The organism is Pseudomonas sp. NBRC 111139, assembly GCF_001753955.1.
Classification (GTDB): Bacteria; Pseudomonadota; Gammaproteobacteria; order Pseudomonadales; family Pseudomonadaceae; genus Aquipseudomonas; species Aquipseudomonas alloputida.
Genome location: NZ_BCBP01000053.1, coordinates 1 through 57,671 on the forward strand (window position 1 = coordinate 1; position 57,671 = coordinate 57,671).

General features: G+C 62.4%; 45 protein-coding genes (1 of these 45 running past the window's edge). 35 read left to right on the forward strand and 10 right to left on the reverse strand.

Going from position 1 to position 57,671, the window contains the following annotated elements:
• The first annotated feature begins 274 nt into the window (after positions 1 to 274).
• From BJQ17_RS20885 to BJQ17_RS20905, 5 genes are read left to right on the forward strand one after another with little or no spacing between them, the layout of a single operon-like run.
• The gene (locus BJQ17_RS20885) at positions 275 to 3,106 is read left to right on the forward strand and encodes a xanthine dehydrogenase family protein molybdopterin-binding subunit (RefSeq protein ID WP_019750819.1); all 2,832 of its coding nucleotides are present in this window, start codon (positions 275 to 277) and stop codon (positions 3,104 to 3,106) included.
• Complete coding sequence (locus BJQ17_RS20890) at positions 3,099 to 3,635, forward strand: (2Fe-2S)-binding protein (RefSeq protein WP_003254265.1); 537 nt, start codon at positions 3,099 to 3,101, stop codon at positions 3,633 to 3,635. The genes BJQ17_RS20885 and BJQ17_RS20890 overlap by 8 nt, the downstream gene beginning before the upstream one ends.
• Before the next feature lie 2 nt (positions 3,636 to 3,637).
• Positions 3,638 to 4,849: a cytochrome c gene (locus BJQ17_RS20895; RefSeq protein ID WP_003254263.1), complete on the forward strand. Its 1,212-nt coding sequence runs from the start codon at positions 3,638 to 3,640 to the stop codon at positions 4,847 to 4,849.
• Between the two features lie 3 nt (positions 4,850 to 4,852).
• Positions 4,853 to 5,824 (forward strand): XdhC family protein, encoded by a 972-nt coding sequence (locus BJQ17_RS20900; RefSeq protein ID WP_003254261.1) that lies wholly within the window; start codon positions 4,853 to 4,855, stop codon positions 5,822 to 5,824.
• Entirely contained in the window at positions 5,821 to 6,387 is a 567-nt protein-coding gene (locus tag BJQ17_RS20905; RefSeq protein ID WP_004576177.1) for a nucleotidyltransferase family protein, read from the forward strand. The genes BJQ17_RS20900 and BJQ17_RS20905 overlap by 4 nt, the downstream gene beginning before the upstream one ends.
• 16 nt (positions 6,388 to 6,403) lie before the next feature.
• Here the strand turns inward: BJQ17_RS20905 and BJQ17_RS20910 are convergent, their stop codons facing one another.
• From BJQ17_RS20910 to BJQ17_RS20920, 3 genes are read right to left on the reverse strand one after another with little or no spacing between them, the layout of a single operon-like run.
• A complete protein-coding gene (locus BJQ17_RS20910) occupies positions 6,404 to 7,030 on the reverse strand; it encodes a GAD-like domain-containing protein (RefSeq protein ID WP_003254259.1) in 627 nt (208 codons plus the stop codon).
• 22 nt (positions 7,031 to 7,052) lie between these two features.
• Entirely contained in the window at positions 7,053 to 7,670 is a 618-nt protein-coding gene (locus BJQ17_RS20915; RefSeq protein ID WP_070096579.1) for a GAD-like domain-containing protein, read from the reverse strand.
• Between the two features lie 18 nt (positions 7,671 to 7,688).
• Positions 7,689 to 9,035: a DUF6861 domain-containing protein gene (locus BJQ17_RS20920; RefSeq protein WP_070096580.1), complete on the reverse strand. Its 1,347-nt coding sequence runs from the start codon at positions 9,033 to 9,035 to the stop codon at positions 7,689 to 7,691.
• A gap of 258 nt (positions 9,036 to 9,293) precedes the next feature.
• Between BJQ17_RS20920 and BJQ17_RS20925 the strand changes: the two genes are divergently transcribed.
• From BJQ17_RS20925 to BJQ17_RS20935, 3 genes are all read left to right on the forward strand, one after another.
• Positions 9,294 to 9,977, forward strand: coding sequence for a response regulator transcription factor (locus BJQ17_RS20925; protein ID WP_004576176.1), 684 nt, complete (start codon positions 9,294 to 9,296; stop codon positions 9,975 to 9,977).
• Positions 9,974 to 11,296 (forward strand): ATP-binding protein, encoded by a 1,323-nt coding sequence (locus tag BJQ17_RS20930; RefSeq protein ID WP_003254253.1) that lies wholly within the window; start codon positions 9,974 to 9,976, stop codon positions 11,294 to 11,296. The genes BJQ17_RS20925 and BJQ17_RS20930 overlap by 4 nt, the downstream gene beginning before the upstream one ends.
• A 323-nt stretch (positions 11,297 to 11,619) precedes the next feature.
• The gene (locus tag BJQ17_RS20935; protein ID WP_054889238.1) at positions 11,620 to 13,011 is read left to right on the forward strand and encodes an aspartate aminotransferase family protein; all 1,392 of its coding nucleotides are present in this window, start codon (positions 11,620 to 11,622) and stop codon (positions 13,009 to 13,011) included.
• Between the two features lie 74 nt (positions 13,012 to 13,085).
• Here the strand turns inward: BJQ17_RS20935 and BJQ17_RS20940 are convergent, their stop codons facing one another.
• The 3 genes from BJQ17_RS20940 to BJQ17_RS20950 all read right to left on the reverse strand — a co-directional run bounded on the left by BJQ17_RS20940 (position 13,086) and on the right by BJQ17_RS20950 (position 16,924).
• A complete protein-coding gene (locus BJQ17_RS20940) occupies positions 13,086 to 14,207 on the reverse strand; it encodes a cupin-like domain-containing protein (RefSeq protein WP_003254249.1) in 1,122 nt (373 codons plus the stop codon).
• A 64-nt stretch (positions 14,208 to 14,271) separates the two neighbouring features.
• Positions 14,272 to 15,561, reverse strand: coding sequence for an aminotransferase class V-fold PLP-dependent enzyme (locus BJQ17_RS20945; RefSeq protein WP_070096581.1), 1,290 nt, complete (start codon positions 15,559 to 15,561; stop codon positions 14,272 to 14,274).
• 16 nt (positions 15,562 to 15,577) lie between these two features.
• Positions 15,578 to 16,924, reverse strand: coding sequence for a dipeptidase (locus tag BJQ17_RS20950; RefSeq protein WP_070096587.1), 1,347 nt, complete (start codon positions 16,922 to 16,924; stop codon positions 15,578 to 15,580).
• 182 nt (positions 16,925 to 17,106) lie between these two features.
• On the opposite strand from BJQ17_RS20950, the gene BJQ17_RS20955 reads away from it, so the two are divergent.
• From BJQ17_RS20955 to BJQ17_RS20980, 6 genes are all read left to right on the forward strand, one after another.
• Positions 17,107 to 18,732, forward strand: a complete 1,626-nt coding sequence (locus BJQ17_RS20955) for a twin-arginine translocation signal domain-containing protein (RefSeq protein WP_070096582.1) — start codon at positions 17,107 to 17,109, stop codon at positions 18,730 to 18,732.
• 121 nt (positions 18,733 to 18,853) lie between these two features.
• Positions 18,854 to 19,330, forward strand: a complete 477-nt coding sequence (locus BJQ17_RS20960; RefSeq protein WP_003254241.1) for a sigma-70 family RNA polymerase sigma factor — start codon at positions 18,854 to 18,856, stop codon at positions 19,328 to 19,330.
• A 168-nt stretch (positions 19,331 to 19,498) separates the two neighbouring features.
• Positions 19,499 to 19,978: a hypothetical protein gene (locus BJQ17_RS20965; protein ID WP_012051716.1), complete on the forward strand. Its 480-nt coding sequence runs from the start codon at positions 19,499 to 19,501 to the stop codon at positions 19,976 to 19,978.
• 72 nt (positions 19,979 to 20,050) lie between these two features.
• The gene (locus tag BJQ17_RS20970; protein ID WP_047604115.1) at positions 20,051 to 21,376 is read left to right on the forward strand and encodes an MFS transporter; all 1,326 of its coding nucleotides are present in this window, start codon (positions 20,051 to 20,053) and stop codon (positions 21,374 to 21,376) included.
• Between the two features lie 94 nt (positions 21,377 to 21,470).
• Positions 21,471 to 21,767: a type II toxin-antitoxin system MqsR family toxin gene (locus BJQ17_RS20975; protein WP_003254238.1), complete on the forward strand. Its 297-nt coding sequence runs from the start codon at positions 21,471 to 21,473 to the stop codon at positions 21,765 to 21,767.
• A 2-nt stretch (positions 21,768 to 21,769) separates the two neighbouring features.
• Positions 21,770 to 22,171 (forward strand): type II TA system antitoxin MqsA family protein, encoded by a 402-nt coding sequence (locus tag BJQ17_RS20980; RefSeq protein WP_003254235.1) that lies wholly within the window; start codon positions 21,770 to 21,772, stop codon positions 22,169 to 22,171.
• Between the two features lie 71 nt (positions 22,172 to 22,242).
• Here BJQ17_RS20980 and BJQ17_RS20985 read toward each other — a convergent pair whose 3' ends face one another.
• A complete protein-coding gene (locus tag BJQ17_RS20985) occupies positions 22,243 to 23,925 on the reverse strand; it encodes an electron transfer flavoprotein-ubiquinone oxidoreductase (RefSeq protein WP_023389616.1) in 1,683 nt (560 codons plus the stop codon).
• A 535-nt stretch (positions 23,926 to 24,460) separates the two neighbouring features.
• Here BJQ17_RS20985 and BJQ17_RS20990 point away from each other — a divergent pair.
• The 9 genes from BJQ17_RS20990 to BJQ17_RS21030 all read left to right on the forward strand — a co-directional run bounded on the left by BJQ17_RS20990 (position 24,461) and on the right by BJQ17_RS21030 (position 31,345).
• Positions 24,461 to 25,210 carry an electron transfer flavoprotein subunit beta/FixA family protein gene (locus BJQ17_RS20990; protein ID WP_003254232.1) on the forward strand — a complete coding sequence of 250 codons (750 nt, stop codon included), beginning with the start codon at positions 24,461 to 24,463 and terminating at the stop codon, positions 25,208 to 25,210.
• The gene (locus tag BJQ17_RS20995; RefSeq protein ID WP_070096583.1) at positions 25,211 to 26,140 is read left to right on the forward strand and encodes an electron transfer flavoprotein subunit alpha/FixB family protein; all 930 of its coding nucleotides are present in this window, start codon (positions 25,211 to 25,213) and stop codon (positions 26,138 to 26,140) included.
• Between the two features lie 75 nt (positions 26,141 to 26,215).
• Positions 26,216 to 27,037 (forward strand): ABC transporter substrate-binding protein, encoded by an 822-nt coding sequence (locus BJQ17_RS21000; protein ID WP_003254229.1) that lies wholly within the window; start codon positions 26,216 to 26,218, stop codon positions 27,035 to 27,037.
• Positions 27,038 to 27,046: 9 nt separating this feature from the next.
• Positions 27,047 to 27,400, forward strand: coding sequence for a DUF4398 domain-containing protein (locus tag BJQ17_RS21005; RefSeq protein ID WP_003254227.1), 354 nt, complete (start codon positions 27,047 to 27,049; stop codon positions 27,398 to 27,400).
• The gene (locus BJQ17_RS21010; protein WP_003254225.1) at positions 27,397 to 28,209 is read left to right on the forward strand and encodes an OmpA family protein; all 813 of its coding nucleotides are present in this window, start codon (positions 27,397 to 27,399) and stop codon (positions 28,207 to 28,209) included. Before BJQ17_RS21005 ends, BJQ17_RS21010 begins: the two co-directional genes overlap by 4 nt.
• Positions 28,210 to 28,380: 171 nt before the next feature.
• Complete coding sequence (locus BJQ17_RS21015) at positions 28,381 to 29,823, forward strand: PLP-dependent aminotransferase family protein (RefSeq protein WP_003254223.1); 1,443 nt, start codon at positions 28,381 to 28,383, stop codon at positions 29,821 to 29,823.
• Positions 29,824 to 29,887: 64 nt separating this feature from the next.
• Positions 29,888 to 30,322 (forward strand): hypothetical protein, encoded by a 435-nt coding sequence (locus BJQ17_RS21020; RefSeq protein WP_003254222.1) that lies wholly within the window; start codon positions 29,888 to 29,890, stop codon positions 30,320 to 30,322.
• 129 nt (positions 30,323 to 30,451) lie between these two features.
• The gene (locus BJQ17_RS21025) at positions 30,452 to 30,706 is read left to right on the forward strand and encodes a YkgJ family cysteine cluster protein (protein ID WP_003254220.1); all 255 of its coding nucleotides are present in this window, start codon (positions 30,452 to 30,454) and stop codon (positions 30,704 to 30,706) included.
• A gap of 33 nt (positions 30,707 to 30,739) precedes the next feature.
• A complete protein-coding gene (locus BJQ17_RS21030; protein WP_003254219.1) occupies positions 30,740 to 31,345 on the forward strand; it encodes an START domain-containing protein in 606 nt (201 codons plus the stop codon).
• A 217-nt stretch (positions 31,346 to 31,562) separates the two neighbouring features.
• Here BJQ17_RS21030 and gltA read toward each other — a convergent pair whose 3' ends face one another.
• Positions 31,563 to 32,852, reverse strand: coding sequence for a citrate synthase (gene gltA / locus BJQ17_RS21035; RefSeq protein ID WP_003254218.1), 1,290 nt, complete (start codon positions 32,850 to 32,852; stop codon positions 31,563 to 31,565).
• A 352-nt stretch (positions 32,853 to 33,204) separates the two neighbouring features.
• Here gltA and sdhC point away from each other — a divergent pair, with 352 nt between their 5' ends.
• From sdhC to BJQ17_RS21090, 11 genes are all read left to right on the forward strand, one after another.
• Positions 33,205 to 33,591, forward strand: a complete 387-nt coding sequence (sdhC, locus tag BJQ17_RS21040) for a succinate dehydrogenase, cytochrome b556 subunit (protein ID WP_008091902.1) — start codon at positions 33,205 to 33,207, stop codon at positions 33,589 to 33,591.
• Positions 33,585 to 33,953, forward strand: coding sequence for a succinate dehydrogenase, hydrophobic membrane anchor protein (sdhD, locus tag BJQ17_RS21045; RefSeq protein WP_003254214.1), 369 nt, complete (start codon positions 33,585 to 33,587; stop codon positions 33,951 to 33,953). Before sdhC ends, sdhD begins: the two co-directional genes overlap by 7 nt.
• Before the next feature lie 3 nt (positions 33,954 to 33,956).
• Positions 33,957 to 35,729: a succinate dehydrogenase flavoprotein subunit gene (gene sdhA / locus BJQ17_RS21050; RefSeq protein ID WP_003254213.1), complete on the forward strand. Its 1,773-nt coding sequence runs from the start codon at positions 33,957 to 33,959 to the stop codon at positions 35,727 to 35,729.
• 11 nt (positions 35,730 to 35,740) lie between these two features.
• Complete coding sequence (locus BJQ17_RS21055; RefSeq protein WP_070096584.1) at positions 35,741 to 36,445, forward strand: succinate dehydrogenase iron-sulfur subunit; 705 nt, start codon at positions 35,741 to 35,743, stop codon at positions 36,443 to 36,445.
• A gap of 246 nt (positions 36,446 to 36,691) precedes the next feature.
• Positions 36,692 to 39,523 carry a 2-oxoglutarate dehydrogenase E1 component gene (locus BJQ17_RS21060; RefSeq protein ID WP_003254210.1) on the forward strand — a complete coding sequence of 944 codons (2,832 nt, stop codon included), beginning with the start codon at positions 36,692 to 36,694 and terminating at the stop codon, positions 39,521 to 39,523.
• 42 nt (positions 39,524 to 39,565) lie between these two features.
• Positions 39,566 to 40,789: a 2-oxoglutarate dehydrogenase complex dihydrolipoyllysine-residue succinyltransferase gene (gene odhB / locus BJQ17_RS21065; protein WP_003254209.1), complete on the forward strand. Its 1,224-nt coding sequence runs from the start codon at positions 39,566 to 39,568 to the stop codon at positions 40,787 to 40,789.
• Positions 40,790 to 40,882: 93 nt separating this feature from the next.
• The gene (gene lpdA, locus BJQ17_RS21070; RefSeq protein ID WP_003254207.1) at positions 40,883 to 42,319 is read left to right on the forward strand and encodes a dihydrolipoyl dehydrogenase; all 1,437 of its coding nucleotides are present in this window, start codon (positions 40,883 to 40,885) and stop codon (positions 42,317 to 42,319) included.
• Positions 42,320 to 42,490: 171 nt separating this feature from the next.
• A complete protein-coding gene (gene sucC, locus BJQ17_RS21075; RefSeq protein ID WP_003254205.1) occupies positions 42,491 to 43,657 on the forward strand; it encodes an ADP-forming succinate--CoA ligase subunit beta in 1,167 nt (388 codons plus the stop codon).
• Entirely contained in the window at positions 43,657 to 44,541 is an 885-nt protein-coding gene (gene sucD / locus BJQ17_RS21080; RefSeq protein ID WP_003254203.1) for a succinate--CoA ligase subunit alpha, read from the forward strand. Before sucC ends, sucD begins: the two co-directional genes overlap by 1 nt.
• Positions 44,542 to 44,944: 403 nt before the next feature.
• Complete coding sequence (gene brnQ, locus BJQ17_RS21085; RefSeq protein WP_003254201.1) at positions 44,945 to 46,258, forward strand: branched-chain amino acid transport system II carrier protein; 1,314 nt, start codon at positions 44,945 to 44,947, stop codon at positions 46,256 to 46,258.
• Positions 46,259 to 46,493: 235 nt separating this feature from the next.
• On the forward strand, positions 46,494 to 47,243 hold the full coding sequence (locus tag BJQ17_RS21090; RefSeq protein WP_003254200.1) for a DUF599 domain-containing protein: 750 nt from the start codon (positions 46,494 to 46,496) through the stop codon (positions 47,241 to 47,243).
• Between the two features lie 29 nt (positions 47,244 to 47,272).
• On the opposite strand, the gene BJQ17_RS21095 is transcribed toward BJQ17_RS21090, so the two are convergent.
• Positions 47,273 to 47,815: a thiamine pyrophosphate-binding protein gene (locus tag BJQ17_RS21095; protein WP_070096585.1), complete on the reverse strand. Its 543-nt coding sequence runs from the start codon at positions 47,813 to 47,815 to the stop codon at positions 47,273 to 47,275.
• Positions 47,812 to 49,008: a PepSY domain-containing protein gene (locus BJQ17_RS21100; protein ID WP_003254197.1), complete on the reverse strand. Its 1,197-nt coding sequence runs from the start codon at positions 49,006 to 49,008 to the stop codon at positions 47,812 to 47,814. The genes BJQ17_RS21095 and BJQ17_RS21100 overlap by 4 nt, the downstream gene beginning before the upstream one ends.
• 248 nt (positions 49,009 to 49,256) lie before the next feature.
• Between BJQ17_RS21100 and BJQ17_RS21105 the strand changes: the two genes are divergently transcribed.
• On the forward strand, positions 49,257 to 57,671 hold part of the coding region annotated (locus BJQ17_RS21105) for a non-ribosomal peptide synthetase (protein ID WP_070096586.1) (this coding region is incomplete at its 3' end). The annotated region continues 5,794 nt past the right edge of the window; 8,415 of 14,209 annotated nt are visible.

Here is a 57,671-nt window from a genome sequence, read left to right on the forward strand (position 1 = left end):
GATCTCACAGGCGCTGAAACTCTCGCGGCGAACACCTACCAGGCGCTGAAACTCTCGCGGCGAACACCTACCAGGCGCTGAAAATCTCCCGCCAAACACCTACCCGCCAAAGCGCGAAGTCCGCCCCTTGTCCTATACACACCGCGACACATTGTCGGCTTGACTTTGCCTATATCCACCCAATTGCTGTAAAGTTGACGCCAAGGTCAGCTTTTCTCAAGCCAGGCCAAGAATCAAAAGAAAGGGCAGGCCCCAACTGCCCAGAGGATCAAGCATGTCCAACCGTGATATTTCCCGGCGCGCCTTCCTGCAAGGCGGCCTGATCGCTGGTGTCGGCGTGACCATGGCGCCACTTGGCAGCCAGGCCTTCGCCGCGTTGATGGAGGAGCGCGTTACCACTTCGCCGCAGAAGTGGATGAACCACGACGGCAAGGCGCGTTTCCGTAACGATGCCTTGTCCAAGGTCTGCGGCGACAAAGTGTTCGCCCGCGACATCCGCGCCAAGGACATGCCCGGGTGGCCCGCGCAGCAGGGCCATGCGCTGCTGCTCAAGGCCACCACGGTTGATCGTATCTATGCCGGGCATGACCTCAGCCTGCTCGGCACCGACCTGCAGCCGGACCGCATCGTCACAGCCGCCGACCTCGAACAGGACGGCATTGCCTGGCCCGAGGCCCATTCGCCCGACCCGCTGCTGCCGCCCGGCAAGGTGCCGATGTTCATCGGCCACCCGGTGGCGATCCTGATCTGGCACGACTTCGAGCGCTTCCGCCAAGCCAAGCGCAAGCTGCAGTTCAATCAGCAGGCGATCCGTTACGGTGCCCAGGCGCCGCTGTACCAGCGCGACCCTTATGGCAGCTTCCGCTTCGTGCGGGTGGGCGGCGCCACGCCGTTCGACGACGATGAGTTCTCTAGCCTGAAGAACTCCATGCTGTTCCCCACCATTCTCAACCGCAAGCCGGTGTGGTCGAAGCAGCCCAACCAGCACGGCGACCTGACCGAGCAGGGGTTGTTCTACGCCAAGCGCATGGCCGAGCAGCTGGACAACCCGCCCGAGGACTGGCTGGTGTTCGACGAGCGCTACAAGACGCCGTCCATCGAACCTGCCGCGCTGGAACCGGACAACGGTAACGGCTGGTATGACCCGGCCACGGGCACGCTGCACTTCGTGGTCGCCACTCAGTGCCCGTTCGAAGTGGCGCAGGAATGCGTGCACATGATCAAGCCGTCGCGCTTTGCCCTGAACACGCTGAACATGCATCCGGGCTATACCGTGGGCTATGGCTCAAAAGACAACAACATCTTCGTCTTCTATGCCGCGGTGGCTGCGCTTTACGGCGCCGGCGTGCCGATCCGCCTGGCCAACGACCGCTACGAGCAGTTCCAGAGCGGTATCAAGCGCCATGCCTTCGATATCCGCTACCAGCTGGCGGTGGACAAGAAGGACAACAGCTTCAAGATCTTCCGCGCCGACATGAGCTGCGACGGCGGCGGGCGCATCAACTACAGCCCGTCGGTGGCAGCCGTGGGCGCCACGGCAGCGCAGTCGATCTACTACATGCCACAGAACGACCTGTCGGTGACCGCCTACTATTCCCGTGGCGTCGAGGCCGGCTCCATGCGCGGTTACGGCACCCTGCAGAGCATGGCGGCCACCGAGATGATGGTGGATGAGATCGCCGGCCGCCTGGGCGTCGATGCCATCGACCTGCGCCGCGCCAACGCGCTGAAGTCGGGCATGAAGAACACCCAGGGTGCGGTCCCGGCCGGCGCCCTGCGCCTGTACGAGATCCTCGACAAGGCCGCTGTGCACGAGTGGTGGCGCAACCGCGATGCACGCAAGCAACAGATGGACGCCAAGGACCCGGACCACTGGTACGGCGTCGGCTTCGCCATCTGCCAGAAGGACTTCGGTACAGGTTCCGAGGCGCCGATGGCCAGTGTCGAGTTCAGCGCCGATGGCCGCATCAGCCTGCGCCATATCGGCACCGAGCTGGGCACCGGCATGTCCACCTCCCAGGCTTTGGTGGTCAGCGATTTCCTCGGCCGTTCGGCCGACGAGGTGAAGACTGCAGTCACCGAATGGCCAGAGCTGCAATTGAGCACCAGCGGAAACCCGTACCTGATCAGCCAGCCGGAGCAGGACGCCGCGCTGCGCAACCCGCGCTGGGTCGGCAAGCTGGCGTCGCCATCGTCGGCGACCAACTCGGCGTTCTACTTCAGCCATGCCACCCGCGAAGCGGCGCGTGTGCTGTTCAATCATGGGTTGTGGCCGGCGGCCATGGCGATCTGGAGCCAGGGCCCGCACGGCGGCCAGGCCAACCCGTTGGTGGTGCGCCGTGAAAATGCGGTGTGGGTCAACGGTGAGCTGACCGGCAACGGCCTGGCGCCGATTCCGTTTGCCCAGCTGGCGCAGAAGGCCCACGACATGGGGCTGGTTACCGGCGTGAGCGTGCACGGCTTCAACCGCTGGAGCTGGGCCGAGGCCGACTTTGTCATCGATGGCGTGCGCGAGCGCTTCCCGCTCGATGCCATGGCGGTGAAGTACGGCGATGGTGCGGTGAATGCCAAGAAGGCGCAGATGGGCAGCCATGGCTATCACCTGCTCGACCGGCAGAATGCGGCCTACCCCGACACCCAGCTGAACAACGCCATGGTCACCTACTACAGCCCGGTGGCGACCATCGTCGAGGTCAAGGTCAACAAAGGCACCTTGGAGACGCAGGTGCTCAACCACCACAGTTGGGTCGAGTGTGGCCGGGTGCTGGTGCCGGAACTGGTCAAGGGCCAGCTCGAAGGCGGTATCGCCATGGGCATTGGCCATGCACTGACCGAAGAAATGCCGTTGTACGAGGGTGGGCCCGGGGAGGGCGACTGGAACTTCAACCGCTACCGCCTGCCGCATGCGCGCGATGTGGCGGTGTGGCAGCAGACCAGCGAAATCCTCCCGCCGCTGTCACCGACCGACCCCTCCAAGGGCATCGCCGAAGTGGTGATGATCCCGGTCGTCGGTGCCATCGGCAATGCCGTCGCGCATGCCATCGGCAAGCGCGTGCGCGATCTCCCCATCACCCCAGCCCGTATCAAGGAGGCCCTCAATGGCTAACCGTCCACTGCAACTGACGCTCAACGGTCAACCGGTCGGGCCGGTCGAGGTCCCCGCGGACCTGGCGATGATCGACTACCTGCACGAACACCAGAACCTCACCGGCTCGCGCCTGGGTTGCGGCCAGGGCATCTGCCACGCCTGCGTGGTGATCGTCGACAACCCCGACGGCACCAGCGAAGAAGTGCGCACCTGCATCACCGGTGCGCATTACTTCGAAGGCAAGAAGGTTCGCACCATCGAAGGCCATGCCAAAAAAGACGAGGCCGGCAACCTGACGCTCAACCCGATCCAGCAGAAGTTCGTCGACCTGTTCGCCTTCCAGTGCAGCTACTGCGCACCAGGCTTCGTCAACGCCGCAACCGTGCTGGTGGAAACGGCCCAGCGCCAGCCGCTGAAGAAGAGCGAAGTGGAAGACCGCATCGAGGCCAGCCTTGGTCACCACATCTGCCGCTGCACAGGCTACGTGCGTTACTACGATGCCACCCGCAAGGTGCTCAACGATCTCGGCCTGGTCAAGGAGGGTTGAACATGGGCTTCGTACGTAGCGCCTCGGCATTGGCCCTCGGGCTGGCGGTCAGTTCGTTTGCCTTGGCGGCCGACGATGCGCAGGTCAAGCGCGGTGAATACCTGGCCCGCGCGGCCGACTGCATGGCCTGCCATACTGCCGAAGGCGGCGCGCCGTATGCGGGCGGGCTGCCGATCCATTCGCCGTTCGGCACCATTTATGGCAGCAATATCACCCCGGACAAACAGTACGGCATCGGTAACTACAGCGCCGACGAGTTCTTCGCCGCAGTCACCGAGGGTAAGCGCAAGGACGGCGCCAACCTTTATCCTGCGATGCCTTACACCTCGTACCACCTGATCAAGCGTGAAGACTCGGACGCGATCCTCGCCTACCTGATGACCATACCGCCGATCAACCGCCCGGCACCGCAGACCGCGTTGCGCTTCCCGTTCAATGTGCGCATGGGGCTCAGCGGCTGGAACATGCTGTATGGCAAGAGCGTGCAACTGCAGCCGACCGAGGGCAAAAGCCCGGCCTGGCAGCGCGGCCAGTACATGGTCGAGGTCATGGGCCATTGTGGCGAATGCCATACCCCGCGCAACCCGATCGGTGCGCTGCAGCAGGACCAGCGCCTGAGCGGCGGCCTGCTGGGTGGCTACCTGGCGCCAAGCCTGCTGGCCCAGGACCTGGCCGAGCGCGGCTGGACCCAGCCGGACCTGACCACCTTCCTCAAGCACGGCATCAGCGCCCAAGGCAGCATGTTCAACGAGATGTTCCCGGTGGTGCACCACAGCACCCAGCACCTGGAAGATGCAGACCTTGCGGCCATGGCCACCTACCTGCTGGGTGACCAGCCGCCGCCGGCCAAGGCTATCGAGGCCGTTGCCCTGGAGCAGATGAGCGACAGTGCCAAGCGGGGCCACCAGCAGTACCTGAACGTCTGCGCCGGCTGCCATGGTGTCGACGGCGAGGGCAAGCCGCACATCGCCGTGGCCATGCGCGGCAACACCGTGCTGCGCCAGGCCGACTCGCGCAATCTGGTCAAGGTGGTCCTCGAGGGCATCCGTGAACAGCAGTTCACCGGCTTCGAGCGCATGCAGCCGATGCCGGGCTTTGCCGACAAGCTTGATGACCAACAGGTGACAGATATGGTCAACTACCTGCGCCAGGCCTGGGGTGGATTGCCCGGCGACCTGAACGTACAGCAGCTCGCCGAGCTGAAGGCGGAGTAAAGCGTGCAGCATCTCGATCTCCAGGTGATCCGTCAGGCTTTGCAGTGGTCCTGCAACGGCCAGCGGGTATGGTTGTGCACGGTGCTCGCCACCTACGGCTCGGCGCCGCGTGCGCCGGGTTCGCTGCTGGCGGTCAACGCCAGCGGCCAGTGGCTGGGCTCGCTGTCCGGTGGCTGTGTCGAAGACGACTTTCTCGAACGCGTGGCCCTGGGGGAATTCCCGGAGCCGGTTGCCATCGTGCGTTATGGCGACGGCAGCGACCCGCGTTCGCGCGTTCGCCTGCCGTGTGGCGGTGTGCTGGAAGTGCTGGTGGAGAACCTGCCGGTTGAATGCGAGGTGCAGGCGCATCTGCGTGAGTTGGAACGTGCGCTGCTGGGCCAGCGCCGGGTACTGCGTGAGGTGAGCCTGCCAACGGGTACCCGCCAGCTGCTCGATGACCATAGTCAGGGGCCACGGGTCGAACGGGAAAATGCCCGGGTGCGCTTGCGTGTCGGCGCCGCCCAGCGGCTGCTGCTGGCCGGCTATTCCAGCGTGGCGCATTTTTGCGCCGAATTCGGCAGGGGGCTGGGTTTTGAGGTCATCCTTTGCGAGCCGCGTGACGAAGTACTCGACGGCGTAGTGCTGAATGGCATAGAGGTGCGCCGCGAGCTGCCGTCGGAATTCATCGCCAATGGCGGTTGCCATGCCGATACGGCAGTGGTGGCATTGACCCATGATCCAAAAATCGATGACCTGGCCATGCTTGAAGCCGTGCGGACCGAAGCGTTCTACATCGGCGTAATGGGCTCCAAGGCCACCTCCGACAAGCGTCGCGAACGCTTGCAGCGAATTGGTGGCCTGGGTTGCGACGAGCTGGCGCGCATCCATGCGCCGATTGGCCTGAACCTGGGCAGCAAGACCCCGGCCGAGATCGCCCTGGCGGTACTGGCCGATATCCTTCGTGCGCGCAATGGCATCGAGCGGGCGGCGCTGTGAGCGTGGTTGCGTTGGTATTGGCGGCAGGCAGCAGTGTGCGTTTCGGCGCTGACAAGCGCCGTTCGCTGCTGGCTGACGGTCGAAGCTTGCTGGTACACAGCGTAGAGAGCGCCTGCGCAGTGTTCGATGATGTGCGGGTGGTGTTGCGTGAAGGGGAGCGAGGCGTGGACCTGGGGTTGCCTGCGCGGTGCAGGGTGGTCTCCAGTCCGGATTTCACATTGGGCATGGGCCATAGCCTGGCGGCCGGTGCCGCTTCGCTGGCTGACAGCGAGGCGCAGGCAGTAGCGATTCTGTTGGGTGATATGCCCTGGGTGGCGTCCGCGACCCTGGATTTGCTTGCACGCGAGGCCAGTGGGTCAACGATAGTCCTGCCTTGTCATGCTGGACGACAGGGCCATCCGGTGTTGTTCGGGCGCGATTTCTGGCCGGCGCTTGCCCGGCTGAAGGGTGATGAAGGGGCGCGTTCGGTGGTCAAGGCCAACCCAGCGGTTTGCGTCAGGCTAGAGGTGCAGGATGCCGGTGTGTTGCAGGATGTCGATAGGCCGGATGCGGTGCGCCCTTGAATGCGTTCGTCAAAGGCTATTCATCTTCTTCGCCAGTGAGTTCATAGGGTTCGAGTTCGCTCAGTTGGGAAAGCAGCACCAGATGCTCCACTGCCTTCAGCTTTTCAAGACGCTCAAGGCTGTCTGGGCCTCCCAGCATCAAGGCGGGGACAAAGCCATACATTTCGTCTGAGCCCAGGGTGCCGAGCCGTTCCCTGGCAGGTTCGAACAGGTCGTCGAAGTAGACGCACTCGGTCATCAGCCACATGAGCAAACCGTGGATCTTGTTGTCCCGTTCTTCGTCGCCTGAGCTGTGAGCGCCATCGAGGTAACGGGAATGGTAGGCCGCGATGGTCAGCACCGAACCGGTTTTCTCACCCCATAGGTACAGGTCGCCAAAAGCGCTGCGGGCTATGAGGTGATAAGTGTCGCATGCTTCGAAGTGCGTACCTGCCAACCAAGAGGCCACTACACCCTGGTATTCCTGAGGATTTACAAGCCAGAACAAGCCGCCGCCGTAGCCGCACCAGCCGTGGTCTTGCCAGTATTCAAGGAGGCGATTGGGGAGTTTGCCTTGGTAATGATCGACAGCGGCAGGTGGTACGGGTTGCTGGCCGATGGGTTCGCCGAAGGTTTCCAGGAAAATGCTGAAGATGACATCCATTCGTTTAGGTCCTTTTGTGTGCTCAGAAGTCAGAGAAGCTGTAGGGTTCGAGTTCGGTGATTTGAGACAGCAAAATTAAATGCTCTATTGCTTTAAGTTTTTCCAGGTTTTTGAGGTCGGGGCGCCCTCCCAGCATCAATGCAGGAACAAATGCATATATCTCATCTTCTTTCAAGATGCCCAGCTTTTTCTTCGCGGGCTCAAAAAGGCTTTCAAAGTCGTTGTGTTCTTTTTTTCTTGATAGAAAGAAGCTTTGGACCTCTCTGGTTGCTTCCGTTTCAGTGAGTGTGCAGTTTTCACCTGTGTAACGGGACAGAAGACTTATGATTTTTACTGAAAAGCCACTGTTCTCTCCCCAAAGATACAGGTCGCCGAAAGCGCTTCTGGCAATCAAGTGGTAAGTGTCCCGGTTTTCAAGGAGGGTGCCCTCGGTCCAGGATGAGACAACGCCCTCATACTCCTGTGGATTAACCAGCCAGAATATACCTTCGCCAAAACCACACCATCCATGCTCTTTCCAGTATGCAAGTAACAACTCTGGAAGTTTTCCGTTATAGCGATCAATGCTGGAGGGGGGCACCTCTCGACGCGAAAAAGGCGCGCCTATATTGTCAAGGAATATGGAGAATACCTCATCCATTTGCGATGCCTCTTATCGTTAGCACTTATGAAGTCTTACATTCATGTAAGTCGAGTGGGTGCCGAATTTCGGCGATTTTTCCGCAGCCTCTTTTATGCTGGCTAGTCTGTTTCGCCATTGAGCACCAATGCTGGAGTTGACTTGCCTGTCGCCAAAGTCTGAGATCATGTCTCTGCCACCCGCGCTTAAGTCGGGATTGTGTAGCGCGGCCAAGGTGGCCATCGTCTCTTTCGCCTTTATGGTCGACAGTCTAGTTGCTTCTGCTGGGCTCATTTCGGCGAGCAGCTCCTTGTTGATTCTTTTTTCCAACCGGTCTTGTAGATCCCTGCGTGCAGCGCGTGCGACCGTAGGGTCACGCTTTACAGGATTGGCAACATTCTCCAAAAACTCCTCAACCGTCAGCCGATTCAACCCATCCTGTTGCCCCTTCAACTGCCGTTCAAACTCGCCATGCTTCGATGCTGACAATTTATCCGCCTTGAAACATGCCACCGTATGCAACGGCATGCTACCGGGCTTCCCTGTGGGGTGCTCCTTGTCATTTCCCGCCTGCCGATTCGGCTGAACTGGCTGCGGATCATCCATCGCCCCTTTGCGCCGCTCCGGCACCTGCAGATCCGGCCGTTTCTTCAACCCCTCTTCATGCTGGAGCATCCATTGCCCCAACCGCGCGCCTTTGCGGCTGGCCGCCATCTCCTGGGCCAGCACTCGGGCATCGCCGCGCCCGCGGGTGAGGTACGACACGATCGCCCCCAACAACAGCACCACGACTTCCACATGGCCTTGAGCAATTTGATGCGTGGCCCGGGATATCGCATAGGGGTCGTCCCGGCAGAACGGGCCGGTGCCTTCATTGCCGCAGGTACCTTCCCAGGCGAAGCGGATGCCATCGACGTAGTACTCGCCGATACGCGGTAAGCCCTCGACGAAGAACTCGGCAATGGAGGCCAGCCCCAGCGCTCCGAGGATCCAGCCGCTGACCTTGAGGCCCATGGCCGCGCCTGCGCCAGCGAACGGAATGGTTCCGGCGCCGCCGGCGAATGCGCCTACCCCCGCGCCAAGCAAACCACCGGTAATGGTGCTGCCGGCGACGATCATCGCCATCTGCTGCACGACCCTCAGCAGTTCGTCGATGATGCTGTTGATGTCGAGGTCGGCGAAGCGCTGGCGTAGCATGTTCGCCGCCTGCCATTCGGCGTGGTAGAAGGCTGTGCGGACAGCTTCGATCCGGCGCAGGTTGAGGCCCAGCGAGGCGACCTCTTCATTGAGGCCGGTGCGGAACTGGCCACCGCTTGGGTAGCCCACCACGGCGATGACACGTGACTCGATCTCGTGCCAGGAGGGCACGAGGTAATCCAGGTACATGAGGTGTCTCCCTGACAGCGCGTGCAGGGGGAAATCCCATCATGGATTCGGATCAGAGGTTTCTAGATCAGTTGTAGGAAAAGGCGACTTCGTTTCTGTTGTGTTCGAGAAGCTCGGGAATTGGCGTTGAGGCTGCGAGGGGCAGGGTGGCGACCCGCGCGGAGATCGATCTCCCCCAAGCCCTCCCCAAAAGGTCCATAATCCCCCCTTAATCCGCCCAAGGTGCAATACCAGCCACACCACTCCGGGAGCCCCACCATGCACGTTCTGCTCTGCGAGGACGACGACCTGATCGCCGCCGGCATCTGCGCCGGCCTCACCGCTCAGGGCCTGACCGTGGACCGGGTTGGCAACGCCGCCGCTGCGCGAGCGATGCTGCAGGCCGCGCAGTTCGACGTGATGATCCTCGACCTCGGCCTGCCCGACGAAGATGGCCTCAAGCTGCTGCGCCGCCTGCGCGAAAAAGGCGAGACCCTGCCGGTACTGGTGCTCACCGCCCGCGATGCCGTCACCGATCGTGTCGATGGCCTGCAGGCCGGTGCCGACGATTACCTGCTCAAGCCCTTCGATCTGCGCGAGCTGGCCGCACGCCTGCATACCTTGCTGCGGCGGGTGGCCGGGCGGGCGGTGAACGTGATCGAGCACGGCCCGCTGCGCTATGACCCGAGTAGCTGCGAGGCGACCTTGGCCGGCCAGCATGTCGACCTGTCCCGCCGTGAGCAGGCCCTGCTCCAGGCGCTGCTGCAGAACCCCGGGCGCGTGCTGTCCAGCGAGCAACTGAAGGACTGCGTATATGGTTTCAGCGACGAGGTCGAGAGCAACGCCCTGAATGTGCACATCCACCACCTGCGTCGCAAGCTGGGTAACGGCATTGTCGAGACCGTGCGTGGCCTGGGCTACCGGCTGGGCCCGGCGCAGGCACCGCAAGAGGCCGCATCATGAGCCTTCGGGTACGCCTGAGCCTGATCCTCGGCAGCGCCTTCGTGATCATCTGGGCGCTGGCCGCGGCGTGGATGCTGCGTGACCTGCGCCAGCAGATGATGTTTTCCCTCGACCAGCGCCTGGTGGCGTCGGCGCGTATGGTCGCCGGGTTGATCGACCAGTTGCCGCAGCCGCTGACTGCCAAGGGCGGGGAGGCGCATTTTTCCGCCGACCAGTTCAGCGTACCGGACGGCATGGCCTGCCAGGTCAGCTCGCTGCGTGGCGAGATCCTCGCCAGCAACCACAAGCACGATGGCGCCATGGACGACGAGCGTAGCGGGTTCCGTGACCAGACCATCGACGATGCGCTTTGGCGCACCTTTACCTACAACCACGGCGATGTGCGCATCACCACGGCCGACCGGCACATGGAGCGCGAGGCGCTGAACCAGTCGATTCTGCTGGCGGCATCGGCGCCGGTATTGATGGCCCTGCTTGGCAGCCTGGGGCTGTTGTGGATCGGCCTTGGCAAGGGCCTGGAGCCGCTCAACCGCATGCGTGATGCCTTGCGCCGCAGGCGTGCGGACAGTGTCGAGCCGCTGCAGGTGGCGGGCATGCCCAGCGAGTTACAGCCGTTGCTGGAGACCCAGAACCAGCTGTTCCTGCGCATTGCTCAGACCCTCGAGCGTGAGCGGCGCCTGACCGACGATGCCGCGCATGAACTGCGCAGCCCGTTGACCGCGATCAAGACCCACCTGCAGGTGGCGCGCATGACCGACGGTGCAGTGCGCGAGCAGGCGCTGGAACATGCCGAGCAGGGCACCGACCGCATGCACCGCACGCTTGAGCAGTTGCTGATGCTGGCGCGGGTGGAAGGCAGCCTGTCGTTTGAGGATGGCGTGCAGTGCAGCGCCGAGCAGGTGGCGCGGCAGGCGATGCAGGATGCGGGCGGCGGCGACAACCGGCGTATCGTGCTGCGTCTGCCTGAGGAGGCTACGCAAATCTACCTGGGCATGCCGGCACCGTTGGCGGTGGCAGCACTGCGCAACCTGCTGGACAACGCCTTGCGTCATGGCGGTGATGAAGCTGTAGAGCTGGACGTGCAGATGGCAGACGGCCAAGTGGGCTTCATGGTGCGTGACCATGGGCCAGGGATTGCCGAAGCGGACCTGGAGCACCTGACCGAGCGCTTCTGGCGTAATGGGCAGAGTGGTGGTTGCGGATTGGGGCTGGCGATAGTGCAGGCAATCGTGCAGCGGTGTGCCGGTAGCCTGCGCTTTGACAGCCGTAGTGACGGCTTGCGGGTCTTGTTGCGGGTACCGGCGCGTCCGGTGCATTGATGTTTATTGCCTGTGCTGGCCTCTTCGCGGGTGAACCCGCTCCTACGGGGGGCGGTCTGTGGGGCGGGTTTGTCTGTGCTGGCCTCTTCGCGGGTGAACCCGCTCCTACGGGGGGTGCGGTCTGTGGGGCGGGTTTGTCTGTGCTGGCCTCTTCGCGGGTGAACCCGCTCTTACGGGCGGTGCGGTCCTTGTAGGAGCGGGTTTACCCGCGAAAGGGCCGGCACAGACAAAAATAAAATCCAGTAACAACCGCTAAATCCTCCCCCCACTCAAGCGTTTCCAAAGCGATAACCGCCCATCCGCTTGCTTGCGAGGATTCACCCATGTCCACCGCTTCCAGCCTTGCCCAGGTTGCACCGGCCAGCTTGCCGCAACCCTTGTACGAATTCACCGATTCGCCTTTGCTGCAACGCCAGCAACAGCAGGAATCCAACGCCCGCAGCTACCCGCGGCGCATCCCGCTGGCGCTCAAGCGCGCCCGGGGCATCCATGTCGAAGACGTCGAAGGCCGCCAGTTCATCGACTGCCTGGCCGGCGCTGGCACCTTGGCCCTGGGTCATAATCACCCGGTCGTAGTCGAGGCAATCCAGCGCGTGCTGGCTGACGAACTGCCGCTGCATACACTCGACCTGACCACACCGGTCAAGGACCGTTTCGTCCAGGACCTGTTCGGCATCCTGCCCGAGGCGCTGCGTCGCGAGGCCAAGGTGCAGTTCTGCGGCCCAACCGGTACCGACGCCGTTGAAGCGGCGCTCAAACTGGTGCGTGGTGCAACCGGGCGCAGCACCGTGCTGGCCTTCCACGGCGCCTACCATGGCATGAGCCAGGGCGCGTTGAGTCTGATGGGTAGCCTTGGCCCCAAGCAGCCACTGGGTGCGTTGCTGAGCAGCGGCGTGCAGTTCATGCCGTACCCCTACGACTACCGCTGCCCGTTCGGCCTGGGTGGTGAGGCCGGGGTCAAGGCCAACCTGCATTACCTGGAAAACCTGCTGCTCGATCCGGAAAGCGGCGTGCCGCTGCCCGCCGCCGTGATCCTCGAAGTGGTACAGGGTGAGGGCGGGGTAATTCCGGCCGACATCGAATGGCTCAAGGGCGTGCGGCGCATTACCGAGCAGGCGGGCGTGGCGTTGATCGTCGATGAGATCCAGAGCGGCTTCGCCCGTACCGGGCGCATGTTCGCCTTCGAGCACGCCGGCATCGTGCCCGATGTGGTCACCTTGTCCAAAGCCATCGGTGGCAGCCTGCCGCTGGCGGTAGTCGTCTATCGCGACTGGCTGGACACCTGGAAGCCGGGCGCCCATGCCGGTACCTTCCGTGGCAACCAGATGGCCATGGCGGCGGGTTCGGCGGTGATCCACTACCTGGTCGAGCATCGCCTGGCCGAGCATGCCGAGGCCATGGGGCTGCGCCTGCGTCAGCACTTACAGCAATTACAACGCGACTATCCGCAATTGGGTGATGTGCGTGGGCGTGGCTTGATGCTTGGGGTCGAACTGGTGGAGCCGCAGGGCGAGTGGGATGCCTTGGGGTATCCACAGGCCAACCGAGAGCTGGCGGCCAAGGTGCAGCGCGAGTGCCTCAAGCGCGGGTTGATCCTGGAACTGGGCGGGCGGCATGGCGCGGTGGTGCGCTTCCTGCCGCCGTTGATCATCAGCGCTGAGCAGATCGATGACGTGGCGCAGCGCTTTGCAGAGGCGTTGATCGCGGCAGTCTGAACCTTTGTCAGGGCCGCGTTGCGGCCCATCGCCTGCGCCAATGGCCCATCAAGATCAGGTTGCCGTCACGCCGGTTACCAGCCGCGTCCGGAGTCTACCCAGAAGTTCACGGACAGCGACGTGGACACTGACTCTACCTGGTGGAACCAGCCCTCGGGCAGGAACAGCAAGTCGCCGGCCTGCAATACCACACGCAGGAAGGGCACCTTAAGGGCTTCGGGGAAGCGTTCGTAGTCGGGGGCATCGGGGTTGAAATCGCAGCCGTCCAGGCCGCCCTTCGGGCTGGTTGACCAGGTGCCCAGTGCGGCGCGATGGTGCGGTGCTGCCAGAATGAACGATTTCTGCCCCCAGACCTGGGCGAACAGGTTGTCGGTGTCATCCCGGTGCAGGGGTGTAAGGGTGCCTTTGGGACCGATCCAGATGCGCGGTGGAATGAAGCGCTGGCGATCGAAGTAGTCCGGGTAGCGGATCAGAGCCTGCAGCTTTTCCGGCACGATATTGTTGCCCATGTAGGCGGGCGGCTCGCCGGGCTTGGCCGGCTTGTCGAGCGAAGCGATGAAGTCGGCCATGGGGGTGGCGCGGAAGTCGCGGTCGGTAGAGAACGTCTTCTTCACGTAGTCACCATGCCGGGTGATGCCCTGCAGCTCGGCAAAGTGGGCCAGCGAAGCGTCACGGCCCATGGTGAACAGCGGCCAGTCGCCAAGGGCATCGCTCAGCACCACTGGCACGCCCGTTGAAAGGTGTTCATGGTGAAACCGCGACGGCGGCATTTCGGCCCGTGACAGGCGTTGTACCTCATGCAGCGCGGGTTGGGCTGCCGAGACCTCCTCGCTGTAGCGTCCTGGCGTGGGGTAGCGCTGGTTCATCGCGGCCTTGCTGGCGGTCGTGCCCTGCCGCGCGCTGCTGATAACCTGCGGCAGCAGGGTCGCCAGGCCCATGTTGCCGGTTATTTTCAGGCGTCCGCTGGCGAACAGCTCCTCTACGTCGACAGCGCCCGCCATGATGCCGAGGAAGTCATCCTGGGCCACTTCGATCGTGACGTCCGGAGCCTCATGCCGGCCCCCCCCCGTGCATGGGTTGTCGCATACCTCCGACCAGTAGGCGAGCCCCTGGCCGAAGTCGAACTGGAACACGCCTTCGATACCGACGGCATGGGCATTGACGAACAGTTTTTCGAGTATGCGCTGAAAGTCCACGGTAAGCCTCGTCGGTTGTCGTTGTGCAGGGTTGGCATGGGTGCGTGTGGCCGGGCCCGGGTTGTCAGGCGCGCGGGCGCTGGCGCAGTACGTCGACCAAGCGGTCGATTTCCGCTTCGGTATTCAGCAAACCCGGCGCAGTGCGCACCACTGGCCCGGCATCGCGCGAGACGGCGTCGACGATGATGCGTTGGCTAGTCAGGTACCTGGCCAGCGCGTCGGCATCCTGGCCTTTGCCGCGAAAGAAGGTGAAGCCCGCCGAATGGGTGCTGCTGCGCGGCGTCACCAGTTCGATGGCAGGCAGGCTTTCCAGCTGTTGCTTCAGGTAGTCGTTGAGGGCGTGGATGCGTGCCTGCACGGCAGCCTTGCCGGTTTGCAGGTGCAGTTCGAACGCCTTGCCCAGGGCCCAGCGGTGCTCGAAGGCGTGGTAACCGCCCGGGCTCATGATGGTGGCGAAGTCTTCGTTTTCGGAGAAGGTGGCGATGCTCGGGTGCAACTGCCCCAGCGCCGAGGATGCAGCGCAGATGATGCCTGTCCCGCGGGGGCCGAACATCCACTTGTGGGTCCCGGATATGAAGTAGTCGCAGTTCAGGTCGGCGAAGCGCATGTCCTCGACGCCAAAACCGTGAACCCCGTCGATGACATACAGGATATGGTCGCGTTCGTCCCTGTTCTGATTGACCTCGCGTACGAGCGCACCGATTTCGCCAACCGGCAGTTTCACCCCGCTGCCCGAATGTACCCAGGTCATGCCCAGCACGCGCGTTTGTGGGGAAATGGCGGCCCGCACGGTACCCAGCACCTGGTCGGTGCTCACCTGCCAGGGTTGCTCGAACAGGCGTAGCCTGCGTACCGGGTTGCCATCGCGGGCGCTGCGGTAGTTCATGGTCTGCCGTGCGGCGGAATGCTCGTGCACCGTGGTCAGGATTTCCTGGCCGGGCGCCAGCTTGATGCCGCCATAAATCAAACCCAGGCCCTCGGTAGTGCTGCCCGTCAGGGCAATCTGGCGTGGCGCCACCTCCAGGTAGCGTGCCGCCCATTGGCGTACCTCAGCCTCGTGCTTCCACTCCGACTGGGCATCCCAGTCGACCATCAGCGCCGGGTGACGGTCGAAACGTGCACGCAGGGCCTCGATGGCTTCGCGTACCGGCCTTGGATGAGAGGTGATCAGGAAGTTGGCGAAGTGCGCATAGTTTGGGTCGAGTTCGAACAGGCGGCGAAAATCGGCCCATCGTTGGTTGCCGGCGCTCGGTATCGGCGTGGCGGCCTCGGCAACGGGTAGCAGATGGCTGGCGAGGGGCAGGCCGGCGGCGAGGATGCCGGCCCTTTTGAGAAAATTGCGGCGGTCGTTCATAAAGGTGCCCAATGGCTTAGCGCAGTGAAGTGTCGGTACCGCGGGCGGCGCTCTGTACCTGTGCCCAGACGCGCAGGAAGTTGCCACCCCAAAGCTTGGCGATGTCGGCTTCGGAGTAGCCGCGGGTAAGGAGTTCGGCCGTTACGTTGCGTGCTTGGCTGGCGTCGTGCCAGCCGTCGATGCCGCCGCCTTCGTTGAAGTCCGAGCTGATGCCTACGTGGTCTATGCCGAGCTTGCGCACGGTGTAATCGATGGCATCACCGTAGTCCTTCAGGGTCGCTGGCGGCTCCTGTTCGAGGATTGCATAGAGTTCGTTGGCATATTGCCCGACCTTCTGCTCGGGCCAGCCGGCTATGACCGGGTCGCCAGGCATCAGCGCGTAGTTCAGGTCAGCCAGTGGCGGCAGCGCGTAGCGGGCACGCAAGGCATTGAGCTTTTCCTGGGTCTGCGCGCTGAGCGGCTTGAGGTAGCTGGAGAACGCGACCAGTTGCACGACCCCGCCGCTTTCCTTGATCAACTGCATTTCCTTGTCGGACAGGTTACGGTTGATATCGACCATGGCCCGTGGTGCCGAGTGCGACGCCACCACCGGAGTACGGCTGAGCTGAATGACCTGGTTCAGCGCCTTGCTGGACATCTGCGAGACATCGATGATCACACCCAGGTCATTGAGCCGTTGTACGGCGCGCTTGCCGATGGGGGACAGACCCTCGAGCGCATCGACAGTGTCATTGAAGAACGGTAAGGGGCGAGACGAGTCGGCCCAGCTGTTGTTGCCGACGTAGCTGAAGCCGAACATGCGCACCCCGCGTGCCGCCCAGCGGTCGAGCTGGTCGATATCGTCCCCCAGCGCATACGCATTGAGCATGCTCAGGAACACCGCGAACTTGCCTTCGCCGTGCAGGCGCCGCATGTCCTGTGGGGTGTAGGCGATGGCGACGCGTTCGGGGAAGTCGCGCACCATTGCGGTGATGGCGTTGTAGCGCACTTCCTGGGTGTGGCGGGCGGCCTCGACGAAACCTGGCGTGGGGCGATGCGGGCTGTTTGCGCCCGTCCAGGATTCGGGCCAGGCAAAGATGGTCAGCGCCGCGCCAGACAACCGCCCTTGGGCAGCCTTGGCCAGGTCGAAGCGGCCCGGTCCGTCCTTGTCGGCTTCGCTGCCTTCGTTGCCGAAGTCCAGCGGCAAGGTGACATGGCTGTCGAACGAGATGATGCGTTCCTGCAAGTCGTTGGCTTGACGAACGACTTCCCGGGAGTAGCCGCCAGGGGCCGCGAAATGGTACCAGGCAGCCAGACCGGCACCCGCGGCGACTGCCGCAGCCAGGCTGATGTACAGGGCTTTTTTCCAGCGTGGTGTCGTCATCTTGGTCTCGGTAGGTTCGCCGTCGAGGGAGGGCACAGAGGCCGTCGCTACCTGGGGTGAACGAGTCGACACGGAGGAAATTTAGCCGCCCCGGCCGCGGCGTTAAATTTCAGTGCAGGTACAACGTTCTAGCCTTGGACGGGCCGTGCTCCATGGCCGCAATGAAGGCGCAGGTAGTTGCAATGACGATTTCTCGACGCGGGTTCATCGCTGCTGTGGCATTGACGGGCGTAGCGGTACCCGGAGCGCTGTATTTACAGCGCCAGCGGGATGCCGAGGCGTTTCCGGAAACGCCTGGCGAGGCTGTTGTCGAGTTGGCCGATACCCGCCTGCAGCAGCTGGGCGACATCCTGCGGGGCATCTGGCGCTGGACTGCACATGGCAAGGATGCCCAACTGCTGGGTTTGCCCGACGGGGAGCTGGAATTGTTTCTGGATGTCGCCAGCAATGGCCGGGGGCTGCGAGGTTACCTGGACACCGCCGAACGCCTGCGCAGTGAGCAGGAACCCCGTTATCGGGTCATGGGTGACTTGCTGACGGACAAGCCCGGGATGTTGCGCTGGCGGCTGTTTTCAACCGAGCCCGGTGCAGGGCAGGCGCGCTATGAATGCCATGTGGTGCTCGATGAGGTCTGGGGCGCCTATGGCAATGCCGGGCCGGCAACGCTCAATGGTCGTATCTCGGCCCTGGACCGCGCCCTGTCTCTGCCTGTTCTGGACAATGGCTTCCTGGCCTTGAAGCGGCCTTTCCCGGAGGCTCGCGAACGTACGCCGCTGTCGCCACAGCTGCTGGCGTGGCTCATTTCGCCGGAGCATCGGCTGTTCCACCAGCTATGGCACGCATCGCGGGACAAGTGGCACAAGCTGGAAGAGGACAAGCAATCCGCCCTGCGTGGCTTGGGCTGGCAACCCGGGCCGCGTGGCCAGGAGCGTGATGCGCGTGGCCGGCACAAGGATCGCAACGGTTCCGGAGAGGACTTCCTGTTCATGCACCGGCACATGCTCGGCAGTGCCAGGGCCCTGCAGGACCTGCCTTCGTGGACGCGGTTCCCGCTGCCTCAGCCGGAGCTCGAGCGTGACCGCATCGGTTTTGCCCGTTACTTCGACAACCACGACGGCAATGCCTTGCCACCGACCTGGCTGGCCCATGACGACCAGGAGTACACCCAGTGGGTACGCGACATCAAAAGCCCGGATACCTTCCACGGCAACTTTCAGGTCTGGGAGTCGCGCTACAGTGATCCGGAATATCTGAGCAAGCTGACCTTGGGGCAGTTCGGCTCAGAACTGGAGCTGGGCCTGCATGACTGGTTGCACATGCGTTGGGCGGCGGTGCCGCGCGACCCGTCCAACGGTATGCCGGTGCCTGCTGCACGTACCCCGGGTGATTTCGCTGAGCGCTGGTTCGAAGCACGCAACGATTTTCTCGGCGACCCGTTCTCGTCACATGTAAACCCGGTGTTCTGGCATTTTCATGGCTGGATCGACGACCGAGTCGACGATTGGTTCCGAGCCCATGAGCGGGTCCACCCGGGTGAGATCCGCCGCTTGCAGGTGAACGGCGTGCCCTGGTTCGCACCCGGGCGTTGGGTGGCGGTGGCTGACCCGTGGCTGGGTCCCGATACCCATGGCTGTTCGACGGTGCCGGGCTTGCGGCCCGGTCGAAGCGTCGAAATGGACCCGGAAACCATGAAGCTGGCGTTGCGCATCATTTATGGCAACGAAGACCTCTTTGCCCGGCTGCAACCACGGGTGCCGCAGCGCCCCTGGTATGCCCGCAATCTCAAGGTTGTACGGGCGTCGGATTGACGGTAAGCACAGCGCAGGTGTGCGTTGCTGAGAATCATTATATTTTGTAAGATCGCACGCTGATATCACTCAGTTCTGCATCTGCCCCAGCGCGGGTGTGCAGACGATTCCAGGTGTGTTTGTGGAACGTTACTATCGTGAGTTGGTGAGTTTCCTGTCCGCGCGCTTGGGTAACCGTCAGGCGGCAGAGGATGTTGCCCACGATGCCTACCTGCGGGTACTGGAGCGAACGGACAACGGGCAGATCGAGCATCCGCGCGCATTCCTGTACCGTATCGCCCTGAACCTGGTGATCGACCGTCATCGTCGCCATCTGGTGCGTCAGGCCGAACCGCTTGAGATACTCGACAGTGATGAGGGCGGGCATGTGCCGGCGCTGGCGCAGGAACTGCAGCTCAACCAACGCCTGGCCCTCATGCAGCGGGCGCTTGACGAACTGACCGGCCCCTGCCGCGAATGCTTCCTGCTGCGCAAGATCGAAGGCCTTTCACATCTGCAGATCGCCGAGCGGCTGGGCATCTCCCGCAGCCTGGTGGAAAAGCACATCGTCAATGCCATGAAGCACTGCCGGGTGCGCATGCGGCAATGGGAATCCTGATTGCCAGGTTAAAGGCAAATGCAAATTCCGTCAGTCAATCACTTGATTTATGCGGCTTTCCCGACTTCTATCAAAGAAGACCGTTGCCGGGCATGGCCTTGGCATTAGCCGTTATTGGCGCAGTATGGTCATGGAGCGTGCCCATTACCCAATGGCCTAGGTCCGACCATGGTAAACAAGACCCTGCGCATTCTCATCGCCGATACACACCCGTGCCAGCGCCTGCAGCTGGAGCGGTTGCTCAATGGTTTGGGCTATTACCGGATAGCCCCAGTGGCCAGCTTCGAGGAGCTGCAGCGCCTGGTGCAGTGCGCCTTGCAGCCCTTTCACCTGTTGCTGGGCAATATCGAGCTGGCCAGCCATTGTGGCGTCGATCTAGAACGCTTCTGCCGTGTCAGCACACAGATCCAGCATGCACTGCTTTACCATTCCAGCCAGTTGAAAGTGCCAGCAGTGCCGCAGGCCGAGCGCCAGGCGGTCAGCCTGAGCCTGCCTCAGGCGCCCGATAACGAGGCGCTGGAGACGTTCATGGCAATCATCGACGCACCGATGGTGGTCGGCAGACTACCGCTGCCGGGCACCCTGCCGGCCAGTACAGCGCGGCCACGGCCGCGAGCCAACTTTGCGCATACGGTGTTCAACCGCTAGCGGTACCACCGGCGGGGCAATCGGGCAGCTATTTGTTATGCTCTTGCCCTTTGCCGATCTGCGGACCCTGCCATGACTGCCATCGATACCGCTCGCCCGCCCCGGTTCAGCCGCGGCGACCATCGGACCCTGGGCCTGGCGGCGCTGGGTGGCGCGCTGGAAATCTACGACTTCATCATTTTCGTGTTCTTCGCGCTGACCCTCAGCCAGCTGTTCTTCCCGCCCGAGATGCCCGAATGGCTGCGCTTGCTGCAAAGCTTCGGAATCTTCGTCACCGGCTATCTGGCGCGGCCGCTGGGCGGCATCCTGATGGCGCACTTCGCCGACCACCTGGGGCGCAAGCGGGTATTCAGCCTGAGCATCCTGATGATGGCCCTGCCGTGTCTGCTGATCGGGGTGATGCCGACCTATGCCGACATCGGCTATGCCGCCCCGCTGATCCTGTTGGCCTTGCGCATCCTCCAGGGGGCTGCCGTAGGCGGTGAAGTGCCAAGCGCCTGGACGTTCGTTGCCGAGCACGCGCCCAACGGGCGGCGCGGTTATGCCCTGGGCTTTCTGCAGGCCGGGCTGACTTTCGGCTACCTGCTGGGGGCGCTGACCGCCACCTTGCTGGCGCAACTGTTCACCCCGCAGGAAATCCTCGATTACGCCTGGCGCTACCCGTTCCTGTTGGGTGGGGTGTTCGGTGTGGTGGGTGTGTGGCTGCGCCGCTGGCTCAGTGAAACACCGGTGTTCCTCGCCCTGCGCGCGCGCCAGGAGCAACCTGTGAGTTTTCCGCTGCGGCGAGTGCTGGGTGAACACCGCCGGGCATTGATCCCTGCCGCGTTGCTGACCTGTGTGCTGACCTCGGCGGTGGTGGTGCTGGTGGTGATCACGCCGACGGTGATGCAGCAGCGCTTCGGCATGACTGCCGGGCATACCTTCGCCCTCAGCAGTGTGGGCATCGTCTTCCTCAACATGGGCTGCGTGCTGGCCGGGCTGCTGGTCGACCGTGTGGGTGCCTGGCGCGCGCTGATGCTGTATAGCCTGTTGCTGCCGCTGGGTATTGGCGCGTTGTACGCCAGCCTGGTGGGGCAGTGGGGCATGACCTGGCTGGCCTATGCGCTGGCGGGGTTGAGCTGTGGCGTGGTGGGGGTGGTGCCCTCGGTGATGGTGGGGCTGTTCCCGGCGCAGATCCGCGTATCGGGCATTTCCTTCACCTACAACGTGGCCTACGCACTGTGGGCCAGTACCACGCCGTTGGCACTGATTGCGCTGATGCCGTGGAGCCCATGGGTGTGTGTCGGGTTTTGTCTGATCATGGGCGCGGTGGGGCTGCTGACGGCCCTGTATTTCGGGCGTCGTGAGCCTTTGGTGTTTGCGGCTGAGCCGATGCCGGTCATGTGTGGCGACAAATGAGCCGGTAACGGCTGCGGGGCATTGGGGCAGACTTCCAGGTGGGGGCTATTGGAATAACCTATTAGCCAAATTTAACCTGGAAGGTTAATTTCTCATGGAAAAGAGAATGCCTAATTGCCCGCTGGAGCGGGTAAAAGCCCTGGCTGCGGCAAGGCGAATCCGCCCTACGGGTGCTGCATTGAAAGGCGCCAAGGCGCTGGGAATGGATTTTCCGGGCATGCTTGAGGTGATCACCAGCTTGAAGCGCACTGATTTCTACAAGAGCATGACCAGCCATATTGACCACCGGGTTTGGCAGGATGTGTATCGCCCGCTTACAGCAATTGGGTACGTTTATTTGAAATTGTCCGTGGTAGACGACGTGCTCATCGTGTCTTTCAAGGAGTTGTAACCATGAGATGTCCAATATGCGGCGGCTCGGAGCTTGCACCTGACATTCAGGGCATGCCCTATAGCTACAAAGGCGAGATGACAGTGATCCCTGAGGTAAGTGGCGATTACTGCTCCGCATGTGGTGAATGTGTACTGAGTCATGATGAAGCCATGCGCGTCAGTCACTTGATGACGGCATTCGAGCGCCAGGTCAACGCAAATGTTGTGGATCCTTCCTTTATTGCCTCCATACGCAGAAAGTTCGACCTCGACCAGCGTGAAGCGGGGGAAATCTTCGGTGGTGGGGTCAATGCGTTCTCCCGTTATGAAAACGGCAAGACCACACCGCCAGTGGCGTTGGTGAAACTGCTCAAGCTGCTGGATCGCCATCCAGAACTCTTTGAGGAAGTGCGTACTGCCTGATAATGGCAGCCAACAAAAAGCCCCCGGCCCATAAGTACCGGGGGCTTTTTGTTGCCGCAAGGGCAGGGGCCTTACATGTTCGGGTAGTTCGGCCCGCCAGCGCCTTCAGGGGTGACCCAGGTGATGTTCTGGGCCGGGTCCTTGATGTCGCAGGTCTTGCAGTGTACGCAGTTCTGCGCGTTGATCTGGAAACGCTTGTTGCCGTCTTCCTGGGTGACCACTTCGTACACGCCGGCCGGGCAGTAGCGCTGGGCTGGCTCGTCGTACAGCGGCAGGTTGCTGGCGATCGGCACGCTCGGATCGGTCAGCTTCAGGTGGCAGGGTTGTTCCTCTTCGTGGTTGGTGCTGGAGAGGAATACCGAGCTGAGCTTGTCGAAGCTGAGCTTGCCGTCCGGTTTCGGGTAGTCGATCTTTTTCGAGTCGGCGGCCAGCTTGAGGCAGGCATAGTCCGGCTTGGTGTCGTGCAGGGTGAACGGCAGCTTGCCACCGAACCAGTTCTGGTCGACATAGTTGAACGCCGCGCCCAGCAGCGGGCCGAACTTGTGCATGGCCGGGCCGAAGTTGCGGCTGGCGAACAGTTCTTCGTACAGCCAGCTGGCCTTGAAGGCGCTGACATAGCTGTTCAATTGATCGCCGCCTTCGCTACCGGCGATCAATGCGTCGGCCACTGCTTCGGCAGCAAGCATGCCGGACTTCATCGCGGTGTGGCTGCCCTTGATCTTGGCCACGTTCATGGTGCCCAGGTCGCAACCGATCAGCGCGCCACCATTGAAGACCATTTTCGGCAGCGAGTTGATGCCGCCCTTGGCCAAGGCGCGGGCGCCGTAGCTGATGCGCTTGCCGCCTTCGAGGTACTGGCTGATCACCGGGTGGTGCTTGAGGCGCTGGAATTCGTCGAACGGCGACAGGTAGGGGTTGGCGTAGGACAGGTCGACGATGAGGCCGACCACCACCTGGTTGTTTTCCAGGTGATAGAGGAACGAGCCACCGGTGTTTTCCTTGGCCACCACGTCCAGCGGCCAGCCGGCGGTGTGCACCACCAGGCCCTGTTCGTGCTTGGCCGGGTCGATTTCCCAGATTTCCTTCAGACCGATGCCGTAGTGCTGGACGTCGGACTCGCTGTCGAGGTTGAAGCGCTTGATCAGCTGCTTGCCAATATGGCCACGGCAGCCTTCGGCGAACAGGGTGTACTTGGCGCGCAGTTCCATGCCCGGGGTGTACAGGCCGTCCTTGGGGTTGCCTTCACGGTCGACACCGAGGTCGCCGGTAACGATGCCGCGGACCACGCCGTTGTCGTCGAACAGCGCTTCCTGGGCGGCGAAGCCCGGGTAGATTTCCACGCCGAGGTTCTCGGCCTGCTGCGCCAGCCAGCGGCACAGGTTGCCCAGCGAGATGATGTAGTTGCCATGGTTGTGCATGGTCTTGGGCACGAACAGGTCAGGCACCTTGGTCGCGCTGCCGGCATCCTTGAGCACGTAGATGTCGTCGCGCTTCACTTCGGTGTTCAGCGGTGCACCGAGCGCTTTCCAGTCGGGGAACAGCTCGTTCAGGGCGCGGGGCTCGAACACTGCGCCAGAGAGGATGTGGGCGCCGACTTCAGAGCCTTTCTCCACCACGCAGACGCTGATTTCGCTACCGGCTTCGGCGGCCTTCTGCTTCAGGCGGCAGGCGGCGGACAGGCCCGCCGGGCCGGCGCCGACGATGACCACGTCGAATTCCATGTATTCGCGTTCCACTGGTTCTCTCCTACTCATCAAGGCTCGTGCTGTTGCTTTGTCTTATGGGTGCGGGGCATTCGCAGCGGTTCTACGCAACGGCGGAACTGTAGCTGGGCAAATGACGGACTACACCGTTTTGTCTTGGCCGCGCATTATATCTACACCACTTGGCGGGTCCAATACAAACGTTTGTTTGAATTTGCCGCAGGCCAGTAAAATCACAGGAACGCGGCTGGAGGGTGACCGATTTGCCGTATTGACCGGAATGGGTGTTACGGTCAAGATACGAGCGGTTTTACGTTCGCCGTAGGCTTGCAGCCGGGCGCAGGTACACCTCTAAAGACCAGGTGTGGAGCAGGGTTTTGCGGGCTTAGGCCAGTTTGTAGTGGAGTTTACACGCCACGACAGGAAATGACCCGTGAGGATTTGTCGCAAGAGTCCGAACAAGACTGTTTGGTCACTGTGAAGTTGCTGCCTCCCGATACGTTTTTAGAGGTGCCCTTGTACCCACGCGCATCGCTGGGCTCTGCCCCAGGCGACTATCTATTCACCGGAGAGTAACGAGGAATCCATGAAGGTTCTTGTAGCTGTCAAACGAGTGGTCGACTACAACGTCAAGGTTCGCGTCAAAGCGGACAACTCCGGCGTCGACCTTGCTAACGTCAAGATGTCCATGAACCCCTTCTGCGAAATCGCCGTCGAAGAAGCCGTGCGCCTGAAGGAAAAAGGCGTTGCGACCGAGATCGTCGTCGTTTCCGTCGGCCCGACCACCGCCCAGGAGCAACTGCGTACTGCCCTGGCCCTGGGTGCCGACCGTGCCATCCTGGTAGAAGCCGCTGACGAACTGAACTCCCTGGCCGTGGCCAAGGCGCTGAAGGCCGTTGTCGACAAGGAGCAGCCGCAGCTGGTCATCCTCGGCAAGCAGGCCATCGACAGTGACAACAACCAGACCGGCCAGATGCTGGCCGCGCTGACTGGCTTCGCCCAGGGTACCTTTGCGTCCAAGGTCGAAGTCGCTGGCGACAAGCTGAATGTCACCCGTGAAATCGATGGCGGCCTGCAGACCGTTGCGCTGAACCTGCCCGCGATCGTCACCACCGACCTGCGCCTGAACGAGCCACGCTATGCGTCGCTGCCGAACATCATGAAGGCCAAGAAGAAGCCGCTGGAGACTGTTACTCCAGACGCACTGGGCGTTTCCCTCGCCTCCACCAACAAGACCGTGAAGGTTGAAGCCCCGGCTGCCCGCAGCGCTGGCATCAAGGTCAAATCGGTGGCCGAACTGGTCGAGAAGCTGAAGAACGAAGCGAAGGTAATCTAAATGACTATCCTGGTTGTCGCTGAATACGAGAACGGTGCCGTAGCCCCGGCCACCCTGAACACTGTCGCCGCAGCCGCCAAGATCGGTGGTGATGTGCACGTGCTGGTCGCAGGCCAGAACGTCGGTGGCGTTGCTGAAGCCGCTGCCAAAATCGCTGGCGTTGCCAAGGTGCTGGTGGCTGATAACGCTGCCTACGCCCACGTCCTGCCGGAAAACGTCGCGCCGCTGATCGTCGAGCTGGCCAAGGGTTACAGCCATGTGCTGGCCCCGGCTACCACCAACGGCAAGAACATCCTGCCACGTGTTGCCGCGCTGCTGGACGTGGACCAGATCTCCGAGATCATCTCGGTCGAGTCCGCCGACACCTTCAAGCGCCCGATCTATGCGGGTAACGCCATTGCTACCGTGCAATCGAGCGCGGCCATCAAGGTGATCACCGTGCGTACCACCGGCTTCGACGCCGTGGCCGCCGAAGGTGGTTCGGCTGCCGTCGAGGCTGTTGGCGCTGCGCACAACGCCGGTATTTCGGCTTTCGTTGGCGAAGAGCTGGCCAAGTCCGACCGCCCAGAGCTGACCGCAGCCAAGATCGTCGTTTCCGGCGGCCGTGGCATGGGCAACGGTGACAACTTCAAACACCTGTACAGCCTGGCCGACAAGCTCGGCGCCGCCGTCGGTGCTTCGCGCGCCGCGGTCGACGCAGGCTTTGTGCCGAACGACATGCAGGTCGGCCAGACCGGCAAGATCGTTGCGCCACAGCTGTACATCGCCGTCGGTATCTCCGGCGCGATCCAGCACCTGGCCGGCATGAAAGACTCCAAAGTGATCGTGGCGATCAACAAGGATGAAGAAGCGCCGATCTTCCAGGTGGCTGATTACGGCCTGGTTGCTGACCTGTTCGAAGCGGTGCCGGAGCTGGAAAAGCTGGTCTGATCCGTCTGCTTCACTTATAAAGAACCCGGCCCTCGTTTTGAGGGTCGGGTTTTTTTATGGCTTGAGGGGTGAGGGATGACGTTGCGCGGAACGGGCAGGGTGCTGGCATGTGTGGCGCTGTTGGTGTCACCACTGGCCATGGCCGCAGGCAAGTGCGAGCGCCTGGTGGCGACCGGCAGCCCTGATGCGCCGCCCTATTCGTGGCAGGACCCGAAAGACCCGAAGCACCTGGTCGGCGCCAACGTTGACCTGTTGCGCCAGGTGGCGGAAGAGCTGGGTGTGAAGGTCGAGGTGCTGAGTGCCGGTCGCCGTGATCAGGCGCTGGAAGAGGTGCGCAGCGGGCGCATGGACCTGCTGCTCGACACCCCCATGCAGGTGGAGCAACTGACCGCGCTGGACTACATCCATCCGCCGTTGCAGCTCAATGAGTACCTGGTGTGGACCCGCCATGATGCAGCGGTGACCTTTGATGGCCCGGCCGACCTGGCCAGGTACCAGGGCAGTTTGTCCGAGCGTGCGCGCCTGACCCCGGCCTTTACTGCGTTCGCCAAGGCCCAGCTCAAGCTGGTGCCGGCGCAGAACCTGACCCAGGCGTTCCAGAAACTGGTACTCGGCCAGGTGGATTATGTGCTGGCTGGCCGTTACTCCGGTATGGCCATGGCCCAGAGCCTGGGTATGAGCAATGACCTGATAGCCCGCGGCTTGCCGGTGGACAGGCCGGGCCTGTACCTGGCGCTGTCGCACAACTCGGCGTGCAATGACAGCTGGTTGCGTGGGCAATTGGCAAAAAAACTGACAGAATTGCCGATCTCTGGTGCATCCGAAGCTGTGCTGCAACGTAATGTCGAGCGCTGGAAAGCGCAGTTGCACGTGCCTGCGGACGCCCCCAAACACTAGGAAGATTGCGTGAGAACCCAACCACTAATCCTCGCCCTGGCCGTGCTCGGCCTGGCTGGCTGCGCCAATGATCCGGCCCCTGACGAGCAGATGCGCATTTCCGAACAGGCTCTGGACCAGGCCAAGGCCGTCGGCGCCACTGAGCAGGTAGAAACGCTCAAACTGGCTGAAGACAAGCTGGCCCGCGCCAAGGCCAACATGCTTACCCAGGACTATCGCGATGCGCGCATGCGCGCCGAGCAGGCCGAGCTGGATGCGCGCCTGGCCGAGGCCCAGGTGCTGAACCAGAAGAGCGAAGAGCAGCTGCAGGTGCTGCAGTCGCGGGTCAAGCGCTTGCGCAAGCAACTGGAGGTGCAGCCATGATCCGTCGTACGCCTTTGGCTGCATTGGCATTGTTGGCGCTGACGGCAGGTTTGCAAGGTTGTGCCAGCCAGCGCAGCAGTGCCGCGCTGGATGAGGCCACCGTCGCCTTCCAGGGGGTCAAAGATGATTCCGATGTGCTGCGCAGCGCGCCGCGTGACGTGATTCGGGCGGGTGAATCGCTGGCTCGCGCCGAGCGCCTGTCCAGTTACATCGGCACCGGTTCTGATGTGCGGCATTATGCTTACCTCAGCCAGCGCTACAGCGAGATTGCCCGCGAGCATGCCAAGCTGGCGCTGAACCAGGAGCGCCAGGCCAAGCTCGACCTGGAGCGCCAGCGCCTGCAGCTGGCCTTGCGTGAGGCCAAGTTGGCCAGCGTGCAGCAGCAGGGCAAGTGGGTCGAGTCGCAGATTGCCGCGTTGGCTTCGGAGCAGACCGACCGTGGCTTGGTGATGACCTTGGGCGATGTGCTGTTCGATACCGGCAGCGCCGACCTGAAGAACTCGGCCAGCCGGACTGTGCTCAAGCTGGTGCAGTTCCTGCAGCTCAACCCGCGCCGGGTAGTGCGTATCGAGGGCTATACCGACAGTACTGGCGCGGGCGAGGAAAATCTCAAGCTGTCGCGCGACAGGGCGCAGTCCGTGGCCGACATGCTTGTGGACCTGGGCATCGATGAAAAGCGCCTGCAGGTCGAGGGCTATGGCGACCAGTACCCGATCGAGGCCAATGCTTCGGAGCGGGGCAGGGCGCAAAACCGACGAGTGGAGATCGTATTCTCCGATGACAAGGGTCGGCTCGCGCCAGCGCGCTGAGTCTTGTCGAAACGGGCCGCTTTGCGGCCCGTTTTATGTCGGTTTAATCGTTTCGATAGCGGTCACGCTGTTGTATTGTCGACTATGTTGCAATCTGTCCCAGTACACTTTGCAACTGTTACGGTATTCTCTACCGTCAGTGACCCGTACAAGAATAACGAGCATGTCGACATGACCAACCTGCTGCTGTACCAGCGTATCGCCCAGCAACTGGCCGATGATATCCGTCGCGGTGTCTACCAGCCAGGCGAGCGGGTACCTTCCGTGCGCAAGATGAGCGCCCAGCTCAACGTCAGCCATGCCACGGTGTTGCAGGCCTATGCCAATCTTGAGGACCAAGGGCTTATCCGGGCGCGGCCGCAGTCTGGCTATTACGTGCACCAGACCCCTGCCTTGACCGCGCAAACCCCGGACATCGCCCGGGTGGAACGCCCCGGCCTGGTCACGCGCGCCAGCATCATCCAGCAGGTGCTGACTGAGGCGCGCCGCGATGGTGTGTTCCCGTTTGGCGCTGCAGTGCCGCATGTCGACTACCTGCCAGTGCGCGCCCTGCATCAGCAAATCGCCAAGGTGACGCGCTTCCACAGCCCGCGCGCCTTCAGCTACATGTTCAGCCCCGGTTTCGAGCCGCTGCGCCGACAGATTGCCATACGCATGCGCGATGCCGGCGTGCTGGTCGACCCGCGCGAAGTGATCGTGACCCATGGGTGTGTCGATGCCCTGCAGATGTCGCTGCGGGTGCTCACCCGCCCAGGTGACCTGATTGCCGCCGAGTCGCCGACCTATTACGGCTTGCTGCAGCTGGCTGACCTGCTGGGTTTGAAAGTGATCGAAATCCCCAGTGACCCGTCCACCGGTATCAGCCTCGAAGCCTTGCAACTGGCGGCTAACCAATGGTCGATCAAGGCGCTGGTGCTCACTGCGCGCTTGAGCAACCCGCTGGGCGGCACCGTTCCCGAAGAGCGGCAAAAGCAATTGCTGCGCCTGGCCTCGGACTTCGATATCCAGATCATCGAGGATGACATCTACGGTGAGCTGATGTTCGAGCAGGGCAAGACCAAGGCGCTGAAGGCGTTCGACCGGCTGGACCGGGTAATCTACTGTTCGAGCTTCTCCAAGACCCTGTCCCCTGGCGTGCGGGTGGGCTGGATGATCGCCGGGCGTTACCAGGACGAGATTCAGCGCCTGCAGACGTTTACCACCCACTCGGCCTGTAGCGTGACGCAGATGGGCGTGGCAGCCTACCTGGAGAATGGCGGCTACGACCGGCATCTGCGCTACATACGCCAGGAATATCGCAAGAACCTCAGTGCCTATCAGCTGGCAGTGCAGCAGCACTTCCCCGAGGGCACCCAGATGACCCGGCCGACGGGCGGCTTCATTCTCTGGGTGAGCCTGCCGGGTCGGGTCAATACCCAGGAGCTGCATGTGCGCGCGCTGGAGCAGGGCATCAGCATTGCGCCAGGACTGATATTCAGTAACACAGAGCAGTTCAACCACTGTGTCCGACTCAACTGCGGCATTCCTTGGAATAAGGAGGCCGAGCGGGCTGTGATTACGCTCGGTTTGCTGGCGCAGCAGTTGTGCAGGGAGACTGCGGTTACGCTTTTGTAAGGCTTGCAAGCTGCCTGTGGAACAGGGAGCATACGCATTTTTCCTGCCAGTCTGTCCATTTGCCATGAACGTTTTGCGCTGCTTTGTTCTGATCGTGTGCCTTTTGCCGTTTTGCTGCCCGGTCGCCCCTGCCTTGGCTGCGCAACCGGCAAACGAGGTTCAGGCGGCTCAGGGTAAGCACGTGCCAAAAAAGGCGACAGCCAAGCCTGCGCGCAAGCCGGTCAGCAAAGCGGTTGCCAAGCCATTGCCCAAGACAGGGCTGGACCTTAGCTTGCCCGTCGAGATGGTCAACAACCTTGAGCCGAATGTGGGCACGCTTTCCCCAATCCAGCGGCGCAAACCTTTGTTGCCGCCCATGTTCACAGAAAAGCCAGAGACCAATGACAGCCCGTTCCAGCTCAATGGCCGGCTGATCAACAACGAAATGCAGCTGCAACTGCGCAATGATAGCCGTCGTGAGGTGGAGGGCGCTGCCATCGATTTCGAGTATCGCCAATAGGCGAGAACTGACTGCTGGGTCACAGCAGATTTCATCGTGCCAGCAATTTCAAACGACTGTTTGAGCGGTTACTATCCAGGGACGTTCGTCCCGTTTTGTTCCAGGGAGTCCTGATTTTGGTGAATAGCCATGAAATGCCGTGAGGGCTGTGGTGCCTGCTGCATCGCCCCGTCCATCACTTCTGCGATGCCGCGAATGCCCAATGGCAAGCCGGCGGGTGAGCGCTGCCTGCACCTGACTGCGGCCAACCTTTGCGACCTGTTCGGCAAGCCCGAGCGGCCGGCGGTGTGCGGTGGCTTCAAGGCGGATGCCGAGGTGTGCGGCAGTGATCGTGACGAGGCAATCAGGATTCTTGGCTGGTGGGAGCAGATGACGGCGGCGTGACAGGCTGGATCTTCGACAACAAGGATAAACATGATGAGATCGTTCAAGCGTATTGCACTGCTGTGTGGCGTGGGTGTTCTGCTGTCGCCTGTGGCCTGGGCTGAAAACTGGCAAGTGGCCAAGAACGAGGACGGGATCAAGGTATCCCTCAGCGAAGTGGCGGGTTCCAAGTACAAGGCCTATCAGGGCGTTACCGTGATCAAGGCGCCGCTGGCCAAGGTGCAGGCGTTGCAGGAAGATGTGGTGGGTGCCTGCGCATGGATTCATGAGTGCAAGTTGCAGAAATTGCTCAAGCAAGAAGGTGGCCAGACCTGGACCTACACCCAGTTCAATACACCCTGGCCGGTGACGCCGCGTGATTCGGTTTTGCATGTGACCACGGTCAAGGAGACGGACGGCAGCCTGGTGCGTAACCTGAAGGAAGAGCCGACCTATTTGCCGGAAGAGAAGGGCTTTGTGCGGGTGGCCAAGGTTGAGGGCTTCTGGAAGCTGGTGCCCAAGGGCGACAGCACGGAGGTGACCTACCAGGTGCACACCGAGCCGGGCGGCAGCGTGCCGGCAATGGTGGCCAACAAGTTCGTGGTGGATGCGCCGTTCAATACCCTGAAAGCTCTGCGCGAGCGGGCTGAGAAAAACTGAGGTTTAACGCGGCGCGCGGTCTCTGTGGGAGCGGCCTTGCGTCGCGAATGGGGCGCGCAGCGGCCCCCGAATCTTAGGCTTGGCGCAATATTGCGTGGGCTGCTTTGCAGCTCTTTCGCGACGCAAGGTCGCCCCCGCAAAGGCCGCACTGCGACCGGCAGGATTTACAATAAAAAAGGCTGCCCGAGGGCAGCCTTTTACGTTCAGCGATCAACGCTTACTTGCGGTCCTTCAGGGCAACGATGTCACGCTTCTGCTCACCGGTGTACAGCTGGCGCGGACGGCCGATCTTGTACGGGCTGGAGAGCATTTCTTTCCAGTGCGAGATCCAGCCCACGGTACGTGCCAGGGCGAAGATCACGGTGAACATGCTGGTCGGAATGCCGATCGCCTTGAGGATGATCCCCGAGTAGAAGTCGACGTTCGGGTACAGCGAACGCTCGATGAAGTAAGGATCGGTCAGGGCGATCTCTTCCAGGCGCATGGCCAGTTCCAGCTGCGGGTCGTTCTTGATGCCCAGCTCGCGCAGGACTTCGTCGCAGGTCTGCTTCATCACGGTGGCGCGCGGGTCGCGGTTCTTGTACACGCGGTGACCGAAGCCCATCAGCTTGAACGGGTCGTTCTTGTCCTTGGCCTTGGCGATGAATTTGTCGATGTTCGAAACATCGCCGATTTCATCCAGCATGGTCAGTACGGCTTCGTTCGCACCGCCGTGGGCCGGGCCCCACAGTGCAGCGATACCGGCGGCAATACAGGCGAACGGGTTGGCACCCGACGAGCCGGCCAGACGAACGGTGGAGGTGGAGGCGTTCTGCTCGTGGTCGGCGTGGAGGATGAAGATCCGGTCCATTGCCTTGGCCAGCACCGGGCTGATCGGTTTGATCTCGCACGGGGTGTTGAACATCATGTGCAGGAAGTTTTCCGCGTACGACAGGTCGTTGCGCGGGTACATCATCGGCTGGCCCATGGAGTACTTGTAAACCATCGCAGCCAGGGTCGGCATCTTGGCGACCAGGCGCACCGCGGAGATTTCGCGGTGTTGCGGGTTATTGATGTCCAGGGAGTCGTGATAGAACGCCGACAGGGCGCCGACCACGCCGCACATCACCGCCATCGGGTGAGCGTCGCGGCGGAAGCCATTGAAGAAGGACTTCAGCTGCTCGTGAACCATGGTGTGGTTCTTGACGGTGCTGACGAACTGGGCCTTCTGCTCGGCATTCGGCAGTTCGCCGTTGAGCAGCAGGTAGCAGGTTTCGAGGTAGTCGGACTGTTCGGCGAGTTGCTCGATCGGGTAGCCGCGGTGCAGCAGGATACCTTTGTCGCCGTCAATATAGGTGATCTTCGACTCGCACGAGGCAGTCGCCATGAAACCTGGGTCGAAGGTGAAGTGACCAGTGGCCCCTAACCCGCGGACGTCGATTACATCAGGACCAACGGTGCCGGTTAAAATGGGCAGCTCGACGGGGGCAGCGCCCTCGATGACCAACTGCGCTTTTTTGTCAGCCATGTGGCCTCCTATTAATGCTTGAAATCATCAGACAGACCCCCCACGCAGGGCCCGCACCACTATAGAGGGATAAATTCAGATGTCAATTTGCCTAAAGGCTTGTTGAATCAGGCATTCAAGCCTGATTTTTCCCGAAATTCTCGCCCATTTACGCCTTTTGTTCATTAAAGGCAATGCGCTATTTGGGCTACCCCGTCACGTTGTCATAAGCAGCCTAACTGTCTATACTCGGCACCCGACCGCCAGGGGCTTGCAAGCCCGAACTGCTGGGGGTCGCCGTTCCCTGGGTGGTGGGTACCTGACCAGTACACTTACCAACAACTTTGCCCTGATTCGCTAGGGGCTCTTCAGTGTGAAAAAAGCCGTGAAAAGCCAACGACCTGTAAACCTAGACCTAAGGACCATCAAGCTCCCCGTCACTGCGTACACGTCCATCCTGCACCGTATCTCCGGCGTCATCCTGTTCATCGGCCTTGCCATCATGCTTTATGCACTGGGCAAGTCGCTGGGTTCCGAGGAAGGCTTCGGTGAGGTGAAGGCGTGTCTGACCAGCCCGCTGGCCAAGTTCGTGACCTGGGGTCTGCTGTCCGCCCTGCTTTATCACCTCGTGGCAGGTGTTCGTCACCTGATCATGGACATGGGTATCGGTGAGACGCTGGAAGGCGGCAAGCTGGGCTCGAAAATCGTGATCGTCATCTCCGTGGTGCTGATCGTTCTGGTGGGAGTTTGGGTATGGTAACCAATGTCACGAACCTGTCGCGTTCGGGCCTCTATGACTGGATGGCGCAGCGCGTTTCTGCGGTCGTTCTCGCGGCTTACTTCCTCTTCCTGATCGGCTACGTGGTCGCCCACCCAGGCATCGACTACACCCAGTGGCATGGTCTGTTCTCCAACAACGCGATGCGGATCTTCAGTCTGCTGGCCCTCGTTGCCCTGGGCGCTCACGCCTGGGTTGGCATGTGGACCATTGCAACCGACTACCTGACGCCTATGTCGTTCGGCAAGTCGGCAACTGCGATTCGTTTCCTGTTCCAGGCGGTATGCGGCGTTGCGATGTTCGCTTACTTCGTCTGGGGTGTGCAGATTCTCTGGGGTATCTGATCCATGGCTAGCATTCCAACCATTTCCTTCGACGCCATCATCATCGGTGGCGGCGGCGCCGGCATGCGCGCAGCGCTGCAACTGGCTCAAGGCGGCCACAAGACTGCCGTAGTCACCAAGGTCTTCCCGACCCGTTCGCACACCGTATCCGCCCAGGGCGGCATCACCTGCGCCATCGCTTCGGCCGACCCGAACGACGACTGGCGCTGGCACATGTACGATACCGTCAAGGGTTCCGACTACATCGGTGACCAGGACGCTATCGAGTACATGTGTCAGGAAGGCCCGGCTGCGGTCTTCGAACTGGACCACATGGGTCTGCCGTTCTCGCGCACCGAAACCGGCCGCATCTATCAGCGCCCGTTCGGTGGTCAGTCCAAGGACTTCGGTAAAGGTGGCCAGGCCGCCCGTACCTGTGCCGCTTCGGACCGTACCGGTCACGCGCTGCTGCACACCCTGTACCAGGGCAACCTGAAAGCGGGCACCACGTTCCTCAACGAGTACTACGCAGTTGACCTGGTGAAGAACCAGGACGGCGCATTCGTGGGTGTGATCGCCATCTGCATCGAAACCGGCGAAACCCTGTACATCAAGTCCAAGGCCACCGTACTGGCCACTGGCGGTGCAGGCCGTATCTACGCGTCCACCACCAACGCCCTGATCAATACCGGTGACGGTATCGGCATGGCCCTGCGTGCAGGCGTGCCGGTGCAGGACATTGAAATGTGGCAGTTCCACCCGACCGGTATCGCCGGCGCCGGTGTACTGGTCACCGAAGGTTGCCGTGGTGAAGGTGGCTACCTGATCAACGCCCACGGCGAGCGCTTCATGGAGCGTTACGCGCCGAACGCCAAAGACCTGGCCGGCCGCGACGTGGTTGCCCGTTCCATGGTCAAGGAAATCATCGCCGGCAATGGCGTGGGCCCGAACAAGGACCACGTACTGCTGAAGCTGGACCACCTGGGCGAGGAAGTGCTGCACAGCCGCCTGCCAGGTATCTGCGAACTGTCCAAGACCTTCGCCCACGTCGACCCTGTGGTCGCGCCGGTGCCGGTGGTTCCAACCTGCCACTACATGATGGGCGGCGTTGCCACCAACATTCATGGCCAGGCCATCACCATGGACGCCGACGGTCAGGATCACATCATCCCGGGCCTGTTCGCCGTAGGTGAAGTGGCGTGCGTATCGGTTCACGGTGCCAACCGCCTGGGCGGCAACTCGCTGCTCGACCTGGTGGTGTTCGGCCGTGCTGCCGGCCTGCACCTGGAGAAGGCGCTGAGCGAAGGCGTGGAATACCGCGACGCCAGCGACACCGACGTCGATGTTGCCCTGAACCGCCTGAACAAGCTCAACGAGCGTACCAGCGGTGAAGACGTTGCCAGCCTGAAGCGCGAGCTGCAGAGCTGCATGCAGAACTACTTCGGTGTATTCCGTACTGGCGAATACATGCAGAAGGGTATCGAGCAACTGGCCGGTCTGCGTGACCGTATCGCCAACGTCAAGATCAACGACAAGTCCCAGGCCTTCAACACCGCGCGTATCGAAGCGCTGGAGCTGCAGAACCTGCTGGAAGTTGCCGAAGCTACCGCCATCGCGGCGGAAGCCCGTAAAGAGTCCCGCGGCGCTCACGCCCGTGAAGACTTCGAAGACCGTGACGACGAAAACTGGCTGTGCCACACCCTGTACTACCCGGGTGAGAAGCGCGTTGCCAAGCGCGGCGTCAACTTTGCGCCGAAGACTGTTCCAGCCTTCGAACCAAAAGTCCGGACTTACTAAGGGTGGCTGCTATGTTGAAAGTCGAAGTTTATCGTTACAACCCGGACACCGACTCGGCGCCAAAAATGGAGTCGTTCGACGTCGATACCGGCGGCAAGGACCTGATGGTGCTCGATGTATTGGCACTGATCAAGGAAAAGGACGAGGGTTTCTCGTACCGTCGCTCCTGCCGTGAAGGCGTTTGCGGTTCCGACGGCATGAACATGAACGGCAAGAACGGCCTGGCCTGCATCACCCCGCTGTCGGCGGTGGTGAAGGGCGGCAAGCTGGTTCTGCGTCCTCTGCCAGGCCTGCCGGTCATTCGTGACCTGGTGGTCGATATGAGCATCTTCTACAAGCAGTACGAGAAGGTGAAGCCGTTCCTGCAGAACGACACCCCGGCCCCGGCCATCGAGCGCCTGCAATCGCCGGAAGACCGTGACAAGCTGGACGGCCTGTACGAGTGCATCCTGTGCGCGTGCTGCTCGACTTCCTGCCCGTCGTTCTGGTGGAACCCGGACAAGTTCCTGGGCCCGGCAGCCTTGCTGCAAGCCTACCGCTTCCTTGCCGACAGCCGCGATACCAAGGCTCAGGAGCGCCTGGCGTCCCTGGATGACCCGTTCAGCGTATTCCGCTGCCGCGGGATCATGAACTGCGTAAACGTTTGCCCGAAAGGTCTGAACCCGACCAAGGCAATCGGTCACGTACGTAACATGCTGCTGCAAAGCGGCACCTGATACAAAGCGTTGTACCTGCAGTAAGCCGAGGTGCGGGTGGTGAGCCCGCACTGAGGTAAAACCCGAACAAGGGCCCACAAAGCCCGCGTTCATTACCTATGAAGATATGAGACCAGCAGGGGCTTTCCGGGCTGGTACCCGGAAAATCAGCAGGATCCAAGTGGCGTGGTTCAGTCGCTGTTTTCGGACTTTTCCAGGTTTGCTGTGGCTCTCGCCGATCAGTCCCCTAATCGAGGGTGACCAAGCATGCAAGAAAGCGTGATGCAGCGCATGTGGGATAGCGCCCACCTTTCAGGTGGTAACGCTGCATATGTGGAAGAGCTCTACGAGCTCTACCTGCACGACCCTAACGCTGTGCCAGAAGAGTGGCGCACTTACTTCCAGAAGTTGCCAGCCGACGGCAGCACCGCTACTGATGTATCGCACTCGACAATCCGCGACCATTTCGTACTGCTGGCAAAGAACCAGCGCCGCGCCCAACCGGTTTCCGCCGGGAGCGTGAGCAGTGAACACGAGAAGAAGCAGGTTGAAGTTCTGCGACTGATCCAGGCCTATCGTATGCGCGGCCATCAGGCTGCCAAGCTCGACCCGTTGGGGTTGTGGCAGCGCCCTGCGCCCGTAGACCTGTCGATCAATCACTACGGCTTGACCAATGCCGATCTTGATACGACCTTCCGTGCCGGCGACCTGTTCATCGGCAAAGAGGAGGCGAGCCTACGCGACATCTTCGATGCACTCCAGAAGACATATTGTCGCACCATTGGCGCCGAATTCACCCACATCGTCGATTCCGAGCAGCGCAGCTGGTTCCAGCAGCGCCTGGAAAGCGTGCGCGGCCGTCCGGAGTTTTCCGCTGACGTGCAGGCCCACCTGCTCGAGCGCGTGACCGCCGGTGAGGGCCTGGAAAAGTACCTGGGCACCAAGTACCCGGGCACCAAGCGTTTCGGCCTTGAAGGCGGCGAGAGCCTGATTCCGATGCTGGATGAAATGATCCAGCGTTCCGGCTCTTACGGCGCCAAGGAGGTCGTGATCGGCATGGCCCACCGTGGCCGCCTGAACGTGCTGGTGAACACCTTCGGCAAGAACCCGCGCGAGCTGTTCGACGAGTTCGAAGGCAAGAAGATGAACGAGCTGGGCTCCGGTGACGTGAAGTATCACCAGGGCTTCTCCTCGAACGTGATGACCCCGGGTGGCGAAGTGCACCTGGCCATGGCGTTCAACCCGTCCCACCTGGAAATCGTTTCGCCGGTGGTCGAGGGTTCGGTGCGCGCCCGTCAGGACCGCCGCAACGACACCGTTGGCGACAAGGTGCTGCCGATCTCGATCCACGGCGACGCTGCGTTCGCTGGCCAGGGCGTGGTCATGGAAACCTTCCAGATGTCGCAGACCCGCGGTTTCAAGACCGGCGGTACCGTGCACATCGTGATCAACAACCAGGTTGGTTTCACCATCAGCAACCCACTGGATGCGCGCTCCACCGAGTACGCGACCGACGTTGCCAAGATGATCCAGGCACCGATCCTGCACGTGAACGGCGATGACCCGGAAGCCGTGCTGTTCGTCACCCAGCTGGCCATCGACTACCGCATGCAGTTCAAGCGTGACGTGGTCATCGACCTGGTCTGCTACCGTCGCCGTGGTCACAACGAGGCTGACGAGCCGAACGGCACCCAGCCGCTGATGTACCAGCAAATCAGCAAGCAGCGCACTACCCGTGAGCTGTATGCCGAGCAGCTGATCCAGGCCGGTCGCATCGACGCCGAGCGCGCTCAGGCCAAGATCGACGAGTACCGCAACGCGCTGGACAATGGCCTGCACGTGGTGAAAAGCCTGGTCAAGGAGCCGAACCGCGAGCTGTTCGTCGACTGGCGTCCGTACCTGGGCCATGCCTGGACCGCGCGTCACGACACCCGTTTCGACCTCAAGACCCTGCAGGATCTGTCGGCCAAGCTGCTCGAGCTGCCGGAAGGTTTCGTGGTCCAGCGTCAGGTGTCGAAGATCTACGAAGACCGTCAGAAGATGCAGGCCGGTGGCTTGCCGATCAACTGGGGTTATGCAGAGACCATGGCTTACGCCACCCTGCAGTTCGAAGGTCACCCGATCCGCATGACCGGCCAGGACATCGGCCGTGGCACCTTCTCGCACCGTCACGCGGTGCTGCACAACCAGAAGGACGCCAGCACCTACATTCCGTTGCAGAACCTGTTCCCTGGCCAGCCACGTTTCGATCTGTACGATTCGTTCCTGTCCGAGGAGGCGGTACTGGCCTTCGAATACGGCTACTCCACCACCATGCCGAACGCGCTGGTGATCTGGGAAGCCCAGTTCGGCGACTTCGCCAACGGTGCGCAAGTGGTGATCGACCAGTTCATCACCAGTGGTGAGCACAAGTGGGGCCGCCTGTGTGGCCTGACCATGCTGCTGCCACACGGCTATGAAGGGCAGGGGCCGGAGCACTCCTCCGCGCGTCTGGAGCGTTACCTGCAGCTGTGCGCCGAGCACAACATCCAGGTCTGCGTACCGACGACGCCGGCACAGATTTACCACCTGCTGCGTCGCCAGGTCATTCGCCCGCTGCGCAAGCCGCTGGTCGTCCTGACGCCGAAGTCGCTGCTGCGCCACAAGCTGGCCATCTCGACCCTGGAAGACCTGGCAGAAGGCTCGTTCCAGACCGTGATCCCGGAAATCGACGCAATCGATCCGGCCAAGGTCGAGCGTCTGGTGCTGTGCAGCGGCAAGGTCTACTACGACCTGCTGGAAAAACGCCGTGCCGAAGGCCGCGAAGACATCGCCATCCTGCGTATCGAGCAGCTGTATCCGTTCCCTGAGGACGATCTGGTCGAAATCCTCGCCCCTTACACCAACCTCAAGCATGCGGTCTGGTGTCAGGAAGAGCCGATGAACCAGGGTGCCTGGTACAGCAGCCAGCACCACATGCGCCGTATCCTGGGCCGCCACAACAAGGCACTGGTCCTGGAATACGCCGGTCGCGACGCTTCTGCCGCGCCAGCCTGTGGTTACGCTTCGAAGCACGCCGAACAGCAGGAAAAACTGCTGCAAGACGCCTTCACTGTCTAACGCCTTCGCGCACCTGAAACCGAATTTAAGGAAACACAGATAATGGCTATCGAGATCAAAGCCCCAACCTTCCCGGAATCGGTTGCCGATGGCACCGTTGCCACCTGGCACAAGAAGCCGGGCGAAGCCGTCAAGCGTGACGAGCTGATCGTCGACATCGAGACTGACAAGGTTGTCCTGGAAGTACTGGCGACTGCCGATGGCGTGCTGGGCGACATCGTCAAGGGCGAGGGCGACACCGTCCTGTCCGACGAATTGCTGGGTTCGATCGTTGAAGGCGGTGCTGCCGCCGCGCCTGCCGCGGCCGCCGCACCTGCAGCTGCTCCGGCCGCTGCCAGCGCTGACGCCGGCGAAGATGACCCGATCGCTGCCCCGGCTGCGCGCAAGCTGGCTGAAGAAAACGGCATCGACCTGGCTACCGTGGCAGGCACCGGTAAAGGCGGTCGCGTCACCAAGGAAGACGTGGTTGCTGCTGTTGCCAACAAGAAGTCGGCTCCTGCCGCTGCACCGGCTGCCAAGCCTGCCGCTGCTGCCGCTGCCCCGGTTGTCGTCGCCGCTGGCGACCGTACCGAGAAGCGCGTGCCGATGACCCGCCTGCGTGCCAAGATCGCCGAGCGTCTGGTCGAAGCCCAGTCGAACATGGCAATGCTGACCACCTTCAACGAAGTGGACATGACCGAAGTCATGGCCCTGCGTTCGAAGTACAAGGACCTGTTCGAGAAGACCCACAATGGCGTGCGCCTGGGCTTCATGTCGTTCTTCGTCAAGGCTGCCACCGAAGCGCTGAAACGCTTCCCGGCTGTCAACGCCTCGATCGACGGCAACGACATCGTCTATCACGGCTTCGCCGACGTCGGTGTTGCCGTGTCCAGCGACCGTGGCCTGGTGGTGCCGGTGCTGCGTAACGCCGAGTCGATGAGCCTGGCTGAAATCGAGAACGGCATCGCTACCTTCGGCAAGAAGGCCCGTGACGGCAAACTGTCCATCGAAGAGATGACCGGTGGTACCTTCACCATCACCAACGGTGGCACCTTCGGTTCGATGATGTCGACCCCGATCGTCAACCCGCCGCAGGCCGCCATTCTCGGCATGCACAACATCATCCAGCGCCCGATGGCCATCAATGGCCAGGTCGTGATTCGCCCGATGATGTACCTGGCGCTGTCGTACGATCACCGCCTGATCGACGGCAAGGAAGCGGTAACCTTCCTGGTCACTATCAAGAACCTGCTGGAAGATCCGTCCCGCCTGCTGCTGGACATCTAACCCTCTGGCTGCGTACCGTGCCGGGCCTGGCTTCGCGAGAAGCCATGCCGCGCGGTTCGCGGCTTGTAGCTTGTAGCTGATAAGGAATCTTTTATGACCCAGAAATTCGACGTAGTGGTAATCGGTGCAGGCCCAGGCGGCTATGTAGCTGCCATCAAGGCCGCACAACTTGGTCTGAAGACTGCCTGTATCGAGAAGTACACCGACGCCGAGGGCAAGCTGGCCCTGGGCGGCACCTGCCTGAACGTAGGTTGCATTCCTTCCAAGGCGCTGCTGGACAGCTCCTGGAAATACAAGGAAGCCAAAGAGAGCTTCAACGTCCACGGTATCTCCACTGGCGAAGTGAAGATGGACGTGGCCGCGATGGTTGGCCGCAAGGCCGGCATCGTCAAGAACCTGACCGGTGGCGTTGCCACCCTGTTCAAGGCCAACGGCGTCACTTCGATCCAGGGCCACGGCAAGCTGCTGGCCGGCAAGAAAGTCGAAGTCACCAAAGCTGACGGCACCACCGAAGTCATCGAAGCCGAGAACGTGATCCTGGCTTCCGGCTCGCGCCCGATCGACATTCCGCCGGCCCCGGTCGACCAGAACGTCATCGTCGACTCCACCGGCGCCCTGGAATTCCAGGCCGTACCGAAGCGCCTGGGCGTTATCGGTGCAGGCGTGATCGGCCTGGAGCTGGGCTCGGTATGGGCTCGCCTGGGTGCTGAAGTGACCGTCCTGGAAGCCCTGGACACCTTCCTGATGGCTGCCGACACCGCCGTGTCGAAAGAAGCCCAGAAGACCCTGACCAAGCAAGGCCTGGACATCAAGCTGGGCGCTCGCGTCACCGGCTCGAAAGTCAACGGCAATGAAGTAGAAGTGACCTACACCAACGCCGAAGGCGAGCAGAAGATCACCTTCGACAAGCTGATTGTTGCCGTCGGCCGTCGCCCGGTGACTACCGATCTGCTGGCTGCCGACAGCGGCGTGACCATCGACGAGCGTGGCTACATCTTCGTCGACGATTACTGCGCCACCAGCGTTCCTGGCGTGTACGCCATCGGTGACGTGGTACGCGGCATGATGCTGGCCCACAAGGCTTCGGAAGAGGGCATCATGGTCGTTGAGCGCATCAAGGGCCACAAGGCCCAGATGAACTACGACCTGATCCCATCGGTCATCTACACCCACCCGGAAATCGCGTGGGTCGGCAAGACCGAACAGGCCTTGAAGGCCGAGGGCGTTGAGGTTAACGTGGGCACCTTCCCGTTCGCGGCCAGCGGCCGTGCGATGGCTGCCAACGACACCGGTGGTTTCGTCAAGGTCATCGCCGATGCCAAGACCGACCGCGTTCTGGGTGTTCACGTGATTGGCCCATCGGCTGCCGAACTGGTGCAGCAGGGCGCAATCGCAATGGAATTCGGCACCAGTGCCGAGGATCTGGGCATGATGGTCTTCAGCCATCCAACCCTGTCCGAAGCGTTGCATGAAGCAGCGCTGGCGGTGAATGGCGGCGCCATTCACGTGGCCAACCGTAAGAAGCGTTAATTATAAGAAACCACGGCGGGCTGCCCGTCGTGAGTCTTGCGTGCATGACTCACCGCGGAAAGTCCGCCGGACCGGATCACACGGGAAACCCGGGGTCAACGGTCACAGGTGGTGCGGCGCCACTGATGGCGCAGCGCCGAAGCGCAGTACCTAACGAAGACGGTAAAAAGCATGAATCTTCACGAGTATCAGGGTAAGCAGCTGTTCGCTGAATACGGCCTGCCAGTTTCCAAGGGTTTCGCAGTCGACACCCCTGAGCAAGCTGCAGAAGCCTGCGACAAGATCGGCGGGAACGAGTGGGTTGTAAAAGCCCAGGTTCACGCGGGTGGTCGCGGTAAAGCGGGCGGCGTAAAGCTGGTTCGCAGCAAGGAAGACGCCAAGGCGTTCGCTGCACAGTGGTTGGGCAAGAATCTGGTTACCTACCAGACCGATGCCAACGGTCAACCCGTCTCCAAGATTCTGGTCGAATCCTGCACTGACATCGCCAAAGAGCTGTACCTGGGCGCTGTAGTCGATCGTTCGAGCCGCCGTATCGTGTTCATGGCTTCCACCGAAGGTGGCGTGGACATCGAGAAAGTCGCTCACGAAACGCCTGAGAAAATCCTCAAGGCCACCATCGACCCACTGGTCGGCGCTCAGCCGTTCCAGGGTCGCGAGCTGGCTTTCCAGCTGGGCCTGGAAGGCAAGCAAGTTCAACAGTTTGCCAAGATCTTCGTTGGCCTGGCCAAGCTGTTCAAGGATCATGACCTGGCGCTGCTGGAAGTGAACCCGCTGGTGATCAAGGCCGATGGCGACCTGCACTGCCTCGATGCCAAGATCAACATCGACGCCAACGCCATGTACCGTCAGCCGAAGCTGAAAACCTTCCACGACCCGTCGCAGGACGACGCCCGTGAAGCCCACGCTGCCAAGTTCGAACTGAACTACGTTGCCCTTGAAGGCAACATCGGCTGCATGGTCAACGGTGCCGGCCTGGCCATGGGTACCATGGACATCGTCAACCTGCACGGCGGCAAGCCGGCCAACTTCCTCGACGTTGGCGGTGGTGCTACCAAAGAGCGCGTTACCGAAGCGTTCAAGATCATTCTGTCCGACAGCAATGTCGCGGCCGTTCTGGTCAACATCTTCGGCGGCATCGTTCGCTGCGACATGATTGCCGAAGGCATCATTGGTGCAGTGAAAGAAGTCGGCGTTAAAGTTCCGGTCGTCGTTCGCCTCGAAGGCAACAACGCCGAACTGGGCGCTAAAGTACTGGCAGAAAGCGGTTTGAACATCATTGCGGCAACCAGCCTGACCGACGCTGCTCAACAAGTTGTCAAAGCTGCGGAGGGCAAGTAATGAGCGTCCTGATCAATAAAGATACCAAAGTCATCTGCCAGGGCTTCACCGGCTCGCAGGGTACTTTCCACTCCGAACAGGCCATTGCCTACGGCACCAAGATGGTCGGCGGCGTAACCCCAGGCAAGGGTGGCACCACCCACCTGGGCCTGCCGGTGTTCAACACCGTCAAGGAAGCCGTGGAAGCTACCGGCGCTGACGCTTCGGTCATCTACGTACCGGCTCCGTTCTGCAAAGACTCGATCCTGGAAGCTGCCTTTGGCGGCATCAAGCTGATCGTCTGCATCACCGAAGGCATTCCTACCCTGGACATGCTGGATGCCAAGGTCAAGTGCGACGAGCTGGGCGTGACCCTGATCGGCCCTAACTGCCCAGGTGTCATCACCCCGGGCGAGTGCAAGATCGGCATCATGCCAGGCCACATCCACTTGCCAGGCAAGGTCGGTATCGTTTCGCGTTCCGGCACCCTGACCTACGAAGCTGTGAAGCAGACCACCGACGCCGGCTTCGGCCAGTCGACCTGCGTCGGCATCGGCGGTGACCCGATCCCGGGCTCCAACTTCATCGACATCCTGAAGCTGTTCCAGGAAGACCCGAAGACCGAAGCGATCGTGATGATCGGTGAGATCGGCGGTTCGGCTGAAGAAGAAGCCGCGGCCTACATCAAGGCCCACGTCACCAAGCCTGTCGTTTCCTACATCGCCGGTGTTACCGCACCTGCGGGCAAGCGCATGGGCCACGCTGGCGCCATCATCTCCGGTGGCAAGGGTACTGCGGACGAGAAGTTCGCCGCCCTGCAGGACGCGGGTGTGAAAACCGTGCGTTCGCTGGCTGACATCGGCAAGGCCCTGGCCGAGCTGACTGGCTGGGAAGCCAAGAAGTAATACTGCTACACCCCCCACGCGCACAGAGGCCACCTTCGGGTGGCCTTTGTCGTATGTGGGGTTCGTAGGAGCGGGTTTACCCGCGAAGAGGCCGGTGCTGGCGATAGAGATTCTTCGACAGGTTTAATAGGAATTTTCACGCAGACGAATGTTTCAATCCGAGGATAATGCCTGCTGTCCTCGGTCGCGCAGACGACAAACATGTACGCACATCGGACAAGCAGCACTGTGCCAGTGCGTTTGACTGACAAAACAGTTACATTACGCGTTCACTCTGTGCCCGTACCCCAAAAGGGAACGACACGCTAAACGGGTCTGGCCTATCAAGCCGGGCAGCATTTCCCCTTACCCAAAGGGAAATCCCCTCTCGAATCCCGATTTCAGCAGTGTGGTACTACCTTAAATGAAAGTTCTCAAAGGCCAGGATATCCTGGCGCTTGGCTTTATGACGTTTGCGCTTTTCGTGGGTGCAGGCAATATCATCTTCCCGCCTATCGTCGGCCTGCAGTCTGGCCCGCATGTATGGATGGCTGCACTGGGCTTCCTGGTGACTGCCGTCGGCCTGCCGGTCATCACCGTGGTCGCCCTGGCCAAGGTCGGTGGCGGCATGGATGCCCTGAGCAGCCCGATCGGCAAGTTCTTCGGTGGCTTGCTGGCTGCTGTGTGCTACCTGTCGGTAGGCCCACTGTTCGCCACCCCGCGTACCGCGACCGTGTCGTTCGAAGTGGGCGTTGCACCGCTGACCGGTGAAAGCCCGCTGGCGCTGTTCATCTACAGCCTGGTGTACTTCATCGTCGTGCTGGCCGTGTCCATGTACCCTGGCAAGTTGCTCGACACCGTGGGCCGCTTCCTGGCACCGTTGAAGATCATTGCCCTGGCCGTACTGGGCATCGCTGCCTTCGCCTTGCCCGCCGGTACCATCGGTGACGCACAGCCTGCCTATGCCGCCGCTGCGTTCTCCAAGGGCTTCTCCGATGGCTACCTGACCATGGATACCCTGGGTGCCCTGGTGTTCGGTATCGTCATTGTCAATGCCATTCGCTCGCGCGGTGTCGAGTCGCCGAGGCTGATTACCCGCTACGCCATCATCGCCGGCCTGATCGCCGGTGTCGGGCTGGCCCTGGTTTACATCAGCCTGTTCCGCCTGGGTGCCACCAGCCACGACATCGCGGCGGACGCCACCAACGGTGCGGCGGTGCTGCATGCCTACGTACAGCACACCTTCGGCTCCCTGGGCAGCGGCTTCCTGGCCGTGCTGATCGCGCTGGCCTGCCTGGTGACCGCGGTTGGCCTGACCTGTGCCTGCGCCGAGTACTTCAGCCAGATCCTGCCGCTGTCGTACCGCGCGCTGGTGGTGATCCTCGCCGGCTTCTCGCTGCTGATTTCCAACCTTGGCCTGACCAAGCTGATCATGTTCTCGATCCCGGTGCTCACCGCCATCTATCCGCCGTGCATCGTGGTGGTTGGCCTGAGCTTCGTGAAAGACCTGTGGAACTCGCCAACGCGCATCCTGGCACCGGTGATGCTGGTGTCGCTGTTGTTCGGCATGGTCGATGCGATCAAGGGCAGCAGCCTTGCCCACGTGTTGCCAGACTTCATGGCGCACCTGCCATTGAGTGATGCCGGCATGGCCTGGCTGGTACCTTCGGTGGTGACCCTGGTGGGTGCCGTGGCCTGCGACCGCATGCTCGGCAAGCCGCGCGAGGCGCTGGCCTGACCGGACAAGTCGAAGCCTGAGGGCGGCACCGGCCACAAGCCGAAGGGTGCCCGCCAAGGGTGAAAACAAGAGAGCCCCGTCTCCGAAAGGATGCGGGGCTTTTTGCTGTTTGCCTGTTTCGGCCGCTTCGCAGCAGGTAATGCATTTTTCAGTGTGCAGGTGTGCCTTTTGCCGCTTGCCAGCGTCGAAATCCGGTCCCTATCCTTTAGGCACATGGCCCTTTCGGTAACCCTGCATGAACTTCATCCAAAGCAACCTCAACAACCTGCTGGCCATCGCCTGGTTCGCCCTGTGCTGGGGTGGCTATACCCGCTATGCGATCTGGAAGGGGCGCGACACCGCGTGCCTGGCCAGTGTGCTGCACTTGTACCGCGAAGACTGGATGCGCCGCATGCTGCTGCGCGACAACCGCATCGCTGATGCCAGCGTGATCGGTAACCTGGAGCGCAACGCTTCGTTCTTTGCCTCCAGCACCCTGATCATTCTGGCTGGCATCCTCACCGTGCTCGGTGCCTCCGACCGGGCACTGTCGTTGCTGGCCGACCTGCCGCTGGTTCAGCAAACATCCCAGGGAATGTCGGAGATCAAGCTGCTGTGCCTGGCCATGGTATTTGTCTATGCCTTCTTCACGTTCAGCTGGTGCATGCGCCAATACAACTTTGCCGCCGTGCTGGTGGGGTCGGCGCCGATGATCGGCGAACGGCTGGTCAATGAGCTGGAGCGCAAGGCGTTCGCCTCCCGCGCGGCGCGGGTGCTGTCACTGGCCGCCAACCAGTTCAACTTCGGCCTGCGCTCGTATTACTTCGGCATGGCCATGCTGACCTGGTTCATCAGCCCTTGGCTATTCATGGTGGTGAGTGTGGGCGTGGTATTGATCCTGTACCGCCGTGAGTTCCATTCCGATGTACTGGAAGTGATGGTCTTCACGCCCACTGAAAGCGCCCCCACGGACGCGGGCAAGGAAAGCGCCGCTGGCAACGCTTGACCCGATCAGGGGGGGCGCCGCCGGGTTGTCTAGCGGCTGCCAACCTGCGCCTGCAGCCAGGCAACTGTCGCCGGCGAGGCCTGGCTGAGGGGAATCGAAGCCTGGTGCACGCTGCCATCCCAGCCTTCCATGGTGATCCACAATTCAGCGTTGGGTCGGGTCTTGGCCGGAACCGGGACGGAAGCGCCCATGCTGTAGGGTGAACCGAAGAAGATGCTCCCGGCCGCGCGCAGGCTGCGTGGCTTACCCACCCGCAGGTAGGTGGCCTTCACTTCGCCGATACAGTGGTTGCACAGCGCCGCACTGAAACTCTTGAAATACCCGGCCGGGCCTTCCTGGCGAGGCGCCGACGCACGGAATTCGGCCAGGCGCAGGCTCCATGGGCCCACTGCGACCACACCCGCCTCACGCTCACCCAGCCCGGCTTCACCTTTGAACAACGCCTGGTCGGCAAAATACCTGGGCATGAACCACAAGGGGATGAGTATCAGCAGGATGTTCAGGTGAAAGCGCCATTTCAGCCACAGGCGGCGTGAGGCCGAAGGTGCGTCGGTGGTGGTGGCTCGGCTCATCGGGCGGTCTCCGGCAGGTGGGCGTCTTGCGCGGCGTTGGCCGTTGGTGCGCTGCGCGGCTTGCGTTTCAGTGCGGCTGCAGTGGCCTGTGCGGTGCGCTTGCTCCAGATCAACAGGCCGCTGAGCACCATCAAGGTCAGCACCAGGCCAAAAACGAACCAGATCATCTTGACCCACAGTCCGCCGAAGTCGCCTGTGTGCAACGGGCGCATGGATTCGGTGACGAACTCCAACGACGTGCGATCATCCAGGGTGTGCGAGGTGGCGACCACGCCTGTGTACGGGTTGATGCTGGCGCTCTGGAACATCAGCGGGTACCAGCCGCGGCCACGGATGTTGAAGGTGTCATAGGCATTGCCGGGCAGGCGCACGAAGGATGCCTCGAAGCCGGGGATCTGCGCCTTCACCGTTTCGATGGCATGCTCCAGGCTGACCAGCCGGGGCGCTTCGCCAGCCTGCAGCAGCGGTACGTCCTCGCGGGCCACCACGGCGGGGACGTCGCGGCTTGAGATCGAGATGTGGTTGTCGGCCAGCAACGCCTGGATCAGGAACCAGGTGCCGGTGATCGCGATCACGGCAATGAACCAGATCGACCAGATACCGCTCAGGCGATGGAAGTCACCCCAGAAGATGCGCGCACCTTGGCGAAAGCGCAGGGTAGGTTTCAGAAAGCCTTTCCAGAAGCGCTTGTAGACGACCAGGCCGGTGACCAGCGAGGCAAGCATCGGCAAGCCCAGCAGCGAGACCAGGTACCACCCCCACGGGTAGCCGTTGCCGAAAGGTACCAGCCACCAGCCATGCAAGGCGCGAGTGAACTGGCGGAAGTCGAAGGAAGGGCTGATGCCCTGGATCTTGCCTGTATAGGGGTTCACGTAGAGGTTCTGGGTGGTGTTGTCCGGTTGCACCACCTGCACCTGCAGCGCGAAGTGCGACTCGTCCGGGCGCATGATGTATTGCACATCCAGATCGGGGCGGGCTTCACGCAGGGCCTTGAGCACCTGGTCGTAAGTCAGCAGTGGCGCATCATCGCTCGGCTTCGCCGCGCGTATCTCCGGTTTGGCCAGCCACACCAGCTCTTGGCTGACCACTGCCAGGGTGCCGGTGAAGCAGACGATCAGCACGAAGAACCAGATGGGCAGGGCCAGCCAGCTGTGAACCAGGAACCAGAGTTTCGAGCGTGACTTTTTGGACATAGGGGCCGGTGCCTTGTGGTTTGGGGGGCTTGCGCGTCGATCCCTCGCGGTATGAGGAAAATCCCGCCGGTACCCTTATGACGCGCGAGGGCAGGCAAACCGGAAAACCGTCTGTCATGGCGAACCCCAGGCCCCCGCTGAGCCTGCCTTTGCCGGTGGCCGTGACGGGTTAATTTTCCCGGTGTTCCATCCGTTTCGTAGGGATAGCCGAGTTGTTACTCGAAACCCATGTGCACGGATGAAACCCGATGAATGTTGAGAAGTCCCTGAAGCTCGCCCGCCGTTTCATTGAGCTGCCGGTGGAAAAGCGGCGGCTGTTTCTCGAAACCCTGGCCAGCGAGGGTATCGACTTTTCACAATTCCCGATCCCTGCGGACGTCGCCGTCGACGATCGCCATGCACTGTCCTATGCCCAGCAGCGCATGTGGTTTCTGTGGCAACTGGACCCACACGGTGCCGCCTACAACCTGCCCAGTGCGGTGGTGTTGAAAGGGGCGCTGGACACCTCGGCGGTACAGCGCGCGTTCGAGCAGGTACTGCAGCGTCACCAGGCCCTGCGTACTGTGTTCCAGACCCAGGGTGACGACGTGGTGCAAGTGGTGCAGCCAGCGGCCATCGTCATTGAAGAACACGACCTTCAGGCGCTGGCCGCCGAGGCCCGCGACGCCGCCGTCGCGCAGGCGGTGCGGGACGAAGCCGGTTTGCCCTTCGACCTCCAGCAGGGCCCGCTGTTTCGCGTACGCTTGTTGAAGCTGGCGGCACAGGAGCATGTGCTGCTGTTGACCCTGCACCATATCGTCGCCGACGGCTGGTCGATGAACGTGCTCATCCAGGAATTCGTCCACGGCTACGACGCCTTGGTTCGCGGGCAGGTGCCGGTGCTGCCTGAGTTGCCGATCCAGTACAGTGACTATGCGCTGTGGCAGCGGCGTTGGCTGGAGGCCGGGGAGCAGGCGCGACAGATGGCTTACTGGCAGGCCAAGCTGGGCGACCAGCACCCGGTATTGCAGTTGCCTGCCGACTACCCGCGCCCGCTGCATGCCAGCCGCCAGGGCCAGCGCCTGCCCATCGCGGTGCCACAGGGCCTGAGCGAGCGCCTGGCGGGCCTGGCGCGTCAGCAAGGGGTCACCTTGTTCAGTGTGCTGTTGGCCGGTTTCAAGCTGCTTTTGCAACATTACAGTGGCCTGCAGGACATCCGTGTCGGGGTGCCGGTCGCCAACCGCAATCGCGAAGAAGTCGAGGGGCTGATTGGCGTATTCGTCAACACCCAGGTGTTGCGCACCGAGCTCGACCCGCAGATGTCCGTCGCCCAATTGCTGGCCGATATCCGCGAAACCACCCGCGCGGCCCAGAGCCACCAGGATTTGCCGTTCGAGCGTTTGGTCGAAGGCCTGCAAGTCGAGCGCAGCCTCAGCCACACGCCGTTGTTCCAGGTGTTGCACAACCATCAGGCGAACGTCGCCGACATCGGCGCCTTGCGCAGCGAATCAGGCCTTGAGCTGCACGTGCTGGAGCGTCACGAGCGCAGTGTCCAGTTCGAGCTCACCCTCGATACCGTGGAGCGCGACGGCCAGGTGCAGGCCGCCTTCACCTATGCCCGCGAATTGTTCGCCCCGGCCACCATCGAACGTATGGCGAGCCATTGGCTGAACCTGTTGCAGGCCATGGCCGCCGACCCGCTGGCGGCCATCGGCGATTTGCCGCTGCTGGGTGCCGGCGAGCGGCAGCGGCTGCTGCAGGCCAGCCAACCGGCCGCCAGCGAGTTCGCCGTCGACAACATACTTGCGCTGTTCGCCGCGCAGGTGGCGCAGCAGCCGCAGGCCCCGGCACTGGTGTTCGGCGACCGGCAACTGAGCTATGCCGAACTCGATGCCGATGCCAACCGGCTGGCACACCAACTGATCGAGTGGGGCGTCGGGCCTGAAGTACGGGTGGGTATTGCAGTCGAACGGTCGGTGGAGATGATCGTTGGCCTGCTGGCCATCCTCAAGGCCGGCGGTGCCTATGTGCCGTTCGACCCCGAATACCCGCAAGAGCGGCTTGCCTACATGCTCGACGACAGCGGTGTTCAACTGCTGCTGACCCAGCAGGCGCTGCTGCCCCGTCTACCGCAGGACACACAAGTGCGCTACCTGGTGCTCGACCAGGCAGCAGAGGAGCTGGCGCGCTTCAGTACGACGGCTCCGCCTGCACAGTTGAATGCCGATAACCTGGCCTATGTCATCTATACCTCGGGCTCTACCGGGCGTTCGAAGGGTGTCACCATCAGCCATGGCGCCCTGGCCAACTACGTGCAGGCGGCCTTGCAGCGCCTGGCGCTGGGCCGGGTCGCGAGCATGGCGGTGGTTTCCACGCTGGCGGCCGACCTTGGCCATACCACCCTGTTCGGCGCACTGTGCAGCGGCAGCTGCCTGCATGTGATTGCCCTGGACATCAGCCTGGACGCCGAGCGTTTCGCCGCCTACATGCACGCACACGCCGTGGACGTGCTGAAAATTGTCCCTTCCCACCTGCAGGCATTGCTCGATGGCCCGCACCCGGCCCGGGCACTGCCGCAGCGTGCGCTGGTGCTGGGCGGCGAGGCTTGCCCCGCCGGGCTGATGGCACAACTGGCGCAGCTGGCCCCGCACTGCACGCTGTTCAACCATTACGGCCCAACCGAAACCACCGTGGGCGCGCTCGCTGATGCGGTCGAGGCGCCACCGGCGACCGGGCGTGCGCCGCTTGGGCGGCCGTTGGCCAACATGCAGGCTTATGTGCTGGACGCTTCGCTGCAACCGCTGAGCACCGGTTGCCAGGGCGAACTGTATCTTGCCGGTGCAGGGGTGGCGCGAGGCTATCACCGCCGCGCGGCGATGACCGCTGAACGCTTCGTGCCCAACCCGTTCGGGGCCGCCGGTAGCCGGGTGTACCGTACCGGCGATCTGGCGCGGCAGTTGGCGAACGGCCAGGTCGATTACCTGGGGCGGGTCGACCATCAGGTGAAGATTCGCGGTTACCGCATCGAACTGGGTGAAATCACCGACACCCTCAAGCGCCAGCCCCGTGTGCACGACGCCGTGGCCGTTATCCACGGCACCGGCAGCGCGGCCCGTATCGTCGCCTACGTGGTGCCCGACAGCCAGGCCGACGCCCCGCAGGTGCTTGCCGACGTACAAGCGGCGCTGGCCAGGCAGTTGCCGGACTACATGCTGCCGAGCCGCTTCATGGCATTGCCCGGCATGCCACTGACACTCAACGGCAAGCTCGATTTACGCGCCTTGCCGGTGCCTGACGAAGGCCCGGCACAGGCCTACCGTGCCCCGCAGACCACCTTGCAGCAGCAGCTGGCGCTGATCTGGCAGGACGTGCTGAACGTTGCCCAGGTCGGGCTTGACGACAACTTCTTCGCCCTGGGTGGGCATTCCCTGCTGGCGACGCAGATCATCGCCCGGGTCCGGCGCATCCTGGGGCGTGACGTACCGTTGCGCAGCCTTTTCGAAAGCAACTCGCTACAGGGCTTTGCCGAACAGGTACTGGGCGCTGGCGCGCAGCACGTCGAGCCGATCGCAGCGGTGCCGCGTGACCAGCCCCTGGTCGCGTCGCACGCCCAGCAGCGGCAATGGCTGTTCTGGCAGATGCAGCCGCACAGCACCGCCTACCACACACCTATGGTCGTGCGCCTGCGCGGCGAACTGGATCGTGCCGCATTGACCCAGGCCTTCGCGATCCTCTGCGAACGCCATGAAGCCTTCCGCACGACGTTCGTCGAGCGCGATGGCGTGTTGCTGCAGCGCATTCAGCCTGCGGGTGAATTACCGCTGGCCTGGGACCGACTGCCGGCAACGGCCGAGCTGGCACAGATACAGGCTCAGGTACTGGCCGAGACCCAGCGGCTGTTCGACCTGGGCACCGGCCCGTTGTGGCGCGCCAAGGTGCTGCAGTTGGGCGAGCAGGACCAGTTGCTGGTGGTCACCTTGCACCACATCATTTCCGATGGTGGTTCGATGAGCGTGATGGTGCGTGAGTTCGTTGCCCTGTACCAGGCCTTGCACCGGGGCGAGGCGCCGGCATTGGCCAAGCTGCCGATCCAGTACGCCGATTACGCCGCCTGGCACAAGCACTGGCTCGACCAGGGCGAGCTCCAGCGCCAGCTGGACTACTGGCGCGGGCAGCTGGGAAGCGAGCAGCCCATCCTGGAATTGCCAATCGACCACCCGCGCAGCGCGCTGAAAGACCACCGGCTGGGGCGCGTCGCGTTCGCCCTGGACAGCGAACTGGCGCAGCGCTTGCGGCAGTTGGCACGTGAGCATGAGCTGACCCTGTTCCAGCTGTTCCTCGGGGCTTTTGCCCTGTTGTTGCAACGCTACTGCGAACAACCCGATGTGCGCATCGGCATACCGGTGAGCAACCGTAGCCGGCAAGAGCTGGAAAACGTCCTGGGCTTTTTCGTCAATACCCTGGTCATGCGCGTCGAAGTCGACCCGGCCATGAGCGGCGCGGCGCTGCTCAGCCAGGTCAAGGCCACGGCGCTGGCCGGCCAGGCGCATCAGGACCTGCCGTTCGACCGCCTGGTCGAGGCCTTGAACCCGCAACGCTCGCTGGACCGCAACCCGCTGTTCCAGGTGATGTACAACCACCTCAGCATTGCCGGCCAGCAGGTGGGCAGCACCAGCCTGGCAGGTTTGCATGCCGAGGAAATGACCCTGAAGGGTGGCACCGCGCAATTCGACCTGACCCTGGAAACGCTGGAGACCGACGCGGCGATCAACGTGTCGTTCCTCTACGCTGCCGAGCTGTTCGAAGCCGCTACCCTGCAACGCATGGCTGAGCACTGGTGCAACTTGCTGCGCGGCCTGGCCGCCGACCCAGCCCAGGCTGTCGGCGAGCTGCCGTTGCTGGCGCCGCAGGAGCAGGCGGCCCTGTTGCAGGGCTGGCAACAGGCGGGGCTTGCGGCCGCGCCGGCGGCGGTTCACCAGCTGATTGCCGAGCAGGCCCGGCGCCAACCGCAAGCGGTAGCGCTGCTGATCGGCGACCAGCAACTGAGCTACGGCCAGCTTGAGGCCCGGGCCAACCAGCTGGCACACCGCCTGCGGGCGCTGGGTGTCGGCCCCGACGTGCTGGTGGGCATCGCCCTGGAGCGTTCGCTCGACATGGTTGTCGGTTTGCTGGGCATTCTCAAGGCCGGGGGCGCGTTCCTGCCGCTTGACCCTCAGTACCCGGCAGAGCGCCTGGCCTACATGATGCAGGACAGCGGCATCGACCTGTTGCTCAGTCACAGCCGGGTGCTGTCGGGCCTGGACGTGCAGGCCGGCATGCGTACGCTGCTGCTCGACCAACGGGTTGAGCAGCCGGGCGCCGAACATGCACCCACCGTGGCATTGAACCCACAGAACCTGGCCTACGTGATCTACACCTCGGGTTCTACCGGCCAGCCCAAAGGCGTTGCGGTCGCACACGGGCCGCTGGCCATGCACTGCCTGGCCACTGGCCAATGGTACGAAATGACCCCGGCGGACCGTGAGCTGCATTTCCTGTCGTTTGCCTTCGACGGTGCCCATGAACGCTGGCTGACCTCGCTGGTCATGGGGGGCAGCCTGCTGCTGCGCGACGATGAGCTGTGGAGCCCCGAGCGCACCTACGAGGAGATACGCCGGCATGGGGTGACCATGGCCGGATTCCCGCCGGCCTACCTGCAACAGCTGGCCGAGCATGCGGCGCATGCCGGTAACCCTCCACCGGTTCGTCTTTACAGCTTTGGCGGCGATGCCATGCCGCGGGCGACTTACGAGCGGGTGCAGCAAAGCCTGCAACCCCAGGTGATGATCAATGGGTATGGCCCCACCGAGACCGTGGTCACGCCGATGGTCTGGCGTACCCGCGCCGGGGATCATTGCGACAGCGCCTATGCACCGATCGGCCAGCCTGTCGGCGAGCGCAGTGCGTGTGTGCTGGACGCCGCCCTGGGCCTGCTGCCAGCAGGCGTGGCCGGGCAGCTGTACCTGGGCGGTGCCGGCCTGGCCCGCGGCTACCTGGGGCGTCCGGGGCTGACGGCCGAGCGCTTCGTGCCCGACCCGTTTGGCACCGAGGGTGCGCGCCTGTACCGCACCGGTGACCAGGTTCGCCTGCGCGCCGACGGGCAGTTCGATTACCTGGGGCGGATCGATAACCAGGTAAAAATCCGCGGCTTCCGTGTCGAACTGGGCGAAATCGAGGCGTGCCTGCTGGCCTGCGCCGAGGTGCGCGAGGCCGTGGTGGTAGCCGTCGACGGCCCAAGCGGCAAGCAGCTGGCGGCTTATCTGGTGGTGGCCGATAGCATTGCCGCACACGGGCCGGCCGAGCAGCGCGAGCAACTGAAGGCGGCGCTGCGCCAGAGCCTGCCGGACTACATGCTGCCGACCCACTGGCTGGTGCTTGAGCAACTGCCGTTGCTGCCCAATGGCAAGCTCGACCGCAAAGCACTGCCGGCACCCGACTTCAGCGCCCTGCAGCAGGCCTACGTGGCGCCACGCAATGCCCTGGAGCAGCGTCTTGCCGCGTTGTGGCAGCGCGTGCTGAAGCTGCCGCAGGTGGGCGTGAGTGACAACTTCTTCGAGCTCGGGGGCGACTCGATCATCTCGATCCAGCTGGTCAGTCGGGCGCGTCAGGATGGCCTGCTGTTCAGTGCCCGTGATCTGTTCGAGCATCAGACCGTGGCCGCACTGGCCAGCGTTGCCCAGGTCGGCGCATGCGAGGTGCAAGCCGACCAGGGGCCGCTCAGTGGCGAGCAGGTGCTGCTACCGGTGCACCAGCTGTTCTTTGCCCAGGAGATCCCGGCACGTCACCACTGGAACCAGTCGATCCTGCTTGAACCACGGCAGCCTTTGAACGCTGCTGATCTGGAGCGGGCCCTGCACGCCCTGGTCGAGCACCATGATGCCTTGCGCCTGAGCTTTGCGCCCGCCGATGACAGCTGGAAGGCGCGCTACCGCAGCCCTGCCCAGTGCGCCCAGGCGGCGCTGCTGTGGCAGGCCGCGGTGGATTATGAAGGTGGGTTGCACACTTTGCTCGAGCAAGCGCAGCGCAGCCTTGACCTGGAAAACGGGCCATTGCTGCGTGCCTTGCTGGCAACGCTGGCGGACGGCAGCCAGCGGTTGCTGTTGGTCGTTCATCACCTGGTGGTGGATGGGGTGTCATGGCGCATTCTGCTGGAGGACCTGCAACAGGCCTACGCTGCCGTGCTTGCGGGTAACCAGCCGAACCTGCCCGCCAAGAGCCATTCCATGCAGGCATGGGCCAAGCGCTTGCAGGGGCATGCAGCGCACATGCAGGGCCAGCTTGGCTACTGGTGCGAGCAGTTGCAGGGGCGCGCCGCACTGCCACGTCGGCAGGTCAGCGACCTGGCCGCAGCCAATCAGCAGTGCCACGCCCACACGGTTTACAGCCGCCTGGACCGGGCATGGACCGAGCGGCTGCTGCGCGAGGCGCCGGCCGCCTACCGCACACGGGTCAACGACCTGCTGCTGGCAGCCTTGGTGCGGGTGATTGCCGGCTGGACCGGGCGCGACGAAGTGTCGGTGCTGCTGGAAGGTCATGGCCGTGAAGCGCTGTTCGACGACCTGGACCTCAGCCGCACGCTCGGCTGGTTCACCACGGTGTTCCCGCTGAAGCTGGCGGTGCCCAGCGAGCGTTCCCACACCTTGAAGCAGGTCAAGCAGCACCTGCACAGCATTCCCGACAACGGCATCGGTTTCGGGGTGCTGGGCCAATGGGGCAGCGCCGAGGCGCGCCAGCAACTGGGCCAGGCACCGCTGCCGGAAATCACCTTCAACTACCTGGGCCAGTTCGATGGCAGCTTCGATCAGGCCGAAGCGCTGTTCGTGCCGGCCAAGGAAGACAAGGGCGCCGATCACGACGCGCAGGCGCCGCTGGGCAACCTGTTGAGCCTCAATGGCCAGGTGTACGGCGGTGAGCTGAGCCTGGGCTGGACGTTCAGTCGCGAACTGTTCGATAGCGCCACCCTTGAGCGCCTGGCCGCAGATTACACCCGCGAGTTGCAGGCGTTGATCGAGCACTGCTGCACACCGGGGGTGTGCGGTGTAACGCCGTCCGACTTCCCGCTGGCGCGCCTGTCGCAGGCCCAGCTGGACCAACTGCCAGTGCCCGCGGCCGAGATCGCCGACCTCTATCCGCTGGCGCCGATGCAGCAGGGCATGCTGTTCCACGCCTTGTACGAGCAGCAGGCGGGGGATTACGTGAACCAGATGCGCGTCGATGTCGACGGCCTGGATGTCGAGCGTTTCCGCCGTGCCTGGGAGGCTGTACTGCAGCGCCACGATATCTTGCGCACGCAGTTCCACTGGGAACACGAGCAGGCCCTGCAGGTGGTACGCAAACACGTTGAACTGCCGTTCGTGGTGCACGACTGGCAGGGGCGCGAAGGCCTTGAGGCTGCCCTTGAGCAACTGGCAGTCGACCAGCGCCAGCAGGGCTTCGACCTCAGCCAGGCGCCGTTGCTGCGCCTGGCGCTGGTGCGCACTGGTCCGGCCCGACAGCACTTGCTCTATACCAGCCATCACATCCTCATGGATGGCTGGAGCAACTCCCAGCTGTTGGGCGAAGTGCTGCACCAGTACGCCTTGCTGGGCGACGGGCAGCCCTCGGCATTGCCACCGGTCACCAGCCGCTACAGCGATTACATCGGC

Coding starts and splice junctions, on each gene's coding strand:
- BJQ17_RS21030 (WP_003254219.1), top strand. CDS start 30,740: ATGAGATCGTTCAAGCGTATTGCACTGCTGTGTGGCGTGGGTGTTCTG.
- BJQ17_RS21090 (WP_003254200.1), top strand. CDS start 46,494: ATGAACTTCATCCAAAGCAACCTCAACAACCTGCTGGCCATCGCCTGG.
- BJQ17_RS20885 (WP_019750819.1), top strand. CDS start 275: ATGTCCAACCGTGATATTTCCCGGCGCGCCTTCCTGCAAGGCGGCCTG.
- odhB (WP_003254209.1), top strand. CDS start 39,566: ATGGCTATCGAGATCAAAGCCCCAACCTTCCCGGAATCGGTTGCCGAT.
- BJQ17_RS20935 (WP_054889238.1), top strand. CDS start 11,620: ATGTCCACCGCTTCCAGCCTTGCCCAGGTTGCACCGGCCAGCTTGCCG.
- BJQ17_RS20950 (WP_070096587.1), bottom strand. CDS start 16,924: ATGACGACACCACGCTGGAAAAAAGCCCTGTACATCAGCCTGGCTGCG.
- BJQ17_RS21025 (WP_003254220.1), top strand. CDS start 30,452: ATGAAATGCCGTGAGGGCTGTGGTGCCTGCTGCATCGCCCCGTCCATC.
- brnQ (WP_003254201.1), top strand. CDS start 44,945: ATGAAAGTTCTCAAAGGCCAGGATATCCTGGCGCTTGGCTTTATGACG.
- lpdA (WP_003254207.1), top strand. CDS start 40,883: ATGACCCAGAAATTCGACGTAGTGGTAATCGGTGCAGGCCCAGGCGGC.
- BJQ17_RS20920 (WP_070096580.1), bottom strand. CDS start 9,035: ATGTACCTGGATTACCTCGTGCCCTCCTGGCACGAGATCGAGTCACGT.
- BJQ17_RS20955 (WP_070096582.1), top strand. CDS start 17,107: ATGACGATTTCTCGACGCGGGTTCATCGCTGCTGTGGCATTGACGGGC.
- BJQ17_RS20945 (WP_070096581.1), bottom strand. CDS start 15,561: ATGAACGACCGCCGCAATTTTCTCAAAAGGGCCGGCATCCTCGCCGCC.
- BJQ17_RS20895 (WP_003254263.1), top strand. CDS start 3,638: ATGGGCTTCGTACGTAGCGCCTCGGCATTGGCCCTCGGGCTGGCGGTC.
- BJQ17_RS21100 (WP_003254197.1), bottom strand. CDS start 49,008: ATGTCCAAAAAGTCACGCTCGAAACTCTGGTTCCTGGTTCACAGCTGG.
- BJQ17_RS20965 (WP_012051716.1), top strand. CDS start 19,499: ATGGTAAACAAGACCCTGCGCATTCTCATCGCCGATACACACCCGTGC.
- BJQ17_RS21020 (WP_003254222.1), top strand. CDS start 29,888: ATGAACGTTTTGCGCTGCTTTGTTCTGATCGTGTGCCTTTTGCCGTTT.
- BJQ17_RS21015 (WP_003254223.1), top strand. CDS start 28,381: ATGACCAACCTGCTGCTGTACCAGCGTATCGCCCAGCAACTGGCCGAT.
- BJQ17_RS20890 (WP_003254265.1), top strand. CDS start 3,099: ATGGCTAACCGTCCACTGCAACTGACGCTCAACGGTCAACCGGTCGGG.
- BJQ17_RS21055 (WP_070096584.1), top strand. CDS start 35,741: ATGTTGAAAGTCGAAGTTTATCGTTACAACCCGGACACCGACTCGGCG.
- BJQ17_RS20990 (WP_003254232.1), top strand. CDS start 24,461: ATGAAGGTTCTTGTAGCTGTCAAACGAGTGGTCGACTACAACGTCAAG.
- BJQ17_RS21000 (WP_003254229.1), top strand. CDS start 26,216: ATGACGTTGCGCGGAACGGGCAGGGTGCTGGCATGTGTGGCGCTGTTG.
- BJQ17_RS20915 (WP_070096579.1), bottom strand. CDS start 7,670: ATGGATGAGGTATTCTCCATATTCCTTGACAATATAGGCGCGCCTTTT.
- sdhA (WP_003254213.1), top strand. CDS start 33,957: ATGGCTAGCATTCCAACCATTTCCTTCGACGCCATCATCATCGGTGGC.
- BJQ17_RS20930 (WP_003254253.1), top strand. CDS start 9,974: ATGAGCCTTCGGGTACGCCTGAGCCTGATCCTCGGCAGCGCCTTCGTG.
- BJQ17_RS20925 (WP_004576176.1), top strand. CDS start 9,294: ATGCACGTTCTGCTCTGCGAGGACGACGACCTGATCGCCGCCGGCATC.
- BJQ17_RS20970 (WP_047604115.1), top strand. CDS start 20,051: ATGACTGCCATCGATACCGCTCGCCCGCCCCGGTTCAGCCGCGGCGAC.
- BJQ17_RS20995 (WP_070096583.1), top strand. CDS start 25,211: ATGACTATCCTGGTTGTCGCTGAATACGAGAACGGTGCCGTAGCCCCG.
- gltA (WP_003254218.1), bottom strand. CDS start 32,852: ATGGCTGACAAAAAAGCGCAGTTGGTCATCGAGGGCGCTGCCCCCGTC.
- BJQ17_RS20980 (WP_003254235.1), top strand. CDS start 21,770: ATGAGATGTCCAATATGCGGCGGCTCGGAGCTTGCACCTGACATTCAG.
- BJQ17_RS21095 (WP_070096585.1), bottom strand. CDS start 47,815: ATGAGCCGAGCCACCACCACCGACGCACCTTCGGCCTCACGCCGCCTG.
- BJQ17_RS20985 (WP_023389616.1), bottom strand. CDS start 23,925: ATGAGTAGGAGAGAACCAGTGGAACGCGAATACATGGAATTCGACGTG.
- BJQ17_RS21010 (WP_003254225.1), top strand. CDS start 27,397: ATGATCCGTCGTACGCCTTTGGCTGCATTGGCATTGTTGGCGCTGACG.
- BJQ17_RS21060 (WP_003254210.1), top strand. CDS start 36,692: ATGCAAGAAAGCGTGATGCAGCGCATGTGGGATAGCGCCCACCTTTCA.
- BJQ17_RS20910 (WP_003254259.1), bottom strand. CDS start 7,030: ATGGATGTCATCTTCAGCATTTTCCTGGAAACCTTCGGCGAACCCATC.
- BJQ17_RS20975 (WP_003254238.1), top strand. CDS start 21,471: ATGGAAAAGAGAATGCCTAATTGCCCGCTGGAGCGGGTAAAAGCCCTG.
- sdhD (WP_003254214.1), top strand. CDS start 33,585: ATGGTAACCAATGTCACGAACCTGTCGCGTTCGGGCCTCTATGACTGG.
- sucC (WP_003254205.1), top strand. CDS start 42,491: ATGAATCTTCACGAGTATCAGGGTAAGCAGCTGTTCGCTGAATACGGC.
- sucD (WP_003254203.1), top strand. CDS start 43,657: ATGAGCGTCCTGATCAATAAAGATACCAAAGTCATCTGCCAGGGCTTC.